Genomic DNA, 41,808 nt, shown 5'->3' with positions numbered 1-41,808 from the left:
AACACATCACTCACGTGATAATGTCCGTTCCGGAGTTACGTAAGACCGCCGAAGTCATACTCGGCTGCTTAAACCCGAAAGCTCAAGCAACCCGCAAGGACTCCGCCGTCCACGTTTCTCTTTCTTCTCTTCAATTGTCAAAAAGCGACACACCGCTCACGGCTGAGAGTCAGCCTGCGCGTTCACCACTTCACGAAGAGAGTGGATCAGCTTGCGATGTGGGACAGAGGAACCGCCAAGCTTATCTTCGAGAGATAGCAACTCGACTGGTTCTTGACCTGAGCGGGGAGCCCGCTCGACCACACTCACCAAGTAAATTCTCGATCTTCACAGATCAAGGACCCGGTGGAGTGGCGCCGCGTCCGAACGTTTGTTCGAAGCGAGGAGCGGCGTTATGACGGCCTAAGCTGAGTTCGTCAACCCCCGTTCAAAGGAAAAATTGCGGTGCACCCCCGGCCACGGCATTGGGTGCCTCCAGGCCGCCTTCCAGAATGCGGAATTCAGGTCCGGGGGGCCGGCTCCTGAATGAGCCGGAGGCGCCGGATGTGGCTTTGCCGGCGGCGCAGGCCGAGAATGCCGGTTTGGATCAGCGGTCATCCGTAGAAACGCGTCGACCGGTACCGCTCAAGCTTGCGGGGCCGACTAAAGAGGCTCTGAGCAGCTGGTTTGCCATAGAAGGGGGGAGGGGGGCGGCTGGCCTTGGCTGAGCCGAAGTCACCGGGGAAGACACTCCGCCAGGCAATATGGCCGATTGGCGGATGAATGGGTAAGCCTCATTGGCCTCCATCCAGTGGATTGCGGCACGCATAGTTTGTGGAGGAGCAAGGTTTCCTTGATCTGCAAACAGACCGGAAATCTAGGCGTGTCAGCTTCCGCTCGGCCACACCAAGCTTGAAAGCGCCATCCGTTACTTCGGGATCGAGGCTGATGGTCCTTGCCAGTGCAGACCGGCATCTGATCAAGGGCATCTGCGATCACCTGAAGATGATCTCAGAAACTTCGGAGTGACGTGCCCCCGAACGGCTGAAGCCAGGCGGACATGAGCCGTTCTGAGAGGAGCGTGCTGCTCCTCTCAGACAAGCGTGGCGCCGTGATTTCTACCCAGCATGCGCAAGCGTCTACTTCAAATCCTAGCCTTCATCATGCGGGTGTTGCGCCCACATGACGAGGATCGAAGTTCGAGAGTGCCGCCGGCTTCGCTTCGAAGGCGAATGGGCGGTCGGAGAGCGTGTAGCGATACCACGGCGCGTCATTCATGCGGCCAAGCTTGTGGCGCAGGCTGCCGAACGCCCCGTAGATCAGCGGGTAGGATTGGCCGTGATAACGCTTGAGGATATCGAGCCAGGCGCGCGGCTCGGCGCCGATGAAGGCTTCCATGTCCTTGGCGATTTCGGCTTCGGTCATCGGGGTGACGTTCTCGGGCGGGTCGCCGAGGTCGGTTACCGCGCTCTTGATGAATTCATCGGGATTCCAGCTGCCGCCCATGGGCTTGGTGCAGTCCATGCCGATCTTCGAGCAGACACCGGGCTCGGCGCACTTCGGGTCCACCGTCATGGTGTTGCAGTCTTTGATCATGATGGTGTCGCGATCGGGCATGTAGCGGAACGCCATGGCCGCGAGGACGGCCTGATCGTCCCAGATGTCCACGTCATCATTGAACACCATGGCCACTTTCGGCAGGCCCTGCTTGGAGCAGGTCAGCATGAGCCCAAGAGCCTGCTTGGCATCGCCCGCACCCAGCGGCCTGATCTTGGCGTAGGCGATGTTCGAGAGCCCCCCGGCGGGGCTGCGCACTTCCACGACATCGATGCCTGCAAGCCGAAGCGCGCCGTAAAGGTCCGCCTCGATCGCGGGCAGTTGCAGCATGTTGTCGGTGTACCAGGGGTGCATGCCGCCGATGGTGCAGTGCTGGTAGATGGGATTCTTGCGATACGTCATCGCCTTAACCTTCAGGCGATAATTGTGCTTCATCCCGCCACCGTACATGCCGGTGAACTCGCCGTAGGGGCCCTCGTCGAAGGTGAGGCCTTCCGTGGCCATGAGCTCGCACTCGAGAACGAGTTCGGCATTGGCGGGGACCATCACGTCAATGGTCTCGCACTTCACCATCTTCGCCGGCGCGCCATAAAAGCCGCCGAGTACCTCGAAATCGTCGGTGTCGCCCGGCACGCCGACCAGGGCGGAAATCTTGTCCACGGTCGGGCCGCCGATCACCATGGCAACCTCGAGATTCTGACCCTTCGCCGCGGCCGCCATGGCGTGGATACGCTGGCGATGCGACGTGCAGGTCATGTCCACCGACTTCTCGTTCTTCGAACGGAACATGGAGCGGTAGATGCCCCAGTCGTAGACACCTGTCTCCGGATGCTTGCTGATGAAGAGGTTGTCGTTGGTATAAGCGTGGCCGTCGCGGTCATGGTGCAGAAACAGCGGCAGGCGGGTCAGGTCGACATCATCGCCCTTGAGGATCACATCCTTGCAGGGGGCCGTATCCACAAGCTCCCACTTGGCGCGCGACTTGGCTCTTTCAACCATCAATCGGCCAGTCTGCGTTTTATCGCATTCCATGGCCCATGCGTACATGTCCTGGTTCGAATAGGCATTGGCAAGAACCGAGAACTCGCAGTCCTTCACCTTCTCGATGAAGACGGCCTTGGTGGGATTCGCCTCGATGGTTTTCGGAATCTGGTCGACGCGGATCTCATCGGTGATGCGGACGAGAAAACCAGCCGCATCCATGGCCTGCACGAAGTCGGGAAGCGATTGCTGAGACGCCATGATGGAAAATCCTAGATCGCGTTCACGAAAAGGCGGGTTCCGACACGCCGGTTTCGACGTACTCGCGCAGATGATCCATCAGAGCGCCCCAGATCGTGTTGCACTTGACGAAATTCACTTCGTCGTGAGGCCAGCCCCCATGCGCCACGCGAACGCGGGTTCGGCCGTCATCCAGGGAGGTGATCGTGAATTTGGCGGTGGTCCCGACAGCGTCTCCCGGTCCCTTGGTGCAGGTCCAGAGTATTTCTTCCGGATTATCCAGATCGACGCGCCACAAGAATTCAGGCCTGTCAGTATATTTGAGAGCCCATTCGGTCCCAAGCTCACCTTTGCCGGACACGTGCGGCGTATTCCATCCCCGCAAACCTTCGGAGGTGCTGAGTGCCGTTCTCACCTTCGAGGCGTCAGCGGAGATGAAAATCTCATGCTTCAATGAATGCCCACCAGCCATCATAAGCCTCCCTTAAGTTGGTGAGATACTGATCAAATGGCACGCACAAGGCAAGTGGGGACAGCCTCCCCCGCGGCCCTTTTCTTTCCGAAAATATCAGCCGGCGAACCAAGTTCCGGGAAGGTCAAATTATTTTGATCCTGCTCTAAATATTTCTGACTTCTGGCATGCCGATCGCTCGAAACACGATTCTATTCTGTGACGCAAAGGCTCCCCCTCGCATGCTGTGGCAGGGACAGGATCATCGCGCAGATGGACGTAGACCGGCTGGTCGGTGTGACGCCGCAGGGCGCTCTATGATGCACTGTCCATGCGCGCGAGTGGTGCGGCCTTGGCGAGGACTGCACGGCCGATCACAATGGTGACGAGGGCCACGGCGCTGCCGAGCCCCGCTTCCACCAGCCGCTCCGCCAGCAGGGGATCCCAGGGAAGATTGCGGCCGAGATTGCTCATTCCAATCGCCAGGGGCGAGATGAAGATAAGCGCAATCGCGTAATTGCGGGCGACAAAGAGTTCCGCGACAGCCTGGCAGAGCGCGATCAGCACGATGAGCGCAAACACGCCCGGCTCTGCTGAAAACAACAGGGCGGCGAAGCACACGCCGGTGATCGTGCCGAGCATCAGTTGGACCGTGCGGCGCGTGATATCGGCGGACGTGAGAGCCGGCATGAGAGCCGCGACGGTGATTGGCGACCAGAACGGATGGCCGATGTGCAAGGCAAGGGCAAGGAGCCAGGCACACAGCACGCCAGCCACCGCAGCGACGATGACGATCAGATGCTGCGTCACGTCCAGCGTGGCGGAGCCGATCATGGCCCGTGCCCGCACGCGGCGGATCATCGGTCGCACGCGCAGCGCGCCCTTTGGGCCCAGCAGGGTCAGAAGCACTGCAAATCCCGCTCCGCCCGCGCCGGTGGCAATGGCGAGCGGCACATGTTCCGGTTTCAGCGGGACGCCGGCGATGACCAGCAGAACAAGGATAAAGAAGATCTCGCCGCGCGGCACCCATCCCATCACCGCGCCGAGGGTGCCTGCACCGGCCACCACGCCTGCGAGCATGATGCCGAGCAACCATACGGGCCCTTGAGCCGCCGAATAGATGGCGGCGGCGGCGATCGTCGCCACAATCCCCGCGGCGACCACCATCTGCGTTTCGACCCTGCGTTGCGCACTCTCGCTGTGACCGTAGAGGGATGTCAGCGAACCGAACGCCGCGTAAGCGGCAATGTCGAGACGACCGGCCGCGTAGAGCGCGCAGAGCGGCAGACCCACGGACACGCCGACACGGATCGCCGAAACGGCATCCTGTGTCTTTACCTTGTTGGAAAAGCTGCGCATTAAACACCGGACCCGCGTGACACGAGGACGGACGGACCATGCCCTACCAAGACCTGCGCGCCTTCCTGACGGCTTTAAGGCAATCCGGCGAACTCGTCGATATAGAGAGGCCCGTTGCTCTCAAGTATGACGTTGCGAAGGCCCTCGCGAAGACCAGTTCCGTCGACGGCCCGGCCCTCATGTTCAAGCAGACCGGCACCGATTTCCCGCTTGTTGGGGGTCTTTACGGCAACCGCAAGCGGGCGCTGATCGCCTTTGAAGCGACCGAAGAAAGCATCCATGCGCGGGTCACGAAGGCCATCGACAATCCGATCGGCCCTGTCGATTTTGCAGGCCCGGCACCGTGTCAGGAAGTGGTTCTGACGGGCGACGATATCGACCTCACCAAGCTCCCTGTGCCGATCTACAGTCCGAAGGACGGAGGGCCCTACATCACCGCCGGCATCGTCGTGTCCGAGGATCCCGATACGAACGTCCCCGACATCGGCAATTATCGCTTTCAGCTTCACGACTCGAACGTGATGGGGCTGTTCTCGGCGTCCAATCATCGCTTCGGGAAGAACATCGCCAAGGCCATCCAACGCGGCGTGCCGCTGCACGGTGCGATCGTCATCGGCGTCGATCCCATGACGATGTTTTCCTGTCAGGTCCAGGGTGGTGATGCGACGAACGACTGGTTCGTGGCGGGCGGGCTGCGCGGTGCGCCGGTGGAACTCGTGAAGGCGGTGAGCAGCTCGCTCAAGGTGCCGGCGCACGCGGAGTTCATCATCGAATTCGTCGTCGATTCCGACGACCAGCGGGTGGAAGGGCCGCTTGGCGAGTATACCGGCTACTATACCCCCGCTTCCCCCAAGCCCACCGCCAAGGTGACGGCCATCACGCACCGCCGGAACGCGATCTTCCAGGGCCTGCTGACGGGCAAGCCGATCACTGAAAATCACGTCCTGAAACAGATTCCGTTCGAAGCCTCCATCCTGCGGCAGCTTCAGGCGCAGTATCCGAGCATCTCCGATATCGCCATCACCAGTTCGGGCGGTGTGCAGACGTATGTCGTGATCGCCATGACACCGCGCTACGAGGGCGAGGCGCGCATGGCCATCCTGGCGACCATGGCGTCGAACCTCCACCCCAAATGGGTCGTGGTGGTCGATCCGGACATCGATATCCGCAAATCCACAGAAGTCGAGTGGGCCATGTCGTTCCGCGTGAAGCCGAGTGAGGACGTCTTCATCATCGACCGCACGGCTACGGCGCCGCTCGATCCCTATACGGACGGCGGCTACTCATCGACGGTGGGCATAGATGCCACCCGGCCGTTCGGCGTTGAGTTTCCGGATGTGTCGGAAGTCCCGGATTGGCGCACGTTTGATTTGCCGGAAATCGACAAGCGCTGATTTGAATGCGGGAGCGGCTCGCGACGCAGCCGCTTTCAATCGCTATCCGGAGTGCGGCGAATGCCTTTCACCGCACTCCGATCAGGTCGATCTCGATCAGGGTGTCCTTGATGAGCAGCCCCGACGTGCCGATCGTGGTGCGAGGTGGCGGGATTTTGAAATACTCCCTCCACACCTCGTCGAAGGCGGCGAAGTCGTTGAGGTCGGTGAGGAAGACCTGGGCCTTGACCACCTGCTCCAGCGAGGCGCCCGCGGCCTCGAAGGTGCGTTTCAGGTTCTCCATGATGTAGCGGGTCTGGAGCTTGATGTCGGAGCCGTAATAGGGGAAGGCCGGGTGCTTGCGGGCCTCGGCCGGAACCCCCGTCTTGAAGTCGCTGGCGAGCTGGCCGGCGGCGAAGATGAAGGGGCCGATGGCGATGGCCTCGGAATAATTGGCGATGGGCTTGGCGTTTTCGGAGGTGATCACCTCGTGCGCCATCCCATCCTTCGGCACATAGGCGATAAGGTCGATCTCGACCAGCGTGTCCTTGATGAGGAGGCCGGAGGTGCCCACCGTGGTGCGCGGCGGGGGGACCTTGAAATACTCCTTCCACACTTCGTCGAAGGCGGCGAAATAAGTGAGATCCGTGAGGAAGACCTGCGCCTTCACGACCTGTTCCAGGGAGGCGTCGGCGGCGGCCAGGGTGCGCTTCAGGTTCTCCATGATGTAACGGGTCTGGAGCTTGATGTCGGACCCGTAGAAGGGGAAGGCCGGGTCGCGGCGCGCCTCGGGCGCGACCCCGGTCTTGAAGTCGCTGGCGAGCTGGCCGGCGAGGAAGAGGAGGCCGCCGGTCTCGACCGCCTCAGAATAATTGGCGAGCGGCTTGGGATTTGCGGATGTGACGACCTTGTGGGCGCCCAGCTCCGGCGTATGGCCGATGAGGTCGATCTCGACCAGGGTGTCCTTGATGAGGAGCCCTGTGGTGCCCACCGTGGTGCGGGGCGGGGGCACCTCGAAATACTCTTTCCACACCTCGTCGAACCCGGCGAAATCATTGAGGTCGGTCAAGAAGACCTGCGCCTTGACCACGTCCTTCAGCGAAGCGCCGGCCGCCTCGAAGGTGCGTTTCAAATTCTCCATGATGTAGCGGGTCTGGAGCTTGATGTCGGACCCGTAATAGGGAAACGCCGGGTTCTTCTTCGCCTCGGCCGGAACGCCTGTCTTGAAGTCGCTGGCGAGCTGGCCGGCCGGAAAGACGATGCCGTCGGCAACCGAGGCCTCAGTATAATTGGCGAGCGGCTTGGGATTGCCGGAGGTGACGCGGCTGATCTCGATCATGGCGGTTCCCCACGCTGTTTTGGCAGAGGCCCCGGCCGAAAACGGCCGGGGCCGACAGGGCTCAGTTCTGGACCGGGATGTTGCGGGCGTTGGTCTCCTTGCCCGCCTCGATCTTCACCACATGGGTCACCAGCAGCGGGTCGCCCTTCTCGTCGAACTTGAAGGCGCCGCGGGTCGAGCCGAACTCCACCTTGGCGAGGGCGTCGCGCACCGCCGCGCGGTCCGCCTTGCCGGCCTTCTCGATGGCGAGCAGCGCGATGGTGATGGCGTCATAGGCCTCCGCCGCGTAAGCGTCCGGCGTGCGCCCGTAGGCGGCCTTGTACTTGTCGATGAAGGTCTTGGCGGCGGGGATGTCCGTGACGGTGGCCGGGCTGAAATGGGTGGTGAACATCACCCCGTCCACGGCGCCGCCGCCCAGCTCGATGAACTTCGGCGTCGCCACGCCGTCCGAGGCGAAGCGGGGCAGGGTGAGGCCGACCTGGGCGAACTGCTTCGCCACCAGCGCGCCCTCGGTGTAGCGCGACCATTCGATCATGGCATCCGCGCCACTCGCCTTGATGCGGTTGAGCTGGGCCGTGAAGTCGATGTCGCCGCGGGTGTAGCGCTCCTCGGCGACGATCTCGTAGCCGTACTTCTCGCCGGCCTTCTTGAAGGCCTCGAAGCCGCCGCGGCCGAAATCGTCATTCACATAGAGGAAGGCGAACTTCTTATATTTCGGGAACTTCTCGTGGATGAAATCGGCAAGGTCCGCCACCAGCTTGGTGTCCGGCACGGGCGAGCGGAACACCCATTTGTTGCCCGAGGTGGTGATCTTCTGCGCGGTGCCGGCGACGACGATCTGCGGCACCTCCATCTGGCGCGCCACCTGGGACGCCGCAAGGCTCGCGGGGCTGGAGATGGAGCCGATCATCATCAGCACATCGTCCTTGGAGATGAGGCGCTTGGCGGAATTCACCGCCTCTTCCGGCTTGCCGCTGTCGTCCGCATAGATGACCTCGATCTGCTTTCCGAGAAGGCCGCCGGCAGCGTTCTTGTCCTTCACGGCGAGGTCGATGGATTCCTTCTCGCTCTGCCCCATGGCGGCGGCATCGCCCGTGAGCGGGCCGAACACGCCGATCTTGATGGTGTCGGCCAGCGTCGCCTGGGCGGCGCCGGAGGCAAGAAGCCCTGCGAGAAGCAGGGACCGCAACGTTCTGTTCAACTGAGCCATGGGTTCACTCCAGAAGGTGTTGATTGTTGCAGGTCCTCGTTGGCGGGTTTCGCCCTACGTTTCCTCAAGTTCCTTTTCGCCGAGATAGCTCGCCCAGACTTTGGGGTGCGCGATCAGCCGCTGGCTGTCGTCGGTGAGGGCGACCTGGCCGGTTTCGAGCACGTACCCGCGCGAAGACAGGGTCAGGGCCAGCTCGGCATTCTGTTCCACGAGCAGGATCGTCACGCCCTCGGCCCGGAAATGGGCGATGGCGCGGATCACCTCCTCGACGATGATCGGGGCGAGGCCGAGCGAGGGTTCGTCCAGCAGAAGCAAGGTCGGCTGCGCCATCATGGCCCGGCCGAAGGCCAGCATCTGCTGCTCGCCGCCGGAGAGCGAGCCGCCCATCTGCCGCCGCCGCTCGTGGAGGCGGGGGAAGAGTGCGTAGACGTCGCTGCGGATGCGGCGCTGGCGGGTGGCCGCACGGGGGGAATAGGCGCCCACATCGAGATTCTGCTCGACGCTGAGGCGGGGGAAGATGCGCCGACCTTCCGGCACATGGACGATGCCGCGTTCCACGATGGCCTCGGGCTTCAGCCCGTTGATGGTCTCGCCCAGGAACTCGATGGTGCCGCCGGCGGGCTGCACGAGGCCGGATATGGCCTTCAAGGTGGTGGACTTGCCGGCACCGTTGGAGCCCACGAGGGCGACGGTCTCGCCCGCCTCCACGGTAAGGTCGATGCCGCGCAGCGCCGCCACCGGGCCATAGCTCACCGCAAGGCTGCTAATGCGGAGCATGGGCGGCCTCCGCGTTCCGGATGGCGGCGGCGGCCGCAAGCGCACCCTTGCCGAGATAGGCGCCGATGACGGCGCTATCCGCGCGGATCTCCGCAGGCGTGCCACGGGCCAGCAGCTTGCCGTAATTCAGCACGGTGATGCGGTCGCAGGTGGGCATCACCACGTCCATGTGATGCTCGATGAGCACGATAGTGGTGCCGGCCGCGCGGATGCGCTGGATGAAGTCCACGAGATGCCGGCTCTCCCCGCCATTGAGGCCCGCCGCCGGCTCGTCCAGCAGCAGGAGGCGGGGCTTCGCCACGAAGGCGCGGGCGATCTCCAAAAGCCGCTGGTGGCCGTAGGGCAGGCTGCCGGCCGGCTGGTCGGCAAGGTGGGCGAGGCCGACGAAGGCGAGCGCCGCGCGCGCCTTCTCCGCGATCTCGGCTTCCTCGCGCTTCTGGAAGGGCGTGCGCAGAAGCGCGTGGATGATCTCGGCGCGGGAGGAGGCGTGGAGGCCCACCATCACGTTTTCCAGCGCGCTCATCTCGCGGAACAGCTTGAGGTTCTGGAAGGTGCGCCGGATGCCTGCCGCGGCACGGCGCTCGGCGGGCAGCCGCGTGATGTCCGCGCCCTCGAAGGCGATGCGCCCGGTGCTGACGGGGAGGTGGCCCGAAAGCAGGTTCAGCATGGTGGTCTTGCCGGCACCGTTGGGGCCGATGAGGCCGTGCACCTCGCCCTCGACCACCTCGATGTCTACGCTGTCCACCGCCAGGAGGCCGCCGAAGCGGCGGGAGACGCCATGGGTTTCGAGCAGCGCGCCCATCAGTTCGCCTCCCTCGGCTTGGAGGCTCGGGTGCGGGCCGAGGTGAAGAGGCCGGCGACCTTTGAGCAGGCGAGGGAGAACAGGCCGACTATGCCAAGATTGCCGGCGCCCATGAGGATGATGACGGCGAGGCCGAACAGGATCATGCGCAGCTCGCCGGAGGAGCGCAGAACTTCCGGCATGAGCACCACCACGAACGCGCCCACCACCGCGCCGGAGAGGCTGCCAAGGCCGCCGATCACGGCCATGATCATGATCTCGATGGATTCGTTGAAGGTGAAGTCGCTGGGGCTGAGATAGCGCGAGTGGTAGGCGAACAGCCCGCCCGCGACGCCTGCGGTGAACGCAGCCACCAGGAAGCACTTGCTCTTGGCCCATGCGAGCCGGATGCCGTTGGCGCGCGCCGCCTCCTCATCCTGCGAGATGGCCGAGAGCGCGCGGCCGAAGCGGGACTTCGAGATGCGGTCCATGGCGATGAAGACCAGCACGAGGATGACGAGGCAGACCCAGTAGAAGGTGCGGTCGCCGGCCACGGAGAAGCCGAAGATGGCGGGCTGGGGGATGTCCATGAGCCCCAGGCTGCCGCCGGTCAGCCACTCCTCGTTCAGGATCACGAGGTGGACGATGATGCTGAAGCCCAAAGTCGCCACCGCAAGGCTGGTGCCTTTGAGGCGCACGATGGGCACGAGCAGAAGGCTCGATGCGGCGGCGGCGAGCCCGCCCAGGAGCAAGGTGAGCAGGAAGGGAACGCCATAGTTTCCCGCCAGCGAGCCGGCCACATAGGCGCCGATGCCATAGAACGCGCCTTGGCCGAGGGAGAGCAGGCCAGCCATGCCCAAGAGGAGCTGCATGCCCAGCGCCAGGATGGCGGCGATGAGCGCGAGGCTGAACACGTGGAGCCAATAGGCATTGTGCTCCACCAGCGGCACGCCCGCGAGGAGGAGGGCGGCGATGAGGCGCGGGAGGGCCGGGTTCATCTTCATGTCCGCGCCCTCAGACCTGCCGGCCAAGGCGGCCGAACAGCCCCATGGGCGCCACCAGCAGGATGAGGATGAGCACCACCATGCCCACCGCATCCTTGTAGGAGGTGGAGATGAACATGGCGGAGAAGGTCTCGATGACGCCGAACAGGAGCCCGCCCACCATGGCGCCCGGCACGCTGCCGAGCCCGCCCAGCACGGCGGCGACGAAGGCCTTGATGCCGGTGGTGAAGCCCATGTTGAAGGAGGCGAAGAACAGCGAGCCCAGCAGCACGCCGGCGGCCCCTGCCATCATGCCCGAGACCGCGAAGGTGTTGACGGTGGCGCGCTCCACGCTGATGCCCATGAGGCGTGCGGCGTCCGGGTCCTGCGCGGCTGCCTGCATGGCGATGCCGGCGCGGCTGTAGCGGAAGAACAGCGCCAGCGCGGCCATGATCAGCACGCTCAGGACCACGATGCTGGCGAGCTGGGGCGAAACGGTGAAGCCGGCGATGGTGATGCCCCGCGAATGGAAGAGCTGCGGGTAGGCGAGGGGCTCCGAGCCCCAGACGAGGCGCGCCACGTTCTGGAGCACGATGGAGACGCCGATGGTGGCGATGACCACGTTGATGAGCGGGACGCGGCGGGCGCGCAGCGGGCGGTACACGCCGAGCTCCACCGCGACCGCCATGAGCCCGCCGCCCAGGGTGCCACCCACGAGCGCCAGGATGGGCGCGTTGCCGGCCCAGACACCCACGGAGAAGCCGGCCAGCGCGCCCACCATCATGACCTCGCCCTGGGCGAAATGCAGGATGTCCGTGGCGCGGACGATCATAGAAATCCCAAGTGCGATAAGGCTATAGATGCAGCCTATCGCCAGTCCGCCGAGTAGAGTCTGAACGAATTGATCGTAAATCATCCGGCTCCGGATCTTTCATTGCGAAAGTGGCGCGACTGGCAAACCGTATAGGGGTTTGGCGCACCAGCAAGAGCAAATTGCATGCGCATGCATTCTAAAAAATGGGCAGATCGCGGCCGAATGGAGTGGTCTGGCTCGTTCCACAACCTGGGATTTCCCTATGGATCACCGGCGGATTTAGCTGAATGGCGCTAATGGAGCGGCGTGAGAAGCGCTCGTCCTGTTGCTGGCTCATTTCGGATTCGCAGGATGTTTCAGGGCTCGCCGGTGCGCTCGAGTCCGATCTGCATACGCATGCATCTCCATTTTGGCATCGACATTGCACCATGTGACCCAAACGCGTTCGTATAAATCGGCAATTGCCTCGTTTTCGATCACAAGAAGGCCAGACTATGAAGAAGATCCACTTGGCATTCGACATGTCCTGGACCCAGGTGGAGACCCAGTGGCGCCAGCCGGGCTCCTGGGTCGGCCCCGATTATCCGTCTATTGGCCTGTTCGAGGACATGGCCCGCCTTGCCGAGCGGGGCGGGCTGGACATGATCTTCTTCGGCGATGGCACAGGCATTCCGGATACCTGGGAAGGCGGGATCGAGGATGCGGTGCGCTACGGTGTGGCGTGGCCCCGGCTGGACATGAGCCCGTGGATCACCCTCATGTCCCGCGTCACCAGCCATGTGGGCTTCGGGCTCACCTACGCCTCCACCTTCATGCATCCCTTCTATACGGCCCGGCTGCTCAATTCCCTCGACCACGTCACCAATGGCCGCATGGCCTTCAACGTGGTGACCTCGCAGCGCCGGTCCGATTATGCGAACTACGGCTATGACGAGCTGGTGGACCACAATTCCCGCTACGACCGGCTGGAGGAATTCGTGGATGTCTGCCGCGCCCTCTGGGACAGCCTGGATCCCGACGCCTTCGTTTGGGACCGCGCCACCGGCCATGTGGCGGACCCCGCAAAGGTGCGCCCCATCAACCACAACGGCCAGTTCTTCAAGGTGAAGGGGCCGCTCAGCGTGCTCCCCTCGCCCCAGCGCCACCCGGTGGTGATCCAGGCGGGCGGCTCGCCGCGCGGCACCCGCGCGGCCGCCCATGTGGCCGACCACGTGTTCGGCCTCACCAAGTCCGTGCCCCTCATGCAGCAGCAGCGCAACGACCTCGACGCCGCCCTGCGCGCGGAAGGGCGGGATCCCGAGGAGGTGGGCATCCTCTGGTCCATGCGCGCCATCGTGGCGGACACGGAGGCCGAGGCGCAGGCGCTGCGCGAGCGGCTGATCGAGGGCGTATCCCGCGAGGCGGTGGGCGTGTGGCTCTCCCACAATACCGGCTTCGACATGTCGACCCTGCCGCAGCGCTTCACCCTGGCGGAACTGCAGGCGCGCATCACCGCGGCCAATGCCTCGCCGGTAGGCTTTGTCGGCCTTCTCGCCAAGGAATACGGGCAGGACACGGAGATTAGCCTGGACGACTTCTTCGAGCACGGCCTGCGGCATGCCACCGGCTATGCCGTCACCATGGCGGGCACGGCCACACAGGTGGCCGACAGGATGGAAGAGATGTTCGAGGGCACGGGCAGCCGCGGCGGCTTCATGATCTCCATTTCGCAGGCGAGTCCGCGCGCGGTGCCCTACAATCTGGTGACCCAGCTGGTGCCGGAACTGCAGCGCCGGGGCCGCTACCGCACCGCCTATGAGGGGCGCACGCTGCGGGAAAACCTCGCAAGCTGAGGCGCGGATCTACGCCCGCCGCCGGGGGTCTCACCGGGCGGCGGGCAGGGCCTCGTAGCGGCCGTTGAAATAGAGCAGCGGTGCGGTCTCGCTCTCGCGTACGGAGATGTGCTGCACCTCGCCGATGAAGACGGTGTGGGAATGCACCGCCATGGCCGCCATCACCTTGCAGTCGAAACTTGCAAGCGCGCTCGCAAGCGCCGGCGCGCCGGTGGCGAGCGTGGCCCATGCCTGCTCCGCGAAGCGGCTCTCGCGCAGATGCGGGGATGAGAACCTGTGGGCCGTCTCCACGTCCGCGTCGCTCAGAACGTTCACGCAGAAGATGCTAGTGCGGTGGATCACATCATGGCTGTGCGCGCTGCGGTTCACGCAGATGAGGAGCGTGGGGTTAGGTTCGGCCGCCACCGAGCTTACGGCGGTGGCGACGAAGCCGTGCGGAACGCCGTGTTCCCACGTGGTTATGATCGAGACGCCCGCCGCGAGGCGGCGCATGGCTTGCCTGAAATCGTTGGCCTGGACCATCAAACGCACACTCCTCCGGAAAATGGCCCCGGCTCGCGCTCGCCTTTCAGCGTAAGAGCGCCATATCCATAGTTAAGCGCACTGCAATATCCCCACAAGCTCATTATGCATGCGTATGCAAAGGCAATTGAACCTATTTTGTGCATGCGGATTTGCCTCACTTGCTTTGTGGAAGGTGAACCGTGAGGATGGCCGGCGGGACAGGGCGATGGTTCGGAGAGCATGAAGGTCAGCAAGCCGGGACGGCGAGGATCGGGTCGGATCACGGCCGAGGACGTGGCGCGGCGCCTCGGCGTCTCCCAGTCCACCATCTCGCGGGCCTTCTCGCCCTCCGCGAGCATTTCCGAGAACATGAAGAAGCGCGTGGCGAGTGCGGCGCTGGAACTCGGCTATCAGCCGAATGTCATCGCCCGCAGCCTCATTACCCGGCGCACCGACATTGTCGCCATCGTCATCGGCAATCTGGTGGACCCGTTCTACACGACGCTGCTGCGCATCCTCACCGAGCGCCTTCAGGCCAGCGGCAAGCAGACCCTCCTATTCTCTTCCTCCCAGGCGGGCGGGCTCGACGCCATCCTGCCGACGCTGCTGCAATACCAGGTGGACGGCATCGTCATCACCTCCGCCGCCGTCTCATCCGACATGGTGCGCATCTGCGCCAAGCGCGAGACGCCCGTGGTGCTGCTGAACCGCTACGTGCCGGGCATCGAGATCAGCGCGGTCTCCTGCGACAACGTCGAGGGCGGTCGGCAGATGGCCCGCTACCTCGTGGAACTCGGGCACGAGCGCCTCGCTTTCGTCTCCGGCCAGCCGGACGCCAGCACGAGCCTCGACCGCCAGCAGGGCTTTATCTCGGAGCTTGCGCAGTACGGCATCTCCTCCTGCGTCATCGAACAGGCGGGGGAATACAGCTACGAGGCCGGCTACGAGGCGGCGCTGCGGCTGATGCGCTCCGGCAACGTCCCCGACGGGGTGTTCTTCGCCAGCGACATCATGGCGATCGGCGGCATGGATGCCTTCCGCGCCAAGGGCCTATCCATTCCGCACGACATCTCGGTGGTCGGCTTCAACGACGTGCCGCTGGCCGCATGGCCCACATATTCGCTGACCACGGTGCGGCATCCGTGGGAGGAGATGGCGGACTCGGTCGTGGAGATGCTGGGCCTTGATGCCGGCGCGACGCCGAAGAAGGCGACAACGCAGCTCATTCCCGGCGCCCTTATCCAGCGCAGCTCCGCCGGCCCGCGCTCGGGTCAGGCGCCCCGCCCGTTTGCCCGAAGCGCCCGTCACGGCCCGCAGTGATATCGGCGTAACATCCATCCACATGGGCGATGACGCCGGCATCGCCGAGGCTGGCTGCACACAGGGAGCGTGGCCGCCTACGCACCACTTTTGGCGAGGGCCTTTCGGGGCTTCCCGCCGGCGGCCTTGGCGCCGCCCTGCACAACCGGTTTTACAGCCGGGGCGTCGGATGCCGGGCGGGTGCCCTTCCGGGCGGGCCGCGGGGGCGGCTCGTCCAAGCCGGCGAACAGATCCGGTGCGGATGGCGCCTTGCTGGTCCGTGATGTCCCCATCATCTCCGAGATCGAAGCGCCGGCATCGACCATGATCTTCTTGAACTCCTTCAGCCGAGAATCCATGCGGATGCTCGGGCCGGTCACGGAGATGGAGTAGTGCACCTCGTCATTGATATCGAAGATCGGCACGGAAATGGCCGTGACGCCCGGAATGCGTTGGCCCGAAGTGCAGGCGTAGCCCTGCTTCCGGATCTCGGCGAGCGCGGCCTTCAGTGCTGGGACATCGACCTTGTCGGCCCCCGGCGTGGCGGCGATGATGGCGTCGATCTCCGCATCGCCGGCATAGGCCAGGAGCAGGCGCGCCGTGGCGCCGTAAAGCAGGCTCACATGCTCGCCGGGCCGCACGATGGTCATCAGCGGGGAGGGGGTGTCCACCACGTCGATGCAGATCCGCTCGATGCCGGAGCGGATGTTCAGCGTGATGGTCTCTCCGGTCTTCCGGCACACCTCGGCCATGGTCGGGCGCGCCGCCTCGCGAATGCCCAGCGTGCTTTTCACGAGGCCCGCGAGACGCAGGATCTTCAATGAAAGGCAGTAGCGCTGGTTCTCGAGGCGTACCAGGAACCCGCCATTCTGAAGCGTGTTGACGAGCCGGAACGTCGTCGCCTTCGGCATGGCGATACGCTCGCCGATCTCCTGGAGAGACAGGCTCTGGTGATGGGTATCGAAGGCATCGAAGATGGCGAGAGCCCGTTCAACCGCTCGGATCATGACATCACCTTCGCCACAGCGCTTTCATTAAGCACGCATCACCAGTCATTCCGCCGCCTGGCGCGCCGGCTGGCGCGTCTCCGGGCGCAGGGCGTTCAGTCCCGTCAGCTCCCGTCCGAGGATAAGGGTCAGGATTTCGTTGGTTCCGTCGGGGATCGGCAGCATGCGCACATCCCGATAGAGCCGCTCCAACCCTGTCTCCTCCGCAATTCCCATGGCGCCGTGCACCTGCATCGCCAGGGAGATCGCATCCGCGCACGCTGTCGTCGCATACCTCTTGGCCATGGCCGAGGTCCCGTCCGCGCGCGCGCCATCATCGATTAACGACAAGGCGTGATAGCAGAGGAGGCGACTGGTTGTCACCGCGGTTGCAATGTCCGCCAACCGGCCCTGCACAAGCTGTTTCTGGCCGATCGCCTCGCCGAACTGGCGGCGCACGCCGGCATATTTCACGGCGATATCCAGGGCGCACTGGGCCATGTGGACGGCGGAGAGGCCGAGTAAGGGCCGGTTGCCGACCCAGGTGCTCTGGAGGATCCGTGCAGCATCGCCGCCCGTGCCCAGCACATTCTCCTTCGGTACCCGGCAATCGTCGAGGACGATCTCGGAGAGATGGCCCTGCCGGAAGCCAAGCACAGGGATTTCGCGGGCCTGATAGGGCGACTTGCTCCGCTCCAGCAGCACGCGCTGCATCACCGCCGCGCCGTGCTCGGCCCGGCCGGTGGCGCACGTGGCGATCATCACGTCGCTGATGGTTCCGTTGGTGATCCACATCTTGGAGCCGGTAACGCTGCATTCCTCGCCAAGGTCCGTGAGGCGCGTGGCGATGCCGCGCGGATCAGATCCGGTATTGGGCTCGGTTGATCCCGTGCAGCAGATCTTGCGGCCGGCGATAAGGTCGGGAAGCAGGTTCCTCGCATGCTCGGCCCCTCCCTCCGCGTGGATGCGCGCGATGGTGCATTCGTGGGAAATGAGCGAGATGGCGATGACGGGCGGCAATTGCTCGAAGGCGATGCCGTAATCGAGCATCCGCATCTCCCCGCCGCCCACGGAGGCCGGCAGGCGCGGCGCGGTGAGGCCTATGTGGGCGAGCGCGGCATAGATCTCCAGCATCACCGCCTTGGGCAGCGGCCGGTCGGGATCGTTTGCCATCAGGCGCGGCTCGATCTCCGTGCGAACCATGCGGCGCACCGCCTCGCGCAGGAGCTCCTGTTCTTCGCTGAGCTTGAAGTCCATGTCAGTCGATCCCGAAACGTTGTCTCATTCGCCCCTCAGGGCATCACGAACCCGCCATTGACGCTGAGCACCTGGCCGGTGACCCAGGACGCCTCGTCGCTGCACAGGAAGGCGATGGCGGCAGCGATGTCCTCGGGTTCGCCGATGCGGCCCGTCGGATAGAGCTTCAGCACGCTCTGGACGCGCCGGGCATACTTCTCCTCGCCCATCTGTGCCCGCATGCTCTCCTCCCGGTTGATCCGCAGCGGCGTGTTTGTGGCGCCGGGCGAGACCACGTTGAGGGTGACCCCGCTGCGCCCCACCTCCTGCGCCACCGACTTCATCAGGGCGATCACGCCAGCCTTGGCGGCGGCATAATAGGACAGGCGCGCCTGCCCGATGCGCGCGGAATCGGAGGCAAGGCACACCACCCGCCCGTAGCCGCGATCGACCATGCCCGGCAGCACGGTGCGCAGGCCGAGCATGGGCCCGTGCAGGCACACGCTCATCATGCGCTCCCAGTCGGCCGGGCTCGATTCCAGGAACAGCTTGTCGTCGAGCACCGCCGCGCTGTTGACGAAGATGTCGACGGGGCCGAGCTCGCTTTCGGCGTGCGCCACCATGGCCTGCACATCGTCCTCGCGGGTAATGTTGCAGGCGATGCCGATGGCGCCCGGCAGGGTGGTCGCCGCCTCGGCGGCCGCCGCGCCGTCGATGTCCGCAAGCGCCAGCCTTCCGCCTTCGGACGCGATGCGCTGGGCGGCCGCAAAGCCGATGCCCCGCGCGCCGCCGGTGACCAGCGCGACGCGGCCCTCGAAACGTCCCCGAACGCTCATCAGACCGGCCTCCGGAAGCGCCGGAAATCCGGCTTACGCTTTTCCAGGAAGGCGTTGATGCCTTCCATATTCTCCTCGTTGCCATAGATCGAGGCGAGCAGTTCCGCGCTGGGGAAGAAGGCGGAATAGAAGTCGCGGTCGGAGCCGGAATTGAGCGCTATCTTGGCGATCCGAATGCTTTGCGGGCTCTTGTCGAGGATGTCCGAGCACAGGGCGTCCACCGTGGCGTCGAGCTCCTCCGCGGGCACCACCTGGTTGATGAGGCCCATGTCGAGCGCCTCGGCGGCGCTGTAGAGGCGGCAGGTAAACACCATCTCGCGCGCCTTGCGCTCGCCCACAAAGCGGGTGAGGAGCTGGCACGCGCCCCAGATCGGAATGGAGCCGACGCGCGGGCCGGTCTGGCCGAACTTCGCGTCCGTGCTCGCCACCGTCATGTCGCAGAACAGATTGATCTCGTTCCCGCCGCCGACGCAGAAGCCGCGCACCTTGGCGATCACCGGCTTGTCCATCATGCGCATCACGCTGGAGAGGTTGAACAGGCGGCGCATGTGCTTGCGGCCCACGGGCGGCACGCGTTTCGACTGGTCACGGATATCGCCGCCGGAGCAGAACGCCTTGTCGCCCGCGCCGGAGAGCACGACGACGCCCACTTCCGGGTCGTCGGCAGCCCGCGCCATGGCGTCGGTCAGCTCCTCGTAGGTCCTCGGCCGCACCGCGTTCCGCACGTCCTCGCGGTTGATCGTGATGCGGGCGATCCCGCCCTCCGCCTCGTAGAGAACGTCCTCGTAGGGCATCTGCGTCTCCCTGTTTCCTTCGGCCCGGATTCCACTAGACGGATCAGGTTCCAAACTGATATATCCGTCGTAATGCCGACGATCAACTCAAGATCGGCCCTTAGGGAGAAAAGCATGCATCGACTTTCCTCACTCGGAATCCTGTCGTGCCTAGCCTTCGCGGGTGCGCTCGCCACGGCGCCTGCCTTCGCGCAGGAGAGCATCAAGATCGGCGTTCCCATGGAGCTGAGCGGCCGGTTCGTCGCCTACGGCGCTTCCGGACGGCGCGGTGTCGAGCTCGCGGCCGAGGTGTATGGCGGCAAGGTTGCCGGCAAGAAGATCGATCTGCTGGTCCGGGATATCCAGTCGGAATCCCAGGCGACCATCTCGGTGTTCAACGAACTGATCAGTAAAGAGAAGGTCAACTACATCATCGGGCCGATCGGCAGCCCCACGGTGGCGGCCGCGATCCCGGCTTGGCGCCAGGGCAAGCCCATCTGGCTCGTGCCCGGCTCCTCGAGCACCAAGCTCGAGGAGGAGATCGGCCAGGAACCGGAATTCTTCCACACCTTCCCGTATGCCTATAACTACCACGAGAGCGTGGCCGCAGCGCTCAAGAGCCAGCTGCCGCCCGGCCAGAAGGTGGCCATCGTCTATACCGATGACAATTACGGCCGCACCCACCAGCCCTACGCCAAGAAATACCTTACCGACGCCGGCTTCGAGATCGTCGCCGAGGAGATCGTGCGGACCAACGCGGCGGACATGAATCCGCTGCTCACCAAGATTGCCCGCCTGAAGCCGGATGTGCTGCTCGGCTTGGTCCAGACCACGGACGCGGTCACGCTCGCCAAGCAGATCTACACCCGCAAGCTGCCCGTGCCGTATCTGGTGGGCACCGCCGCGACCCAGCTCGATGAATGGCAGAAGGCGGTGGGCCCGGCGCAGGAAGGCTGGGTCGGCGTGACCACCTATCTCCCCGGTCTGCACCGCCCCGGCAATACGGAATATCCCAAGCTGTTCCCGCCGAGCGACGAATGGGAGGCCGCGTTCGTGAAGAAGTACGGCCAGCAGCCGGACTTCGAGGATGCCGGCTGCTACGTGACCGCCATGCTGCTGTTCCTCGCCATCGACAAGGCAGGCGGCGACGACAAGGACAAGGTCGCGGCCGAGCTGCGCAAGATGGATATTCCGAACACGCTCCTCGGCACCGCCAAATTCGTCGCCACGCCGAGCGGCACCAAGCAGCAGGCCTTCACCAACATGGTCGTGTTCCAGCGCCACGACGGCAAGGACCTGATGCTGTACCCGCCGGGTCCCGAGACCGGCAAGATCCACGCCGTGAAGTACTGAGGCCAGCCTCCGGCTCGGGCGATGCCCGAGCCGCTTCGGGATGAGATCCACATGGACTTTCTGCCCCAACTGATCGTGGACGCGCTGCTTTTGGGCGGCATCTACACCCTGATGGTGATCGGCCTCGCCCTGAGCTTCGGGGTGACGCGGGTGATCAACTTCGCCCACGGCGAGGGTGTCATGCTCGGAGCCTACGGCGCCTACACCGTGTTCGTGCTCTCCGGCATCGACCCTCTGGTCGCCATGCCGTTCCTCATGGTCGCCGGCTGCCTGCTCGGGATGGGCCTGTTCCGCATTTCCATCGCGCGCGTCCTCAAGGAGCCGCACGTCAACCAGATCCTCCTCACCTTCGGCATCGGCCTCGTGCTCCAGAACGCCGCCCTCATCGCCTGGAAGGCCGACGAGCGCTCGGTGGTGCCCCCCTATGCCTATTCCTCGTTCGAGCTCGGCGAGGTGATCGTGCCGGGTGGGCGGCTGATCGGCTTCGGCGTGGCGCTCACGCTCGTGCTGATCCTGTTCGTCTGGCTGAAGCGCACGGAGTTCGGCCGCGCCACCCGCGCGCTCGCCGAGCAGCGCGAGGCAGCGGTGCTGATGGGCATCAACGTGTCCCAGATGTACGCGCTCGCCTTTGGCCTCAGTGTGTCGCTCGGCGTCGCCACCGGCGTCATCATGAGCTTCCTCGGATCGATCTCGCCCTTCATGGGCTTCCACATCCTAGTGAAGGGCTTCGCCATCATCGTGCTGGGCGGTCTGGGCAGCATCGTCGGCGCGGTCATCGGCGCGTTCCTCCTCGCCTTCGCCGAGACTGCCGTCAGCTATTACGTGCCGAACGGCACGGGCTGGGCCGAGGCGGTGGCATTCGCAACTCTCTTCCTCGTCCTGGTGCTGCGCCCGCGCGGCATCATCGGACAAGCGGTGGCGGACTGAACCATGACGCGCCACGCACACATCACCATCGGCCTTGGCCTCCTCTCAGCCGCCCTGCTGATCGCCTCCACCTTCTGGGATGCGCCGCAGATCAACAACTGGCTGTTCCGCATCTCGATGCTCATCATGCTGGCGACGAGCTGGAACCTCATGGCGAATGCGGGGCTGGTCTCGCTCGGCCATTCCGCCTTCTGGGGCGTGGGCAGCTATACCGCGATCCTGGCCGCCAATGCCTTGAGCGGCTCGGTGTTCACCACGGTCGCCGTCTCCCTCGTCGTGGGCGCGGCCATGGGGGCGCTCCTGGCCTTGGTCACGGGCTCGCTGAAGGGCATCTTCTTCGCCATCTGCACCCTTGCCCTGTCCGAGGGGCTACGCATTTCCGCGCTCATGGTGCCGGAGGTGACGGGTGGGGCGGTCGGGCTGTTCCTGAAGCAGGAATTGCGGCCCAGCCAGCACGCGCTCTACCTTTTCGGCGCACTGGCGGCGGTGGCGAGCGTCGGGGTGGCGATCCTGATCTCGTGCTCGAAGCTCCAGTTCGCCTCGCGCGCAATGCGCGACAACGAGGCGGCGGCGCAGATGCTCGGCATCGCCCCGCGCCGCCAGCGCCTGATCATCGTCGCCATCTCCGGCGCCATGGCGTCCGCCGCGGGCGCCATCAATGCCTGGTACGGCGGTTATCTCGATCCGGAGGTGGCCTTCACGCTGCACAACACCATCCTCGCGCAGATCGCCCCCATCCTCGGCGGCATCCATACGCTGGCGGGCCCGGTGATCGGCTCGGTCGCCATCATCGCGCTCTCGGAGGCGACGCGCATCTGGTTCGGCAGCATGGAGGGCATCAGCCAGCTCACCTTCGGCCTGGTGCTGATCGTCTGCATCCTGTTCCTGCCCAAGGGCATCGAGGGGCTGATACGCGGCCGCGACGGGCGGCCCAAGCCGGAGCCCACCCCGGCCCTGCCGGTCAGCTCCATGAAGGAGGCAAAGCCGTGAGCGCCCTTCTCTCGGTGAATGGCCTGCATGCGGGCTACGGCGAATCCGCCGTCCTCCAGGGGCTCGATTTCGAGCTGCACAGAGGCGAGGTGATCTGCCTGCTCGGCGCCAACGGCGCGGGAAAGACCACCACCATGGGCGTCCTGTCGGGCCTCGTGGAAGCGAGTGCCGGGCGGGTCCGCTACGACGGCATGGACCTGCTCGCCATGCCCTCCCACGAGCGGGTGAAGGCGGGCATCGCGCTCTCGCCCGAGGGCCGCAAGGTGTTTCCCAACCTGACGGTCGAGGAGAACCTCATTCTCGGCTCCTTCAACGTGAATGCCCGCGCCGGGCGGAAGGGGAAGCTGGAGGAGGTCTACACCCTGTTCCCGCGCCTCGCCGAGCGGCGCGTCCAGAGCTCGGGCCTCATGTCAGGCGGCGAGCAGCAGATGCTGGCGCTCGGCCGGGCACTCATGTCCAATCCCCGCCTGCTGCTGCTGGACGAGCCCTCGCTCGGGCTCGCACCGAAGATCGTGCAGATGGTGTTCGAGGCGATCCGTACCATCGCCGCCACCAGCATCAGCATTCTTCTCGTGGAGCAGAACACCCACGCCGCGCTCAGCGTCGCGACGCGCGGCTACGTGATGGCGGCGGGCCGAATCGTCCATGCCGGCGACACCACGGAGTTGCGCCAGTCGGCGGAGGTCCGCGACGCGTTCATCGGCGGCAAGTCCGCCCGCGCCGCGGAGGCGAACCATGCTTGAGGTCCGCAATCTCTCGAAATCCTTCGGCGGCCTGAAGGCAGTCGGGGACCTCTCCATGAGCGTGGCGCAGGGCGAGTTCGTCGGTGTGATCGGCCCCAACGGCGCCGGCAAGACGACGGTGATGAACCTCGTCACCGGCTACATGCGGCCCAGTTCCGGCGACGTGCTGTTCGAGGGCAAGTCCCTCGTCGGGCTTGCCCCCTACAAGATCTCCCACCGGGGCGTGGGGCGCACCTTCCAGGTGGTGCGGCCATTCTCCGAGATGTCGGTCGAGGACAACGTGATGACCGGGGCGCTGTTCTCCGGTTCGCGCACCAACAACCTGTCCAAGGCCCGCAAGGCGGCGCAGTTGCCGATGGAGCTGACCGGCCTCACCCACAAGCGCAACATGCATGCCGGTGCGCTGACGCTGGGCGAGAAGAAGAAGCTCGAACTCGCCCGCGCCCTGGCGACGGAGCCGCGCCTGCTGCTTCTCGACGAGGTGATGGGCGGGGTCACGCGCGGGGAGGTCGACGACCTCATGGTGGTGCTTCAGCGCATCCACGCCTCGGGCGTGACCATCGTGATGATCGAGCATCTGGTGGAGGTCATCATGGCGCTCTCGAAGCGCGTCGTGGTGCTGAATTTCGGCCAGAAGCTGTTCGAGGGCACGCCCGCGGACGTGGTGCAGCATCCCGCGGTGATCGAATCCTATCTTGGCCGGTCGCTGGAGGCTGACGCCGCATGAACGCGCCGTTGCGCACTCCCTCCAGCCCGGCGCCGGTCATCGTCGGCGCGCTCGCCGTGCGCCGCTTCGGGGCTGGCGCGCCGCTGGTGCTCGTGCATGGCGGCGTCGGCTCATGGACCCATTGGCTCGCCAACATCGATGGCCTGTCCCGGGCCTTCGCGCTCACCGTCGTGGACCTTCCAGGCTATGGCGATGCCCCGGCTCCACCCGCCAGGGAGCCCGAAGCCTATCTCGACGGCGTCGCCGCCGACCTGTTGCGCGTCATGGAGGGGGAGGGCAGCTTCGGACTCGTCGGCTTCAGCTACGGCGCGGTGATCTCCGCCGCCGTCGCGCGGCGCATCGGTGACCGCGTGAACGCCATGTCGCTGCTCGGGCCGGGCGGCTTTGGCGTGCCGGTGGGGCGGAAGGTGGAACTGGTCCCGGTGCCGTCTGCTGCCGAGGATCCGGATGGGCACCGCGCGGCGGTCGCCCACAATCTCGGCCAGTTCATGCTCTCGCGCACGCCGGCGCCGGCCGATCCCGTGGTGGATCTCCAGAGCGCCAACATCGCTCGCCTGCGGTTCGACAGCCGCAAGATCAGCCTACAGGACCGGATCGTCGGCGACCTGTCCGGGCTCTTCAGCCCGCTCCAGGTCATCTGGGGGGCGCAGGACCATCTTCCGGTCCCCTCGATAGAGGCGCGGGCCGAGCGCATCGTGCAGGCGCGGCCGGACGCGGAAATCCACGTCGTGCCGGATGCCGGGCACTGGGTGCAGTACGAGGCGCCCGAGGCCATCGACGCGCTGCTGACAGACTTTCACAACCGGGTGACGAGATGAGTGACTACGAGACCATCCGCGTCGAGCGCCAGGGGCCGGCGTTGGTGCTGCACCTCAACCGGCCGGAGCGCCGCAACGCCGTCAGCCTGAAGATGATGGCGGAGATCATCGCTGCCGTTACCGCCGCCGAGGACGATGCGGAAAGCCGCGTCATCATCCTCTATGGCGGGCGGGAATATTTCTCGGCCGGCGCGGACCTGACGGAAGCGGTGAAGGTGAAGACCGCCACCGACGGCACCCGCTATTTCAACCAGTGGCATGCCCTCAATTCCGCCCTGGAGAATTCCTCCAAACCCGTGATTGCCGCCATCGAGGGCTTCTGCATGACGGGCGGGCTGGAGCTTGCACTCGCGGCGGACCTGCGGGTCGCGGGCGAAGGCTCCACCTTCGCCATCACCAGCGCCCGCATTGGGACGGTGGCCGGTGCCGGCGGCACGCAGCGCCTGCCGCGGATCGTGGGCATGGCGAACGCCTTCGAGATGCTGTTCGCCGCCGAGCCCATCAGCGCTGCCGAAGCGCTGCGCATGGGGCTGATCAATCGCATGACACAACCGGGAGGCGCGCTGGACGCGGCCAGGGAGATGGCTGCCCTCTACGCCACCCGCGCACCGCTCAGCCTTGCCTTCGTGAAGCGCGCCGTGCATCGCGGCATGCAGATGGACCTCGCCTCGGCCATCGAGTTCGAGACCTTCCTCGTCACCACTGTCTACGGCACGCGCGACAAGCAGGAGGGCATCACGGCCTTCCTGGAGAAGCGCCGCCCGAACTTCGTGGGGTCGTGACGATGGGGTCCGAAAAGCTGCCGCTGGCCGGCATCAAGGTGGCTGATTTCAGCCGCCTCCTGCCCGGTCCCTGGTGCACCCAGATGCTGGGCGACCTCGGAGCCGAGGTGATCAAGGTGGAGCGTCCGGATGGCGATCCGAGCCGCCACAACGCACCGCTTTACAACAGAGAAAGCGTCTATTTCTGCTCCGTAAATGGCGGCAAGCAATCGCTCGCCCTCGATCTGTCGAAGCCGGATCACCGCACGGAGGCACACCGGCTGATCGCCGACGCCGATGTGCTTGTGGAGAGCTTCGGCCGGGGCGGCGCGGAGAAGCTGGACGTGCACTGGGATCGCGCGAAGGCGCTCAATCCTCGCCTGATCTATTGCAGCATCACGGGCTTCGGCCAAAGCGGCACGCTGGCGCCCATCGCCGGCCACGACCTTGCCATTCAGGCCGCCACGGGCCTGCTTTCGCTCTCCGACGCGCCGGCGCCGGCCTTCCAGGCGGGCGACTATGCCGCCGCCACCATGGCGGTCATCGGCATTCTCGGCGCGCTGCGCAACCGGGACCGGGACGGCGCCGGCGCCTATCTCGACGTCGCCATGTTCGATGCCATGTTCGGCATGGGGAATATCGGCCTCGCCAGCGCGCTGGGGCGCCTCGCGGGGGGAACCGGCACGCCGGCCATGGAAGTGTGGGGCGGCAACCCGCGCTACACCACCTATCCGACGCGGGACGGCAAGCGGGTCGCTGTGTGCCTGCTGGAGGCAAAGATCTGGCGGCGCTTCTGCGAGGCCATCGGCCGGACCGATCTCGCGTTCGCCGACGAGGACCCCGCCGCCCGTCTGTCGAGCCACGGCCCTCGCGCTGAGCTGTTCCGCGCCGTCCTCTCGGAATACTGCCTCGCCCACGACCGGGACGAGATCGGCGCCCGCATGATCGCGCTGTCGCTGCCGGTCATGCCGGTGCTGACGCCAGACGAGGCGGTGGCCAGCGACCACGTGCGCAGCCGGGGCCTCTTGGAGCAGGTGGACCATCCCACGGAAGGGCGCACCTTCGTGCTGCGCAACGGCCTCATGGAAGCGGGCATCACCCGCAGAAGCCGAGGGCCCGCGCCGACCATCGGCAATGCGCATTTCCCGGACGACGCGCAGCCTTCGCGCCGCACAGTCTCCAAGGCGGGCTAGGGGATTTCCATGGATTTCAACCTCACCGAAGAACAATCCCTGTTCCGCGACAGCGTCCGCGCCTTCGCCGAGCGGCATCTCGCCGCCGGAGCGCTGGAACGCGCGCACAGCGACGACTATCCCTGGGATGTGGCGAAGATGATGGCCGAGCAGGGCCTGCTCGGCATCACCACGAGCGAGGAGAACGGCGGCATCGGCGGGACGCTCATGGATGCCGTAATCGCCATCCAGGAGGTCGCACGATCCTGCCCGCGCTCGGCCGACGTGGTGCAGGCGGGGAATTTCGGCGCCATACGGGTGCTGATGCAATACGGCACGCCGGAGCAGAAGGAGCGCTACCTGAAGCCGCTGCTCGAAGGGCGCGGCCTGATTTCGGTGGCCATGACCGAGCCTAATGCCGGCTCCGCCGTTACCGAGCTGACCACCTCCGTAAAGCCGGACGGCGCGGGCTTCCGGCTCAACGGCAGCAAGGTCTTCACCACCCACGGCACCCACGCCACGGTGTTCCTGGTCTATGTCCGCTTCGGGCCGGGCGTCGGCAATATCGGCTCGGTTCTGGTGGAGCGGGGCACCGAGGGCTTCACCTTCGGCGGCCAGGTGCGCTTCCTCTCCCGCGAGGAGTGGAACCCGCTGTTCTTCGACAATGTCTACATCCCTCCGGAGAACGTGCTGCTGGGGCCGGGTGGCTTCAAGAAGCAGATGTCCGGCTTCAACGTGGAGCGGATCGGCAATTCCTCCCGCGCCCTCGCGCTCGGCCGCTATGCCTACGAGACCGCCCGCGAGCACGTCCTCACCCGGCGCCAGTTCGGCCGTCCGCTCGCCGACTTCCAGGGCATGCAGTGGAAGTTCTCCGAGATGAAGATCCAGCTCGATGCCGCGCAATTGCTGCTCTACCGCGCGGCGGCGAGCGCGGACCGGGGGTTTCCCTCGGCCGAGGAGACCGCGATCGCCAAGGTCGCCTGCAACCGCGCCGGCTTCAACGTGGCGAACGAAGCCATGCAGGCCATGGGCGGGGCCGGCTACAGTCAGGATTCCCTGGTGGAATACTGCTTCCGCCGCACCCGCGGCTGGATGATCGCCGGCGGCACCATCGAGATCCTGCTCAACCGCATCGCCGAGCACGTGTTCGACCAGAGCTTCCCGCAGCGGCTGAAAACCGCCGAAGCGCCGGTCTCCAAGGAGGCCGTATGAGCCTGCAAGCGCCCATCGCCGACGCCCTGTTCCGGCCCCGCAGCATCGCCCTCGTCGGCGCCTCCGGGGACCAGAACAAGCACGCCTCGCTGCCGCACCAGTATCTGCGCCGGCACGGCTATGGCGGCGACATCTTCCCCATCAACGCGAACCGCGATTCCGTTTTCGGCGAGCGGGCGTTCAAGAACATCTTCCAGGTCGGCCGGCCGGTGGACCATGCTTTCATCATGCTGCCCACGGACGCGGTGTTCGAAGCGGTGTCGGACTGCTGCAAGGCGGGGGTGCGCTGTGCCACCATCCTCTCGAATGGCTTCGCCGAGAGCGGGGAGAGCGGGCGCCGGCGCCAGCACGAGCTGGTGGACATGGCGCGGGATGGCGGGCTGCGCCTGCTCGGCCCCAACTCGCTCGGCATCATTAACCTGCCGGACCGCGTCGCGCTGTCCGCCAACGAGATCCTGTCGCTGCCGGAGCTGCGGCCCGGCCGCACGAGCCTGATCTCGCAGAGCGGCAGCCTGATCGGCGCGGTGCTCTCACGCGGACAAGCGCGGGGCCTGGGCTTCGCCAAGATGATCTCGGTGGGCAACGAGGCCGATCTCGGCGTCGCCGAGATGGGCGACATGCTGGTGGACGACCCCGGCACCGACGCCATCCTTCTGTTCCTCGAAACCGTGCGCAACGCGGATGGTCTCGCCACCATGGCCCGTCGCGCGTTCACCGCAGGCAAGCCGGTGATCGCGTTCCGGGTGGGCCGCTCGGAGGTGGGTGAGCAGCTCGCAGCGTCCCACACCGGCGCCCTGGTGGGGAGCGGCGCCGCCATGGATGCCTTCCTGCGCGATATCGGCATCGTGCGGGTGGAGACAATCGACGCCTTCCTCGAAGTGGCCCCGTTGGTGAAGGGGCATCGCCCCGCCGGTGGTCGGCGCGTCTCGGTGGTCAGCACCACCGGCGGCGGCGGCACGCTGGTCATCGACGCCGTCTCCCACCACGACATCACCATCGTGCCGCCTTCGGAGGCGGTGGTGGAGCGGCTGGCCGGGCAGGGCATCGCCATCTCGCGCACGCCGCTCATCGACCTCACCCTCGCCGGCACCAACCCACGCACCTATGGTGCCGTGCTGCGCGAGCTGATGGCCTCGCCGGACTGCGACCTCGTGGTGTCGGTGGTCGGCTCGTCCTCGCAGTTCCGGCCGGACCGCGCGGTGCTGCCGATCACGGCTGCCACGCAGGAAAACGCCGACAAGCCCGTGGCGGTGTTTCTCACGCCCCATGCGGAGACCTCGCTAAGCCTTCTCGCTGAGGCGCACGTTGCGGCGTTCCGTACGCCGGAATCCTGCGCCGACGCCCTGCGGGCCTTTTTCGACTGGAAGGCGCCGCGCGATATGGCGGGGCAAGACATGCCCCATGCCGCGGCCGCCGAATTGCGCGGGGTGCCCGGCGACACGCTCGATGCCGTTGCGGCCGGACGGGTGTTCGCGCAACTCGGCGTTCCGGTGGCGGGCGAGGAGGTGCTTCCCGCCGACATCGCCGCCATCGACGCGCTCGCGCTCGATGCCCTCGCTTATCCTGTGGTCGCCAAGATCCTGTCGCCGGATATCGCCCACAAGACCGAAGCGGGCGGCGTGGTGGTGGGCTGCGAGGATCCCCAGGCGCTGAAGGCGGCCTGCCGACGCATCCTGGAGAGCGTCACCCGCGCGTCGCCCGGGGCCCGGCTCTCCGGCATCCAGGTGCAGCCCCTGCTGCACGGCATCGGCGAGGCCCTGCTCGGCTTCCGCCGCGATCCCTCGGTGGGCGCGGTGGTGACGCTCGGCGCCGGCGGCGTGCTCACGGAAATCTATCGCGACATCAGCGTGCGCGTGGCGCCGGTGGACGAGGCCGCCGCGCGCGAGATGATCGCGGAAGTGCGCGGCTTTGCGCCCCTGCGCGGCTATCGCGGCCTGCCGAAGGGCGATCTCGGCGCGCTGGCGCAGGCGGTCGCGGCGTTCTCGCGCCTCGCATTGCTGGATGTCGCCGAGGCCGAGATCAACCCCGTCCTTATCCGCCCGGAGGGGCAGGGCGTCGTGGCGCTCGACGCATTGCTGGTCAAAGGAGAAACCCATGCGGGCTGAAGCTCCCGTGCGTGGCCCCACCGCGCGTCTCGCCGATTTCTGTGCCCATCTGCGGTTCGATGCCCTCGATGAGGCCGCGCGCCACGCGGTGCGCCGGCACTTGCTCGACACGCTCGGCGCGGCCATTGCCGGCACGCGGGGCTTGCCGGCGCGGATCGCGGCCCGCACGCTGGCCGAACAGGAGACCGGCGGCGAGATTCCGGTGCCCGGCATCGAGGGGCGCTGGTCGCGCCTCACCGCAGCCTATCTCATGGGCGCCAGCGCCCACGGCCTGGAGCTGGATGACGGCTTCCGCGCCGGCTCGGTGCATCCCGGCGCGCCAGTGATCCCTGCGGTGCTCGCTGCCGCGTGGGGCAACAACGTGGACGGCACACGGATTGCTGCCGCCATCGCCGCCGGCTACGAGGTGGTGACGCGGGTCGCCGCCACCGCCCATCCCGCCTCGCGCAAGCGCGGCTTCCACAATACGCCGATTACCGGCGTCCTCGGTGCCGCGGTCGCCTCCGCCTCGATCCTCGGCCTCGACGGGGCGCAGACCGCGCAGGCGCTCGGCATCGCGGCGAGTTCCGCGGCCGGCCTGTTCGCCTTCCTGCACGGCGGCGGCGAGATCAAGCGGCTGCATCCCGGCTTCGCCGCCCGCGAGGGCCTGTTCGCGGCGCTGCTGGCGCGCAACGGCATGACCGGCCCCGCCGGGGTGCTGGAGATCGAGGACGGGTTCCTGCAAGCCTATAGCGGCGCGGTGGATCCGGAGAAGCTGACGGAAGGATTGGGCGAGGGCTTCAACGTCGCGCGCTGCTACATCAAGCCTTATGCCTGCTGCCGGCACCTCCATCCCGGCATGGATGCGGTGATCGCAGTGGCCCGCGAGGAAGGCGTCCGGCCGGAGGACATCGCCGCCATCGAGGTCGGCACCTATGGCATCGCCGCAGGCCACGCACATGGCGGGTGGGAGGACATGCCCTCAGCCCAGATGAACTACCGCTTCTGCATCGCGCTCGCCGCCGGCGAGGGGCGTGCCGGCATCGCCGAGTTCGACGACGCCTACCTCTCGAGCCCCGCTCTGGGGGACCTCGCCGAACGCGTGACAGTCAGCGTCGACGCGGCCTGCGAGGCGGAATACCCGCGCCTGCGCTCGGCAAACGTCACCGTCGTCACCAAGGCCGGCGCGCGCCACCATCGCTATATCGACGAACCGCTCGGCTCGGCCCGCCACCCGCTCAGCGACGACGCGCTGGTGGAGAAGTTCCGTGCGCTCGCGGAGCCGGTCCTCGGTGCCGCCGAAGCCGAGCGGCTGCGCGCGGCGATCTGGTCGCTCGATACGCTTTCCAACGCCGACATCTTGCTGAAGGCCTCCGTCTGAGAGGTCACGGCCGCACTCCGAAGCAGGAGCAGGAAATGCCCAAGACGACGCTTTTCTCCCCCATCAGCTTGCGTTCGGTGACGTTCCACAACCGCATCGTCGTCTCGCCCATGGGCCAGTATTCCGCCGATGAGAACGGCTTTGCTACCCGCTGGCACACCATGCACCTCGGCCACCTTTCCTTGTCCGGGGCGGGCCTGGTTTTCACCGAGGCGACCGCCGTCGAACCGCGGGGCCGGGTCAGCGGACGCTGCCTCGGCATCTGGTCCGACGACCATGTGGCGGGCCTGGAGGAGATGGTCTCGTTCTGTCACCGAAATGGCGGCGCGAAGCTCGGCATGCAGCTCGCCCATTCCGGCCGGAAGGGATCGGTGACGGTGCCGTGGGAGAAGCAGCTTGGCATGCAGGACGGGGAGGGGGGCTGGCTCATGGCGAGCCCCTCCGACGTCGCCTATCCCGGCCGCCCGGTGCCGCAGGCGCTGGATGACGAGGGCCTTGCCGAGGTGCGCGATGCGTTCGTCGCCGCCGCGCGGCGGGCCGATGCGGCGGGCTTCGAGGTGATCGAGATCCACAACGCCCACGGCTACCTGCTGCACTCCTTCCTCTCGCCGTTCGCCAATGCCCGCACCGACCAATACGGCGGCAGTCTGGAAAACCGCATGCGCTTCCCGCTGGAGGTGTTCGACGCCGTGCGCGCGGCGTGGCCGGATCACAAACCGCTCGGCGTGCGCGTGTCCGCCACCGATTGGGACGAGGGCGGCTGGACTCCCCAGGAAACGGTTATCTTCGCCAAGGCGCTCAAGGCGCGCGGCTGCGACTATATCTGCGCCTCCAGCGGCGGCGCCTCGGCGACGCAGAAGATCCCGGTCGGCCCCGGCTACCAAGTGCCGTTCGCCGAACAGATACGCCGCGAGGCAGGCCTCCCCACCATGGCGGTGGGCCTCATCACCCAGCCGCAGCAGGCCGAGGACATCCTCAAGAATGGCCAGGCGGACTTCGTCGCCCTGGGCCGGGGCATGCTCTACAACCCGCGCTGGCCCTGGCATGCGGCGGCCCATTTCGGCGAGGAGGTGTATTTCCCGCCTCAGTACGAACGCGCGCATCCGTCCATGCGGGCGGGGGACTTCCTCAAGCCCTTCCGCGAGCGCCAGGCGGCGGAATGAGGAGCCGGCCATGACCCAGGATCGCACCATGCAGGACACGGATTTCACCCACGCCCTCGCGGCCGAGCTGGTCGCGCTGACGCCGGCCGATCTGTCCGCGTCCGACATCGCCCAGCTCGAACTGCTGGTGCTCGATTATTGCGGCGTCGCCTATGGCGGGGCCGCGCGGCCCTGGATCGCGGCCCTGCACGGCTGGGCCGAGCGCTATCGTGGCACCGGGCCGGCCCGCATCATCGCCGGCGATATCACGGCAACCTCCGAGGTCGCCGCCTTCGTGAACGGGGCCGCCGGCCATTCCTTCGAGCTGGACGACACCCACGACCCCTCCATGAGCCATCCCGGCGCGGTGGTGATCCCCTCGGCTCTGGCGGTGGCGTCGGAAACCGGCGCGTCGGGTGCGCAGGTGCTGGCCGCCATCGCCGCCGGCTACGAGGCCATGGCGCGCATCGGGATCGCCGCGCGCGCCGAGCGGGTGATCGCGGCCGGCTATCATCCCACCGCCGTGCTCGGCGTGTTCGGCGCCGCCGTCACCGCCGGCAAGCTGCTGGGTTTCACGCCGGAGCAGGTGGCGGGTGCCTGGGGGCATTGCCTGTCGCTTTCGGCGGGCTCCATGCAGTTCTCGCAGGAGACCTCCGGCGCCGAGGTGAAGCGCCTGCATGCCGGCTATGCCGCCCGCAACGGACTGCTCGCGGCGCAGATGATCGGAGCCGGTATTTCCGCCCCGCTCCGCAGCCTCGATGGCAAGTACGGCTTCCTCACCCTCTATGGTCACGATCCCATGCCGTGGGAGCTGGTGCGCATGGGCGCGCGCGGCCTGTCCATCCACGACATCTCCATCAAGCCCTATGCCTGCTGCCGCCTGCTGCATTCCATGATCGATGGGTTGCGCACGGCCACTGACGGGTTCGCAGTCCAGAATGCCGACATCACTGGCATCCTGGTGCGCGGGCCGCAGAAGCTGGCCGAGCAGCATGTGGTGACGCGCCCGCGCACCCCGATGGCGGCCCAATACAGCCTGCCCTTCACGGTAGGCGCGGCCATGGCCTTCGGTCCCGACCGCTTCGACGCGTTCGAGCCGCAGAATCTGGAGGATCCAGGCATCCTCGCCTGGGCCGACCGTGTCCGGGTCGAGACCGACGCGGACCTTGAAGCGTCCTATCCCAGTCATTTCGGCACCGAGGTTGAAATCACCTTCGCCGATGGCAGCACGCGGTCCGAGCGCATCCTCGACAGCATCGGCACGCCGGAGAACCCCATGACGGCCGAAGCTCTGCGCTTCAAGGCGAAAGCCCTCGTTGGCGAGCGCCTTGGCGAGACCGCGTTCGACCGCATGGTCGACGAGGTATACGCCCTTGCCCGCGCCGACAGCGTCGAGGCGCTCCAGCGGGCCTGCGCGAGATGACGCTGACGACGCCCTTCTCCGATCTGGTCGTGCTGGAATGGGGGCGGCGGGATGCGGTCCGCGCCTGTGGCAGCCTTCTGGCACAGGTGGGCGCGCGGGTGATCGTGGCGGGACGCATGGATCCCGAGGACCCGTTCGCCCGCTTCAAGGCCTTCGTCGGCGACACGCCCGAGGCCAGGGCGGCCGCGCTTGCAGACGCGAACATCATCCTGTTCTCCTCTGACCGCCGTGATGAAGCCCGCTTGCCGGAGCTTCGGCCCGACGTGATCGCCTGCGACATCACCGTCTCCGGCGATCCAGCGCATGGTGCGTGGAGCGAGGCGCTGCTCCAGGCCGCGACCGGCATCGCGGACATCACCGGCACGAAGGACAGCCCGCCGACCATTTGCGAAGCCCCGGTCATCGAGCTTCAAACCGGCATCTTCGCGGCGGCAGGCATCCTCGCCGCATGGCGTCAGCGGGCCGAAACGGGAATGGGGCAGGCCGTCGGGCTCTCGGCGCTGGATTGCGGCCTGAACGGTCTGTCTTCTTTCCTGCCGCTGGTGTTCGCCGGAAAATCCCCGAAGCGCTCGGGGAACCGGCATCCCATGGCGGTCCCGTGGAACAGCTATCGGGCGCGCGACGGCTGGATCCTTCTATGCTCCGCCACCGATGAGCACTGGGTGCGGCTGTGCGCACTCATGGGCCGGGAGGAACTAGGTCGGGGCGCCTTCGAGAAGCTCGCGGACCGCGTCGCACAGTGCGATGCCGTGGACGCCGAGGTCGAGGCCTGGACCCGCACGCTGAGCGTCCGGGACTGCATCGCGGCGCTGGGCGGCGCGGGCCTTGCGGCTGGTCCCATCCTCACCCTCGACGGGCTCAAGGAGGACGCCAACCTCGCGCATCGCGGATCCATTTCCGGCGGCGACCGGCCGCTGCCCCTGTCGTTCGCGAAGACCGCCTTTCCACCGGACCGGCCGGAAAGCGCGCCGGCCCCCCGCAGCTCGACAGATGGGCGTCCGGGCTTGCCGCTCGCTGGCATGCTGGTGATCGAGATCGGCCAGTACACCACGGCGCCGCTCGCGGCGAAGCAACTCGCGCTGCTGGGCGCAGAGGTCATCAAGATTGAGCCGCCCGGTGGTGAGGCCTCGCGCGCCTGGCCCCCGCACCAGGACGGGCAGGGCTATTTCTTCACCATGAACAACGCCAACAAGCGCAGCTGCTTGCTGGACCTGCGAACAGACCAGGGCCGCGACGCGTTCGGCCGCCTGGTCGCGCGGGCGGACGTGCTGCTGGAAAATCTCAAGCCGGGCTCGCTGGCGCGCCTCGGCTTCGACGAACAGACACTCCAGACGCTCAATCCCCGTCTCGTCTATTGCGCCATATCTGGTTTCGGCCAGTCGTCCGCCTATCCGGGCCGCCCCGCCTTCGACACGGTGGTCCAGGCCATGTCCGGCCTGATGGACGTGACCTGGGCCAAAGACGTGCCGGTGAAGCTCGGCATATCCGCCGCCGACGTGACCGGTGGCATCGCCGGCCTGTTCGCGGTTCTCGCCGGGCTGGAGCAACGCCGGCGCACGGGATCCGGGATGGCGATCGACCTCGCCATGCAGGACATCGCCGTATGGCTCACGCAGACCGCCTGGAACGGCGCGCCGCGCCCGGCTTATTCCATGCTGGAATGCGCGGACGGCTTCGTGGTCGCCGACCGGCCGGCCACCGCGCTCGGCGCGTTGGACGCGCGCGCAAAAGGCTTGTCCCGCGATGCCGTGATTGCGGCGCTGGACGCGCAAGGTATTTCAGCCGCCGCCGTGCGCACGCTCGCCGAGATCGCCGCCGATCCCGGCGTCGTCGGCGATGGTGCGGTCGCCATGTTCACGGGGCCGGACGGGCGCACATGGCCGCTGTTCCGGTCGCCCTATCGCTTCTCGGCCATGCCGTCGGTCCCGCTGGCACCGATCGGCCCGCTCGGGGAGGCGAACCCCTATATCGAGGCCCTCTGCCGTGAGCCGGCCATTCCCTAGGTCGATCTGTCGGGCGCGCGATTCCACTCCTGATCCCGATCTCGGATGTGCTCAACGAGACGCCGTCAATCTAGGCCAGAACTGATCCGTTCCGCTGCGGGCGAGAGCACGGCCAAAGGCGATCTGCGATAGCTCCAGACGTCAGGTCGGCTGCCCAAAAATCAAGCGACTTGATCAAAGATCAAGCGGCTTGAACGAGCGAGAAAACCTGCTAGCGTCTCAAGACGTGCGCCGAGTAAACATCTGTTTTCCCCACAGCTTTCTCACCCATCGCAGCCCTGGCGACAGCTTTAGCGTCGCATTGGCTCGATCGCCTCGAAGGGATCCGCAATGGCACAGAATGACGATCGCACAACCGCTTCGAAATCTGCCGCCGATGCTGAGAGGGTCGTCGGTGTCATGGAGGGGGGCGGTACGGTGCCTTTTCGACTGCCGGCCGGCGCTTTGAATTATCTCGACCGCAATCAGTACATCTCCAACATGGAGATCATCTCCTATTTCCCGTCGATCAAGTTTTCGATCTTCGGGGATGAGCATTCCTGCATGTGGGCGAAGGGCGCGCGCCGCCTGATCGCCATGCAGGGCGGCTGGGTGGACATCACGGAGCCTAAGAATGCGACGGTGATCAGTGAAAGCGGCCTCGCCACGTTCCAAAGCTGCGTCTACAACAATAAACTCAAGAAGTGGATCCGCGTCGTTTCCCATCAGATGCCGCTGACGCCGGGGACGCAGGAATATCCGCGCGGCAAGTATCACGCGGACTATGCGAAGAAGTCGATCGAGGATTCCGGCTTCCGCGGCATCAAGACCTACGATGTGACAAATCCCGAAAAGCCCGAACTGCTCAACGAATTCGAGACCGGCAGGACCGGCCATGGCGTCCACTTGCCGTTCTATGACGGTGGCCAATACGCCTATCTGGCGTGCGGCTGGGACGACCAGCTGCGCATGGAAAGCACGGAGCGCGTCTACAGCAACGCCTTGATGATCGTCGACATGTCCGACCCCGCGAAGGTGAAGGAAGTGTCGAGATGGTGGGTTCCCGGCCAGAGGCTCGACGAGGAAGACCTTTATCGCACGACGTATCCGTTCGCCGGCGATCAATCCTCATGGACCTGCAACCGGACGCCTTGCATCGTCCCAGTCAGGGTCGAAGACGGTGGCACTGTGGGGTATGGCGGCTGGGGACATTTCGGGATGTATGTCCACGACTTGTCTGACATTCGTAACCCTAAGATCTATGGCAAGGTGACCCACCCGCTCGAGGCCATCGGCGGCATTCCCTATCATCATGTCGTGCCTGTGAATGCCGATCCGGTGCGCTATCCGCAGCTTCAGAATCTCGTCATCGGAATTCCTGAATCCCTTGAAGCCGACTGCCGCGAGCCGTTCCACACGAGCTACGTCATCGACGTGAAGGATCCGGCCAAACCGCGGATCATCGGACTGTTTCCGCGCCCGATGCCGCATCCCGATGCGCCTTATAAGGATTTTGCGATGGCGCGCGGGCGCTTCAGCTCCCGCGTGATGCAGCACTGGATTGCGCCTGGAAAAGCGCGCCCGGACGTTGTCGCCCTGTCGTATCTCAATGCAGGGCTCCGCCTCTTCGACATTTCGGACCCGACGGAGCCGAAGGAGGTTGCCTACTTCGTTCCCCCACGGGACGGCGATATCGGCGACTATATGAGCTGGCGCCGCGGCACGACGGAAGCGGTCTTCATCGAATGGGACCGGAACCTGATCTGGGTGTCCACGCATGCGGGCCTTTACTGCCTGTCGGCTCCGTTCCTCGGCCCGCCGGTGCTTGAGCCGATGGCCGTTGTACAGTGGTCGGTCCCGCATGTGAACGTCGGCTGGGACGGATGAAGTGAGGACGGGGTTGTGCGCTTCCCGCGTCCCATACATTGATCCAACCGGCCGCGGTGGATTTCACGTCTTTGCAGACAGCGCGCCGAGCTCCTCAAGATCGAGGTCCCGCTCGAGTTCCTGAAGCGTCTCCTCGTCGATCTCGCCGCTGCGGTGGAGCCGCAGCAGTTCGGCCCGCCCGGCGGCGACCGCTTCCAGCACGAGATCGAAATGCGCATGAAGTGTCGGCCCATAGTCGACCTCACGTCCGGCATAGTCCGCCATGTGGGCCGCCTTTCGCTGGTAGCGTTCGAGCAGTATGGGGTGGATCAGCTTGCCGTCCGCATCATGGGCGCGCGTCTCGACCAGCGTCGCCTGCGCGCGCGCCATCGCCGCCTCGGCCTGGCCCATGGTGAGGCGGGCCCGGTCGGTGGCAGGCTCCTTCAGATCCGCCCATCGGATGAGGCTGCCGAGCGTCGTTCCTTGAATAAGGACCGTGCCGAGGATCACCGCAAAGGCCGTCACGAGCATGAAGTCCCGGCCGGGAAAATCCTCCGGCACGCTGAGCGCCACGGCGAGCGTCACCACACCGCGCATGCCTGCCCAAGAGAGCACCGTGGCACAGCGCGGGCCGAGCGGCGTGCAGCGGCGAACGCCAATGGCGCGGGCCATGGCGATGATCGCATCTGAGCCGAAAACCCAGACAAAGCGCGCGGCTGTCAGGGCGAGGAGGATGACGAGGATCGGCACGGCCATCTCGGCGAGCACCACGTTGAAGCCGCCGACCCGCTCGATCACGCCCCGCAGCGAGAGGCCGATCAGCATGAAGACGAGCGCCTCCATCAGGAAGACCATCACCGTCCAGAAGGACGTGCCCCGCATCCTGACCGAGGCCGGGAAGAGCACGTGCTGGTACCATCCACAGACGAGCCCGGTCACCACGGTGGCGATGACGCCCGAGACATGGATGCTCTCCGCGAGGAGATAGGCCGCCCAGGGCGAGAGCACCGAGGCTGCGATGATCAGATAGTCGTCGCCGAGCCGCCGGACGAGCACGACCCAGATCGCGCTCACAATGACGCCAATAAAAGCGCCGCCGATGGCGAGGACGAAGAAGCTCTGCAGCGCCTCGGTTGCGCTGAATGCGCCCGTCACGCCTGCGGCGATCGCGAAGCGGAACAGCACCAGGCCGGTCGCATCGTTGAGCAGGCTCTCGCCCTCGAGCAGGATCGAAAGCCGCCGCGGCAGCTTGAGCTGGCTTAGCACGGCCCGCGCCGAGACGGCATCGGGCGGCGAGACGATGGCGCCCAGCGCAGCGCAGGCCGCCCAGGGCAAAGACGGCATCAGCGCATGGGTGACCACGGCGACGACGATCGTCGTGAACAGCACGGCGCCGACCGCGAGCGCCGTAATGCCGATCATGTGCCGGCGCAACGGACCAAGTGCGATGAACCAGGCTCCGTCCATCAGGAGCGGCGGCAGGAAGATGACAAGCACCAATTCGGGATCGAGCGTGATGGTGGGGATGCCCGGCAGGAATGCGAGGACCGTTCCACCCGCCAGCAGCGCCACGGCGGGCGGCAGCTTCAGACGTGCCGCGAGGTAGTGGAGCGCGATGGTTGCGATCAGCACCGCAATCATCAGCTCGAACACATGGATCGACTGCATCTCCCCCTCCGATGCTCGGGTGGCATTCCGCACATTGCCGATGGCGCGTTGCCCGGAAGGGCGGTCTCTCGTCGTTTAGGCGTGCTCAGGTCGGCAGGATACACCGACGGACACGACGACAGCCACACGGGGTATCAGCTCAGAATGGCGGCTGTGGCCTTCGCTCCGAGCTTCGGCCTCCAAGGCAGCCCGCGTCGCTTTGGAGTTCGCGGGCGCAGGTCTGTAGAGTTAACCGCTTCGTGGCGCGGTTTGGCTACAGATTTTGTTCGCGAACCACGGCCGGCTTCAGGCATTGGTGTCCAAACATGCGGCCCTGTCTCCGACAGTCCGGTTTGATATTGTCCCTGACGACGGCGCCGGCGAATATGACCTCGCGCAGATGGTCTTTGGACCTCGACCCCAGAAACCAAAGTATTGAGTTATCAATTCCCTCGCTTCGCTGGGGGTAGTCCCGCCAACCGAGATGTTCGCGTGTCATGGAGCAATCGAGACGAAGCGAAACTCCTCTCGGCGGGTGGCCCGTCGCTGAAACAGCGACAGCTGGCGGAGGAGCTTCGGTGCCCGATCGGGATGTGCTGAAAGCACCGTCGCAGGTTCGATGCCCTCCACCTTCAAAAAACGGGTTTCTGCCTCAAGAGCGCCAGCGCGTTGTAACTAGGCGCCTCTAGGCGCACGCGTGAGTATGCATGTCGACGGGTGGATCTATCACAAGTTTCAGGCAAGGCTCATGTGAATTAATGCGCGTTGCGCACACTTTCACCAAAGCGGGCACATGGATATTCCCGCATTGAGCTCAGGTGTTTCGTGATGAAGATATTTAATGCTCGCGTATCAAAATATCATCAATTTACTCACGAGCGTATATATGGTGAATACAAAGAAGATATTAAAGAAATGCTTTGCGACTTGAAAGGCATATATTTCATAACGCAAACGAAAAATGTATATTCGACATCAGAAAATTTCGGGTCGCAGATAATTTTGAAATCAAAGGAGATGCAATTATAAACGGGACCAGAGAGGCCGTAGTTATCAATATAGCAGAATATTGGTATAATAATCCCAAACTAAATAGCCGCTTCAACGACAAGCGCGAGATGTGCAAAGACTTAATGCGTAATTCGTCAGTCTCGTCGTTTCGCACTTTGGGGGGTGACGGTAAATATAAGAAGCTAACATCTATCAATCGTTCTGCATCAACTGATACGTGGCTCGGGCGCCGGGACAAGGCGCTGGAAGCGCGGGAGGCGGCCCGAAGCGCGGATCGTGATCTTCGGGCTGTGCAGACGGATGCCGCAGCAGCGCAGGACCGCATCCGCATCGCGCTCGACCGGGCGGGCGTACCCCATGAGGCAGTCGGAGGCTTCGATGCCCTTCTCGCGACCGCGCAGGCGGCGCTTGACCGCGAGGCCGAGTTCCAGCGCCTTCGGGCGGAGCTGAGAGAGAGAGGGAGCGCGACGTCTCGGCGCGCGAGGGCGCGGCAAGGCAGCCGCTGACGAGGTCGAGCAGGAGATTCTCGATGCCATGCGGGCCTCCAGCCTCGCCGATGCCGAGGCTGCGCTCGATGGGCTGGACAGGGCGGCTCTCGATGCCGAGCTGATCGAGCTGAAAGCCCGGTTCGAGGATCAGGACCAGCGGTGCCAGGAGCTTTTCGCCGCCCGCTCGGCGGCGGCCGACAAGGTCGAGGCGATCGGCGGCGACGCGAAGGTCGCTGAGATCGAAGAGCGCCGGCGAACGACCCTGCTGGAGATCGAGGACGGCGCGGTGCGCTATCTTCAGTTGCGCGCCGGCATCGCCGCGACGGAGCGCGCACTCGCCAGTTATCGCGAGCATCACCGCAGCTCGATGATGCAGCGTGCGTCCGCAGCCTTCAGCACCATCAGCCGCGGTGCTTATAGGGGCCTTGCCGCTCAACCTGGAAAGGATGGCGAGACGCTCATCGCACTCTCCTCGACCGGCGGGTCAAAGGCTGCCGATGAACTCTCGAAAGGAACACGCTTCCAACTCTACCTGGCCCTCAGGGTGGCGGGCTATCAGGAGTTCGTGCGGAGCCGCAGCACGGTGCCGTTCGTTGCGGACGACATCATGGAGACCTTCGATGATTTCCGGGCAGAGGAGGCATTTTGGCCTGCCGCCGGTTTTGTGGACACCAGGTTAAGCTAATTTAGCTCGCTCCTCGAACTCGATCGGGCTCAGATAGCCTAGCGTCGAGTGCCTGCGTCGGCGATTGTAGAAGCGCTCGATGTAGT

Annotated in this window: 35 protein-coding genes and 1 pseudogene; 19 read left to right on the top strand and 17 right to left on the bottom strand. The window is 65.6% G+C overall.

What is annotated here, in order from left to right; genetic code table 11:
- Positions 1–1,140: 1,140 nt before the first annotated feature.
- The 3 genes from ABLE91_RS27670 to ABLE91_RS27660 all read right to left on the bottom strand — a co-directional run bounded on the left by ABLE91_RS27670 (position 1,141) and on the right by ABLE91_RS27660 (position 4,567).
- Positions 1,141–2,778 (bottom strand): UbiD family decarboxylase domain-containing protein, encoded by a 1,638-nt coding sequence (locus tag ABLE91_RS27670; protein ID WP_348935777.1) that lies wholly within the window; start codon positions 2,776–2,778, stop codon positions 1,141–1,143.
- Between the two features lie 22 nt (positions 2,779–2,800).
- Positions 2,801–3,229 carry an SRPBCC family protein gene (locus ABLE91_RS27665; protein ID WP_348935776.1) on the bottom strand — a complete coding sequence of 143 codons (429 nt, stop codon included), beginning with the start codon at positions 3,227–3,229 and terminating at the stop codon, positions 2,801–2,803.
- A gap of 294 nt (positions 3,230–3,523) precedes the next feature.
- Positions 3,524–4,567 (bottom strand): FUSC family protein, encoded by a 1,044-nt coding sequence (locus ABLE91_RS27660; protein WP_348935775.1) that lies wholly within the window; start codon positions 4,565–4,567, stop codon positions 3,524–3,526.
- 38 nt (positions 4,568–4,605) lie between these two features.
- Between ABLE91_RS27660 and ABLE91_RS27655 the strand changes: the two genes are divergently transcribed.
- Positions 4,606–5,961 (top strand): UbiD family decarboxylase, encoded by a 1,356-nt coding sequence (locus ABLE91_RS27655; RefSeq protein ID WP_348935774.1) that lies wholly within the window; start codon positions 4,606–4,608, stop codon positions 5,959–5,961.
- Positions 5,962–6,028: 67 nt separating this feature from the next.
- Here ABLE91_RS27655 and ABLE91_RS27650 read toward each other — a convergent pair whose 3' ends face one another.
- From ABLE91_RS27650 to ABLE91_RS27625, 6 genes are all read right to left on the bottom strand, one after another.
- Positions 6,029–7,279, bottom strand: a complete 1,251-nt coding sequence (locus tag ABLE91_RS27650) for a RidA family protein (RefSeq protein ID WP_348935773.1) — start codon at positions 7,277–7,279, stop codon at positions 6,029–6,031.
- A gap of 61 nt (positions 7,280–7,340) precedes the next feature.
- Positions 7,341–8,489 (bottom strand): ABC transporter substrate-binding protein, encoded by a 1,149-nt coding sequence (locus ABLE91_RS27645; RefSeq protein ID WP_348935772.1) that lies wholly within the window; start codon positions 8,487–8,489, stop codon positions 7,341–7,343.
- 54 nt (positions 8,490–8,543) lie between these two features.
- Positions 8,544–9,266, bottom strand: coding sequence for an ABC transporter ATP-binding protein (locus tag ABLE91_RS27640; RefSeq protein WP_348935771.1), 723 nt, complete (start codon positions 9,264–9,266; stop codon positions 8,544–8,546).
- On the bottom strand, positions 9,253–10,068 hold the full coding sequence (locus ABLE91_RS27635) for an ABC transporter ATP-binding protein (RefSeq protein WP_348935770.1): 816 nt from the start codon (positions 10,066–10,068) through the stop codon (positions 9,253–9,255). The genes ABLE91_RS27640 and ABLE91_RS27635 overlap by 14 nt, the downstream gene beginning before the upstream one ends.
- Positions 10,068–11,045 (bottom strand): branched-chain amino acid ABC transporter permease, encoded by a 978-nt coding sequence (locus ABLE91_RS27630; RefSeq protein WP_348935769.1) that lies wholly within the window; start codon positions 11,043–11,045, stop codon positions 10,068–10,070. The genes ABLE91_RS27635 and ABLE91_RS27630 overlap by 1 nt, the downstream gene beginning before the upstream one ends.
- A 16-nt stretch (positions 11,046–11,061) precedes the next feature.
- The gene (locus ABLE91_RS27625; protein WP_348935768.1) at positions 11,062–11,946 is read right to left on the bottom strand and encodes a branched-chain amino acid ABC transporter permease; all 885 of its coding nucleotides are present in this window, start codon (positions 11,944–11,946) and stop codon (positions 11,062–11,064) included.
- Between the two features lie 392 nt (positions 11,947–12,338).
- Between ABLE91_RS27625 and ABLE91_RS27620 the strand changes: the two genes are divergently transcribed.
- Positions 12,339–13,676, top strand: coding sequence for an NtaA/DmoA family FMN-dependent monooxygenase (locus ABLE91_RS27620; protein ID WP_348935767.1), 1,338 nt, complete (start codon positions 12,339–12,341; stop codon positions 13,674–13,676).
- 30 nt (positions 13,677–13,706) lie between these two features.
- Here the strand turns inward: ABLE91_RS27620 and ABLE91_RS27615 are convergent, their stop codons facing one another.
- Positions 13,707–14,198 (bottom strand): flavin reductase family protein, encoded by a 492-nt coding sequence (locus ABLE91_RS27615; RefSeq protein ID WP_348935766.1) that lies wholly within the window; start codon positions 14,196–14,198, stop codon positions 13,707–13,709.
- A 222-nt stretch (positions 14,199–14,420) separates the two neighbouring features.
- Between ABLE91_RS27615 and ABLE91_RS27610 the strand changes: the two genes are divergently transcribed.
- Entirely contained in the window at positions 14,421–15,500 is a 1,080-nt protein-coding gene (locus ABLE91_RS27610) for a LacI family DNA-binding transcriptional regulator (protein WP_348935765.1), read from the top strand.
- Between the two features lie 77 nt (positions 15,501–15,577).
- On the opposite strand, the gene ABLE91_RS27605 is transcribed toward ABLE91_RS27610, so the two are convergent.
- Genes ABLE91_RS27605 through ABLE91_RS27590 form a run of 4 tightly spaced genes read right to left on the bottom strand, consistent with a single transcriptional unit; the run spans position 15,578 to position 19,331 of the window.
- Positions 15,578–16,486, bottom strand: coding sequence for an IclR family transcriptional regulator (locus tag ABLE91_RS27605; protein WP_348935764.1), 909 nt, complete (start codon positions 16,484–16,486; stop codon positions 15,578–15,580).
- A gap of 45 nt (positions 16,487–16,531) precedes the next feature.
- A complete protein-coding gene (locus ABLE91_RS27600; protein ID WP_348935763.1) occupies positions 16,532–17,722 on the bottom strand; it encodes an acyl-CoA dehydrogenase family protein in 1,191 nt (396 codons plus the stop codon).
- A gap of 35 nt (positions 17,723–17,757) precedes the next feature.
- Complete coding sequence (locus ABLE91_RS27595) at positions 17,758–18,537, bottom strand: SDR family NAD(P)-dependent oxidoreductase (protein WP_348935762.1); 780 nt, start codon at positions 18,535–18,537, stop codon at positions 17,758–17,760.
- Positions 18,537–19,331: an enoyl-CoA hydratase-related protein gene (locus ABLE91_RS27590; protein ID WP_348935761.1), complete on the bottom strand. Its 795-nt coding sequence runs from the start codon at positions 19,329–19,331 to the stop codon at positions 18,537–18,539. The genes ABLE91_RS27595 and ABLE91_RS27590 overlap by 1 nt, the downstream gene beginning before the upstream one ends.
- A 114-nt stretch (positions 19,332–19,445) precedes the next feature.
- Between ABLE91_RS27590 and ABLE91_RS27585 the strand changes: the two genes are divergently transcribed.
- The 15 genes from ABLE91_RS27585 to ABLE91_RS27515 all read left to right on the top strand — a co-directional run bounded on the left by ABLE91_RS27585 (position 19,446) and on the right by ABLE91_RS27515 (position 37,912).
- Positions 19,446–20,663, top strand: a complete 1,218-nt coding sequence (locus tag ABLE91_RS27585) for an ABC transporter substrate-binding protein (RefSeq protein WP_348935759.1) — start codon at positions 19,446–19,448, stop codon at positions 20,661–20,663.
- A gap of 51 nt (positions 20,664–20,714) precedes the next feature.
- A complete protein-coding gene (locus ABLE91_RS27580; protein WP_348935758.1) occupies positions 20,715–21,590 on the top strand; it encodes a branched-chain amino acid ABC transporter permease in 876 nt (291 codons plus the stop codon).
- A gap of 3 nt (positions 21,591–21,593) precedes the next feature.
- Complete coding sequence (locus ABLE91_RS27575; RefSeq protein ID WP_348935757.1) at positions 21,594–22,580, top strand: branched-chain amino acid ABC transporter permease; 987 nt, start codon at positions 21,594–21,596, stop codon at positions 22,578–22,580.
- Positions 22,577–23,323, top strand: a complete 747-nt coding sequence (locus tag ABLE91_RS27570) for an ABC transporter ATP-binding protein (RefSeq protein ID WP_348935756.1) — start codon at positions 22,577–22,579, stop codon at positions 23,321–23,323. The genes ABLE91_RS27575 and ABLE91_RS27570 overlap by 4 nt, the downstream gene beginning before the upstream one ends.
- Complete coding sequence (locus ABLE91_RS27565) at positions 23,316–24,050, top strand: ABC transporter ATP-binding protein (RefSeq protein WP_348935755.1); 735 nt, start codon at positions 23,316–23,318, stop codon at positions 24,048–24,050. Before ABLE91_RS27570 ends, ABLE91_RS27565 begins: the two co-directional genes overlap by 8 nt.
- Complete coding sequence (locus ABLE91_RS27560) at positions 24,047–24,868, top strand: alpha/beta fold hydrolase (RefSeq protein ID WP_348935754.1); 822 nt, start codon at positions 24,047–24,049, stop codon at positions 24,866–24,868. Before ABLE91_RS27565 ends, ABLE91_RS27560 begins: the two co-directional genes overlap by 4 nt.
- On the top strand, positions 24,865–25,650 hold the full coding sequence (locus tag ABLE91_RS27555; RefSeq protein WP_348935753.1) for an enoyl-CoA hydratase/isomerase family protein: 786 nt from the start codon (positions 24,865–24,867) through the stop codon (positions 25,648–25,650). Before ABLE91_RS27560 ends, ABLE91_RS27555 begins: the two co-directional genes overlap by 4 nt.
- Before the next feature lie 2 nt (positions 25,651–25,652).
- Positions 25,653–26,822 carry a CaiB/BaiF CoA transferase family protein gene (locus ABLE91_RS27550; protein ID WP_348935752.1) on the top strand — a complete coding sequence of 390 codons (1,170 nt, stop codon included), beginning with the start codon at positions 25,653–25,655 and terminating at the stop codon, positions 26,820–26,822.
- Positions 26,823–26,831: 9 nt separating this feature from the next.
- Positions 26,832–28,013 (top strand): acyl-CoA dehydrogenase family protein, encoded by a 1,182-nt coding sequence (locus ABLE91_RS27545; protein WP_348935751.1) that lies wholly within the window; start codon positions 26,832–26,834, stop codon positions 28,011–28,013.
- The gene (locus ABLE91_RS27540) at positions 28,010–30,118 is read left to right on the top strand and encodes an acetate--CoA ligase family protein (RefSeq protein WP_348935750.1); all 2,109 of its coding nucleotides are present in this window, start codon (positions 28,010–28,012) and stop codon (positions 30,116–30,118) included. Before ABLE91_RS27545 ends, ABLE91_RS27540 begins: the two co-directional genes overlap by 4 nt.
- On the top strand, positions 30,108–31,478 hold the full coding sequence (locus tag ABLE91_RS27535) for an MmgE/PrpD family protein (RefSeq protein WP_348935749.1): 1,371 nt from the start codon (positions 30,108–30,110) through the stop codon (positions 31,476–31,478). The genes ABLE91_RS27540 and ABLE91_RS27535 overlap by 11 nt, the downstream gene beginning before the upstream one ends.
- A gap of 35 nt (positions 31,479–31,513) precedes the next feature.
- Positions 31,514–32,641, top strand: coding sequence for an NADH:flavin oxidoreductase/NADH oxidase (locus ABLE91_RS27530; RefSeq protein WP_348935748.1), 1,128 nt, complete (start codon positions 31,514–31,516; stop codon positions 32,639–32,641).
- Positions 32,642–32,651: 10 nt separating this feature from the next.
- The gene (locus ABLE91_RS27525; RefSeq protein WP_348935747.1) at positions 32,652–34,043 is read left to right on the top strand and encodes an MmgE/PrpD family protein; all 1,392 of its coding nucleotides are present in this window, start codon (positions 32,652–32,654) and stop codon (positions 34,041–34,043) included.
- Positions 34,040–36,046, top strand: a complete 2,007-nt coding sequence (locus ABLE91_RS27520; RefSeq protein WP_348935746.1) for a CaiB/BaiF CoA-transferase family protein — start codon at positions 34,040–34,042, stop codon at positions 36,044–36,046. The genes ABLE91_RS27525 and ABLE91_RS27520 overlap by 4 nt, the downstream gene beginning before the upstream one ends.
- A 330-nt stretch (positions 36,047–36,376) precedes the next feature.
- Positions 36,377–37,912: an LVIVD repeat-containing protein gene (locus ABLE91_RS27515; protein WP_348935745.1), complete on the top strand. Its 1,536-nt coding sequence runs from the start codon at positions 36,377–36,379 to the stop codon at positions 37,910–37,912.
- A 63-nt stretch (positions 37,913–37,975) separates the two neighbouring features.
- On the opposite strand, the gene ABLE91_RS27510 is transcribed toward ABLE91_RS27515, so the two are convergent.
- Entirely contained in the window at positions 37,976–39,559 is a 1,584-nt protein-coding gene (locus ABLE91_RS27510; RefSeq protein WP_348935744.1) for a Na+/H+ antiporter, read from the bottom strand.
- Between the two features lie 1,196 nt (positions 39,560–40,755).
- Positions 40,756–41,085, bottom strand: a complete 330-nt coding sequence (locus tag ABLE91_RS27505) for a hypothetical protein (protein WP_348935743.1) — start codon at positions 41,083–41,085, stop codon at positions 40,756–40,758.
- Here ABLE91_RS27505 and ABLE91_RS27500 point away from each other — a divergent pair.
- Positions 41,084–41,722, top strand: a complete 639-nt coding sequence (locus ABLE91_RS27500) for an ATP-binding protein (RefSeq protein WP_348935742.1) — start codon at positions 41,084–41,086, stop codon at positions 41,720–41,722. The two genes, ABLE91_RS27505 and ABLE91_RS27500, sit on opposite strands and share 2 nt — an antisense overlap.
- Here ABLE91_RS27500 and ABLE91_RS27495 read toward each other — a convergent pair.
- A pseudogene (locus ABLE91_RS27495) lies at positions 41,714–41,808 on the bottom strand (IS3 family transposase); the annotation flags it as partial. The gene ABLE91_RS27500 and the pseudogene ABLE91_RS27495 overlap by 9 nt on opposite strands.

It is taken from the genome of Aquabacter albus (assembly GCF_040049275.1).
Lineage (GTDB): Bacteria > Pseudomonadota > Alphaproteobacteria > Rhizobiales > Xanthobacteraceae > Aquabacter.
Note: the sequence above shows the minus strand (reverse complement) of the source record. Positions and strands in the feature narration are given on the sequence as shown.

What these genes read in the sequence shown, in the direction of transcription:
- ABLE91_RS27645 (WP_348935772.1), bottom strand. Translation starts at nt 8,489, where the DNA reads ATGGCTCAGTTGAACAGAACGTTGCGGTCCCTGCTTCTCGCAGGGCTT.
- ABLE91_RS27535 (WP_348935749.1), top strand. Translation starts at nt 30,108, where the DNA reads ATGCGGGCTGAAGCTCCCGTGCGTGGCCCCACCGCGCGTCTCGCCGAT.
- ABLE91_RS27610 (WP_348935765.1), top strand. Translation starts at nt 14,421, where the DNA reads ATGAAGGTCAGCAAGCCGGGACGGCGAGGATCGGGTCGGATCACGGCC.
- ABLE91_RS27655 (WP_348935774.1), top strand. Translation starts at nt 4,606, where the DNA reads ATGCCCTACCAAGACCTGCGCGCCTTCCTGACGGCTTTAAGGCAATCC.
- ABLE91_RS27510 (WP_348935744.1), bottom strand. Translation starts at nt 39,559, where the DNA reads ATGCAGTCGATCCATGTGTTCGAGCTGATGATTGCGGTGCTGATCGCA.
- ABLE91_RS27640 (WP_348935771.1), bottom strand. Translation starts at nt 9,266, where the DNA reads ATGCTCCGCATTAGCAGCCTTGCGGTGAGCTATGGCCCGGTGGCGGCG.
- ABLE91_RS27550 (WP_348935752.1), top strand. Translation starts at nt 25,653, where the DNA reads ATGGGGTCCGAAAAGCTGCCGCTGGCCGGCATCAAGGTGGCTGATTTC.
- ABLE91_RS27585 (WP_348935759.1), top strand. Translation starts at nt 19,446, where the DNA reads ATGCATCGACTTTCCTCACTCGGAATCCTGTCGTGCCTAGCCTTCGCG.
- ABLE91_RS27525 (WP_348935747.1), top strand. Translation starts at nt 32,652, where the DNA reads ATGACCCAGGATCGCACCATGCAGGACACGGATTTCACCCACGCCCTC.
- ABLE91_RS27665 (WP_348935776.1), bottom strand. Translation starts at nt 3,229, where the DNA reads ATGGCTGGTGGGCATTCATTGAAGCATGAGATTTTCATCTCCGCTGAC.
- ABLE91_RS27590 (WP_348935761.1), bottom strand. Translation starts at nt 19,331, where the DNA reads ATGCCCTACGAGGACGTTCTCTACGAGGCGGAGGGCGGGATCGCCCGC.
- ABLE91_RS27500 (WP_348935742.1), top strand. Translation starts at nt 41,084, where the DNA reads ATGCGGGCCTCCAGCCTCGCCGATGCCGAGGCTGCGCTCGATGGGCTG.
- ABLE91_RS27580 (WP_348935758.1), top strand. Translation starts at nt 20,715, where the DNA reads ATGGACTTTCTGCCCCAACTGATCGTGGACGCGCTGCTTTTGGGCGGC.
- ABLE91_RS27615 (WP_348935766.1), bottom strand. Translation starts at nt 14,198, where the DNA reads ATGGTCCAGGCCAACGATTTCAGGCAAGCCATGCGCCGCCTCGCGGCG.
- ABLE91_RS27660 (WP_348935775.1), bottom strand. Translation starts at nt 4,567, where the DNA reads ATGCGCAGCTTTTCCAACAAGGTAAAGACACAGGATGCCGTTTCGGCG.
- ABLE91_RS27560 (WP_348935754.1), top strand. Translation starts at nt 24,047, where the DNA reads ATGAACGCGCCGTTGCGCACTCCCTCCAGCCCGGCGCCGGTCATCGTC.
- ABLE91_RS27595 (WP_348935762.1), bottom strand. Translation starts at nt 18,537, where the DNA reads ATGAGCGTTCGGGGACGTTTCGAGGGCCGCGTCGCGCTGGTCACCGGC.
- ABLE91_RS27545 (WP_348935751.1), top strand. Translation starts at nt 26,832, where the DNA reads ATGGATTTCAACCTCACCGAAGAACAATCCCTGTTCCGCGACAGCGTC.
- ABLE91_RS27650 (WP_348935773.1), bottom strand. Translation starts at nt 7,279, where the DNA reads ATGATCGAGATCAGCCGCGTCACCTCCGGCAATCCCAAGCCGCTCGCC.
- ABLE91_RS27555 (WP_348935753.1), top strand. Translation starts at nt 24,865, where the DNA reads ATGAGTGACTACGAGACCATCCGCGTCGAGCGCCAGGGGCCGGCGTTG.
- ABLE91_RS27565 (WP_348935755.1), top strand. Translation starts at nt 23,316, where the DNA reads ATGCTTGAGGTCCGCAATCTCTCGAAATCCTTCGGCGGCCTGAAGGCA.
- ABLE91_RS27605 (WP_348935764.1), bottom strand. Translation starts at nt 16,486, where the DNA reads ATGATCCGAGCGGTTGAACGGGCTCTCGCCATCTTCGATGCCTTCGAT.
- ABLE91_RS27540 (WP_348935750.1), top strand. Translation starts at nt 28,010, where the DNA reads ATGAGCCTGCAAGCGCCCATCGCCGACGCCCTGTTCCGGCCCCGCAGC.
- ABLE91_RS27635 (WP_348935770.1), bottom strand. Translation starts at nt 10,068, where the DNA reads ATGGGCGCGCTGCTCGAAACCCATGGCGTCTCCCGCCGCTTCGGCGGC.
- ABLE91_RS27600 (WP_348935763.1), bottom strand. Translation starts at nt 17,722, where the DNA reads ATGGACTTCAAGCTCAGCGAAGAACAGGAGCTCCTGCGCGAGGCGGTG.
- ABLE91_RS27620 (WP_348935767.1), top strand. Translation starts at nt 12,339, where the DNA reads ATGAAGAAGATCCACTTGGCATTCGACATGTCCTGGACCCAGGTGGAG.
- ABLE91_RS27625 (WP_348935768.1), bottom strand. Translation starts at nt 11,946, where the DNA reads ATGATTTACGATCAATTCGTTCAGACTCTACTCGGCGGACTGGCGATA.
- ABLE91_RS27630 (WP_348935769.1), bottom strand. Translation starts at nt 11,045, where the DNA reads ATGAACCCGGCCCTCCCGCGCCTCATCGCCGCCCTCCTCCTCGCGGGC.
- ABLE91_RS27520 (WP_348935746.1), top strand. Translation starts at nt 34,040, where the DNA reads ATGACGCTGACGACGCCCTTCTCCGATCTGGTCGTGCTGGAATGGGGG.
- ABLE91_RS27530 (WP_348935748.1), top strand. Translation starts at nt 31,514, where the DNA reads ATGCCCAAGACGACGCTTTTCTCCCCCATCAGCTTGCGTTCGGTGACG.
- ABLE91_RS27670 (WP_348935777.1), bottom strand. Translation starts at nt 2,778, where the DNA reads ATGGCGTCTCAGCAATCGCTTCCCGACTTCGTGCAGGCCATGGATGCG.
- ABLE91_RS27505 (WP_348935743.1), bottom strand. Translation starts at nt 41,085, where the DNA reads ATGGCATCGAGAATCTCCTGCTCGACCTCGTCAGCGGCTGCCTTGCCG.
- ABLE91_RS27575 (WP_348935757.1), top strand. Translation starts at nt 21,594, where the DNA reads ATGACGCGCCACGCACACATCACCATCGGCCTTGGCCTCCTCTCAGCC.
- ABLE91_RS27515 (WP_348935745.1), top strand. Translation starts at nt 36,377, where the DNA reads ATGGCACAGAATGACGATCGCACAACCGCTTCGAAATCTGCCGCCGAT.